Consider the following 55,895-nt stretch of genomic DNA (forward strand, 5'->3'; position numbering starts at 1 on the left):
AATGGCCTTAAAAAAGCAGGTATTGAACTTGATAGAAAAATTCTAGCAGATTTAGCTATGAATGATGCTGCTGCTTTTGCAAAAATTGCAGAGGCCGCAAAAAAAGCGCTTTAATTTTTTAGTGTAAGAATTTCAAGATTTTTGATTTCTTGAAATTCTTAATTTTTTTAGTATTAATTTAGTTTAGCTAGAACATCTTCATAACATTTGAGTTGATTTAAGATTATTTTATTAATCTCATTTGTCATTTCTAGTTTTTGACCTTTTATATTAAGATAATAGTATTTAAAATCACTGTATTTTTGTATGAAAGTTTTTAAATATCTAGGTTTGAAATCATTAAAATTTTCAACTTCATAAAAAAATATTGCCACTAAACTTTTTGCAATTCCCGCTCCATAAATTTCTCCAAAACTAGAAAAACCAACTATGGGAAAATCATTAAAATGGATTTGATTTAAATGTTCTTTGTTGTGAAGTCTTCTTAAGATACAATCGTTAAAAATTGCTCCTAGTGGTTTTGGTTCATTAAGAGAAAATTTTTCATAATCTTTTTTTATAGCTTCAATAAAATTTGTTTTTTTTAAGCAAGCTTAATTCCTGAGCGCTTTCTATATCACAATAACTAAATAATGTTTTATTTGGGTTGATTTCCATAGGGGAAATAAGATAGTCTTCTCCAATTTTTAAAGCAAAAGTATATTCTTGCATTTTATTTTTAAGTTCTTCAAAAGTACAGTTAAAATAATTACATAAAGCTTCAACCGCGTTGATGGATTGAAAGGTTTTTTTATCAATAAATTCATGTATGGTTTTATCATATAAACTTGCATCAAGTATGGTAAAGGTAATGTTGCTTTGAGGATTAAAATTTTGAGACTTCATTAAATCAAAACGGTATTTAGGTTTAAATTGGACATGTATGCTTAAAGCTTGATTTTTTAATATTTCTCCATTATAAAATATAAATGCTCCGCTAAAGTCCATGTTTCCGCTAGACCCACCCCCTACTAAAGCACAAGGATAGGGGTTGTGTTTGTACAAAAGTTCTAAAAGAGAACTTTCGCTTTGACTTAAACCATCATAAATTAAATAATGCAAAGTATTTATGCAGTGTGCTTCAAAAGGTATATTTATAAATAAAACTTCTTTTTCTATCAGTTTTTTTCTTTCTGTATAATCTTTTATATCACTAAAAAGCTTGATTTTATTTGTGCAAAGATTTTCTATCATATCTTCACTAAAAAGTATCAAGCTTATTCCTTGGATATTTTGTTTATAAGGACTGTTTTCAATGTTTGAGTTAGAATCAAGGTTGCATAATAAATCAGTAGCACTGCTTAAGATGATATCACATTGCTCATTTATAGAATTTTGAATCTTATTTCCTATGATCGCTAGATTAAGTTGATTGACACAAAGCCTGTAATTAATTTTGGCTTGATGTTTATTTTTTTTTAATTTTTCTTCAAGTTCATTTTATTGAAGATATAGAGCTTCTAAAACTTTTTTACTTCTTCTTTTTTTGTTGAGCTTTTATTTTTAAAATTAAAAAAACATCAATTTAACTCCATTAAAACTATTTTTTAATTACTAGTTAACTAAATCAAGACACCATAAATTCGGCATTTATTTGTAATTTTTATTATACCTTAAGTCATAAAAAATGCAATAAGTAAATTAAAATTTAGATATAATTGCAAATTATAATAATATTAATTAAGGATAAATTAAATATGATTGGAGATATGAATGAGCTTTTATTAAAAAGCGTTGAAGTATTGCCACCTTTACCTGATACTGTAAGCAAGTTAAGAAAATATGTGAGCGAGGCTAATTCAAATATAGAAACTATGAAAGTTGCTGAAATCATTTCAAGCGATCCGTTGATGACGGCTAAGCTTTTGCAATTAGCAAATTCTCCTTATTATGGTTTTACAAGAGAAATTACAACCATAAATCAAGTGATTACTTTATTAGGCGTTGGTAATATCATCAATATAGTTATGGCTGACTCCATTAGAGATAATTTTAAAATAGACGTTTCACCTTATGGTTTAAATACTCAAAATTTTTTAAAAACGTGCAATGAAGAGGCAACTTTTATCGCAAATTGGCTTAATGATGAAGATAAAAAACTTTCTCATCTTTTAGTTCCTTGTGCAATGCTTTTAAGGCTTGGTATTGTTATTTTTTCAAATTTTCTTATACAAAATCATAAGGATAAGGATTTTTTAGCTTTTTTAAATAAAAATGAAAATCTTGCTTTAGCGGAGAATGAATTTTTAGGCGTAGATCATATTTCTTTCTTGGGATTTTTGTTACATCGTTGGAATTTTGATGATGTTTTGATTGAAAGTATATGTTTTGTTCGCACTCCTCATGCTGCTCGCGAAAAAGTGAAAAAATCCGCTTATGCTTTAGCAATAACAGATCATCTTTTTGCTCCGCATGATGGTTCTTCTCCATTTAACGCAAAAGCTGCAGTTGCTTTACTTAAAGAGGCAAAAACTCAAGGAATTAATTTTGATTTAAACAATCTTTTATCTAAGCTTCCTAACAAAGCTAAGGAAAATTTAAACAAAGAAGATTAAAGAGCCTTTTTAAGGCTCTAAATTGTAGTGATGAAAAGTTTAATCTTACCTCCTAATGAATTTTTAGATCACTATATTTTAAACGCTGAATTTCATCGTTTTGCTGGAATTTCAAAAAATGCTTATAAATTTTGGAAAAATGCAGAAATAGGTAGATATCAAGGAACAAGAATTATATTTTTGCATAGAAATTGCATTTTAGAAAAACATCAGCAAGCTTTAAGGCAATGTAGTGGTTTAAATGGTTTTGTATTGGCAAGTGCTTTTTGTTCTTTTACTGGATTAGCTCCCTCTCATTTAGTGGAAAAAAATAATTCTTCTATTTATAAACTTTTAGAGCTTAAGGAAATTTGTGGGATTAAATTTGTTAATTTAAAAAAATTTTATGATTTTTTAGGGCTAAATTATCATCAGCATATTTATATAGAAAAATGCCATTTTTTTAGCCCAGCTCCTTTTGAAAAGCGTATTAAAATCACTGAGAGTATGTGCGTTGGGTATTATTAAGATAAGAAAAAATAAATGCACATAGCAAAGCTATAATAGCCAAAAAGAAAACATAAAGTCCCAAAGAAAAACGCCAAAAATTACTTAAATTATTTAAGGCAAAACTATGCAAGAAAAAAGCAAGTTGCGGAGTTAAACCTCCAGCTATAGCATAAGCAATATTATATGAAAAAGAAAGTCCTGAAAATTTAATTTTTGCATCAAATACTTCACTCATTATTAAAGGGCAAAAATTCATCACTCCGCTAAAAAAACATACAAGTAAATATAAGCAAGCTACTAGGTTAAAATCAGCATTTTGTCTATATAAAGTATTAAAATAAAGCAAGCTTGCAATTCCAAAAAAAACACTAAAAAATACACAAGATTTAATAACGCCTATTTTATCCGCTAAAATTCCACTTATAATACACCCTAGGCAAATAAGCAAAATTCCACCTATTTGAAGATAGGTTTGTATAGAAGTATTAATTTGAAGTATTTTTGCCATATAACTAGGCATAAGCAAAATCATTACAACAATACAACCTGTCAAAACCCAAGTAATCATCATAGAAAGAACAATTCCCATTTTAGCTTTTTTAAACACTTCTTTTAAAGGAAATTTTTCTAAAGCCTTGTCTTTTTTCATTTGTTCAAAAACAGGAGTTTCTCTTAAAAATTTTCTCAAATAAGCAGAAATAATCCCAAAAATTCCACCTAAAAAGAATGGAATTCTCCAAGCCCATTCATGAAGTTCTTCTTGGGTATAAATTTTATTCATAATTAAAAAAACCAAACTACCTAATAAAATTCCACCTACAACCGAAGCGGTTAAAATTCCCAAATAAGTTCTTTTTTGACCTTGTGGTGCGTGTTCGTATACAAAAACCCAAGCTCCAGGGAGTTCCCCGCCTATAGCTATACCTTGACAAATGCGTATAAAAACTAAAAGCACAATACAAAGAAAACCTATACTTTCATAATTTGGAATAAAAGCTAGAGTAAAAGTTGGAATAACCATTAACAAAATACTAATCATAAACATTCTTTTGCGTCCAAATTTATCTCCAAAATGTGCCAGTATCACACCCCCTAAAGGACGTGCTAAATATCCAGCTGCAAATATTCCATAAGTATTAAACATTTGCCAAAAACTACTTAAATCTTTTGGAAAAAAGTTTGTTGAAATATAATTTGCAAAAAATACAAAAATAATAAAATCATAAAATTCTAAAGTTCCACCTAATGATGAAAGTCCTAAAACTTTTATATCTTTTTGGTTAAGGGTTTTGCTCATTCTTAATCCATCTCATAAAAATCATCATCATTGTTATCATCATCGTATTCATAATCATCATCATCGTAATTATAATTTTTATGGTGATTTTGTGGATATTCTTCATCTTCGTTTTCATAATCATCGTAATTTAAATCTTCTTCATCTTCATAAGCCATTGTTTTCTCCTTAAATAAAAATACAAAGCTTATTTTATCTTAAATTTGTTTGGTTTTGCTATAATTTTTATAATTTTTTAAAAGGTGAATTTATGAAATTAAGTCATTTAGATGAAAAAAATCATCCTAAAATGGTAGATGTAAGCGATAAAAATATTACTTTAAGAATAGCCACAGCCAGTGGTATAATATATATGAGTCAAGAAGCTTTTGATGTAATTAAAAACAATACCGCAAAAAAAGGTCCTGTTCTTCAAACAGCTATTATTGCGGCTATAATGGGGGCTAAAAAAACAAGTGAAATTATTCCTATGTGCCATCCTTTGATGCTTTCTAAGATTGAAACAGATATTGTGGAATTTGTTAAAGAATGTGCATTTAAGCTTATTGTAACAGTTAAGTGTGAAGGTAAAACAGGAGTTGAAATGGAAGCTTTAAGTGGGGTTAGTATAGGACTTTTAACTATATATGATATGATCAAGGCTATAGATAAATCAATGAGAATTACGGATATAGTGCTTGAAAGCAAAGAAGGAGGTAAAAGTGGTAAATTTGTGCGATCTTAAAAAAGAACCTCAGATCAATTATCCTACTTTTTGGGATTATAAGGTGATTTTTGAGGTGCATATTAAGGCAAGTGAAATTTTTGAAGAAATTTTAGGTCAAAGAGAATATAAATTTGAACATTCGAATTCAAGTGCGAATGGAAAATATCAAAGTTATTTGTTAAATGTTTATGTTGATAGCAAAAAAGATCGTTTGGATATATTTGATAAATTAAAAGCTAAAGCAAAATTTGTACTTTAAGAAAGAAGGAAAAATGAAAAATACTTTAATTATTTTTGAAAATTCTTTATCAAATCTCGGTAAAGATGAAGCAAGTGATTTACTTGAAGACTTGAGTTTTAATCTTGCGTATAAGCAAATTTCACATAATCCTCATGAAACAAAAAAAGTTTTAAATTCTCTTTTGGTTGAATTTTTAACTATTTTGAAAAAACTTGATTTTTTTGATGATGAAAATGTTACAAAGGTTATCAAAGCTTTGGTTAAGGCGAGTATTGTAGATGCTCAAAATTCACTTTATGGGTATATTAGCGAAGCTGAATTATTAAACAAACAGATTGAAAATCAAAAGAATTTGATTAAAAATCAAATCAGCGATAATTTTTTTGAATTCGAGAATATTTTACAAGAATGTTCTTTTTGTGATGAATTTAGTGGCGGTTTAAATGATGCTATTTTATTTGATATAGAAATGCTTGGAATTTTAAAAGAAACCGCTGAAAGTGCTTTTTTAACTACATTAGAAAAGGCTGAAGATATAGAACTTACAAGTAGTGAAATAGCTAAAAATCTCGTATATAATGCCATTTGTGAAGCTCATTTTGAAAAAGAAAGAATTTTAAAAATTTCAAGTATTATTTTAAATACCGCTTTTGAAATAGCTAATGAATCTATGGCTTATGCAAAAGATCTTTGTTTAGGCGTGATTAAAGGCACAAGGGATGGTATTGTTTTGGCAATGGAAAAATTTAAAGCTTCATTAACTTATGCAAATTTTGAAGAAGATGTTAGTTTAAAAAGCAAAGAACTAATAGGTATAGAAGATGATTTTATTGCTCTTTTAAAAAAAGAGATTCAATTACAAAATGATCCTTGTAAGAGTATAGTTGAGAATTTGCTAGAACATGAACTTGATAATCTTTTTGCTAAATTTAGACGTCTTGCAGGTGAAAGCAGAGAGCAACTAATATTAGTTTTAAATGATATTAAGAAAAATCCAAAGATTAATGATTTTAACAAACTTACTCAAAGAAAATTAAATCGTTTTAAACAAGAAATTTTTGAATTAGAAAAAATTGCTAGTGAAAAATACAAAGATTTAAATTCCAAAAAAGCTAAAAAGCTCGGTGTAAGACTTTGGGAAAAAGCAAAAAAATTCGTTAAAAAATAATATCCCATTTTTGGGATATTAAATATCTATTTCTATACCTACAGGTGCGTGATCAGAGCCAAAAATATCATCTCTTATGAAAGCGTTTTTAAGTTTATCTTTTAAACCCTTTGAAATGAAAAAATAATCAATCCTCCAGCCTACATTTCTTTCTCTTGCTTTCATTCTATAGCTCCACCACGAGTATTTTTCTTTGATTTCACCATTAATTTCTCTAAAAGTATCTATAAAACCAAGCTTTAGCAAATCATCAATCCAAGCTCTTTCTATAGGTAAAAAACCTGAAGTGTTGGCATTGGCTTTTGGATGAGTAAGATCGATTTCTTTATGAGCGGTATTGACATCACCGCAAATGATAATTTCAAATCCATCCTTTAAAAGCTTATCCAAATACACTAAAAAATCTGCATAAAATTTCATCTTAAAATTTAAACGCTCTTCATCTTTTTGACCATTTGGAAAATAGATATTAAAAAGTGCAATATTTTTAAAGCGGTGTTCTAAAACCCTACCTTCTTCATCATCAAAAAATTCGCATTTTTTTACTTCGCTATTAAAATTACAAAGACTCATTACCCCAGAATACCCCGCTCTTTTAGCAGAATTAAAATACATGTGTTTAAAAGGATATTCATAAATTTTTTTAGGAAATTTATCTTCATGTGCTTTGATTTCTTGAAAACCTATAAAATCAATTTGTTCTTGTGCTATCCAATCAAGTGCATTTTTATCACAAATAGCTCTTAAGCCATTGACATTCCATGAAAGTAGTTTCATTATTTTCCTTAAAATTTTCATTAAAAGTGTAAATCATAACATAAAAAGATTTAAAACTACAATCCATTTAAAAAAATTCAATAAAATTAAAAGCTTAAATTTGGAGGTGGGATTTATATGCTTAGATTAACTTGGCTTCAGTTTACTTTTTTTAATTCTTTGATGATTGTATTGTTGAATTTTAATTTATTTTATTTTGTGTATGAAAAAAATACACAAAACTGGTTTATAACTTTTGTTTTTATTGTGGCCTATTTTGCCCTTGTTCACGTGATTTGTTCTTTGCTTTTTATAAAGTTTTTTACTAAATTTTTTTCTATATTATTTATAATATCATCTTTTTTAAGTGTTTACTTTATTAGTTTTTATGGGGTGCTTATAGATTCTGATATGATACAAAATGTTGTTCAAACAGATATCAAAGAAGTAAAAGATTTGTTAAATTTAAAATTAATCTTATTTGTTGTTTTGGCTTTATTGTTGGTTTTTTATGTTGTTAAAGTAAAAATTGATTATTATGGTAGTTTTAAATCCCATCTAAAAATTAAAATTATCAATATAATATCAGGTTTGATTGTTGTTTGTGCGATTTTAATCCCTTTAAGTAAAACTTTCTTGCCTTTTTTTAGAAACTATAATGAAATAAGAATGTATAATACCCCTTTTTATCAAATTTATGCCGTATATCGCTATTATGTTCGTTTTGTAAAAGCTAAGCCAGAATTTAAAACTATAGCTAATGATGCTTATAGAGAAAACAATCACACTAAAAAACTTTTAGTTTTGGTAGTGGGTGAAACCGCTAGAGCGGCAAATTACTCTTTGGGTGGATATGCTAAAAATGATACCAATTTTTATACCAAAAAAGATAATGTAGTGTTTTTTGATAATTTTTCATCATGTGGAACAGCAACAGCGGTAAGTTTACCTTGTATGTTTTCTATTTCTAAGCGTGAAAATTATTCAAGTTCAGAATTTCAAGAAAATGCGATGGATGTGCTTTATAAAACAGGTGTAGATACTGCATGGTTTGATAATAATTCTGGTGGTTGTAAAGGGGTTTGTGATAGATTAGCTTATAAGCAAAAGCTTTCTAGTGATTTGGATGAAAATTTACTCGCTCCTTTTAAAGAAAAATTAAATCATTTAAGTGATCAAAATATAATAGTTCTTCATTTGCAAGGTTCTCATGGGCCAACTTATTATAAACGCTATCCAAGTGAATTTAAAAAATTCACTCCAACTTGTGATACTAATGAGCTTTCAAAATGTGATAGCGAGGCTTTAATCAACACTTATGACAATACTTTACTTTATACAGATTATCTTTTAAGTGAGATTATAAAACTATTAAAAGAGCAAAAAAGCTATAAAAGTTCTTTGTTTTATCTTTCAGATCATGGTGAAAGTTTGGGTGAAAATAATATTTATCTTCATGGTATGCCTTATGCTATAGCGCCAAGTTATCAAACCCGTATTCCTGCTATTTTTTGGAGCAATGATGAAAAATTAATGAATTTAGCTAAAGAGCATAAAGGTTTAAAACTTTCTCAAGATAATCTTTTTAGTACTCTTTTAGGATATTTTGATGTAAAAACAAGTGTTTATGAGCCAGAATATGATTTATTAAATCCTAAACTTAAGGCAAATCCATGAAGCCTAAATATCATTTTTTAAATAATGCAAGATATGCTTTAGAAGGGATTTTTGCTTTATTTAAAAATGAAATGGCGTTTAGAATTGAACTTTGTATTATTATCCCTGCGATAGTTTTTAGTTTTTTCTTAAAAGTTAGTTTTTTGGAGCATTTATTATTGGTAAGTGTTTTAATGCTTATCTTAATTGTAGAAGCTTTAAATTCGGCTATTGAAGCTTGTGTTGATTTGATTACAAACGAATGGCATGAAAAAGCAAAAATCGCTAAAGATTGTGCGAGTGCGGCAGTGTTTTTTAGTGTGCTTTTAGCTCTTTTTGTTTGGGGCTTTATTTTATATAATATTTACTTATGAAATTTGAAAATTTAATACGAGAAATTTTAGGAAAAAAGCGTTTTGAATTGTTAAAATTTTTATGTGAAAATGCCGATGAAAATGGTTTTATTATGATTAAAATCAGTGAACTTGAAGAAAAACTACATCAAAGTAAACCTACCATCATCGCTACTTTTAAGTTTTTAGAAGAAAAAAAACTTTTTAAGCGTCTTAAAAATGGATTTTATCAGCTAAATATAGGAGATAAAAATGAAACTTAAAAATCCTTTAGATATGCATTTGCATTTAAGAGATAATCAAATGTTAGAACTTATTGCACCTTTGAGTGCAAGAGATTTTTGTGCAGCTGTGATTATGCCAAATTTAATCCCTCCACTTTGCAATTTAGAAGATCTAAAAGCTTATAAAATGCGTATCATTAAGGCTTGTAAAGATGAAAATTTCACTCCTTTAATGACACTTTTTTTTGAAAATTATGATGAGAAATTTCTTTACAGTGCTAAAGATGAAATTTTTGGCATTAAGCTTTATCCAGCAGGAATTACAACAAATTCAAATGGCGGAGTTTCAAGTTTTGATATAGAGTATTTAAAACCTACTTTAGAGGCTATGAGTGATTTAAATATTCCTTTGCTAGTGCATGGAGAAACCAATGATTTTGTAATGGACAGGGAAAGTAATTTTGCTAAAATTTATGAAAAATTAGCCAAACATTTTCCACGACTTAAGATTGTTATGGAGCATATTACCACTAAAACTTTATGTGAACTTTTAAAAGATTATGAAAATTTATACGCGACAATCACTTTACATCATTTAATCATCACTTTAGATGATGTTATCGGAGGTAAAATGAATCCTCATCTTTTTTGTAAGCCTATAGCCAAGCGTTACGAAGATAAAGAAGCCCTTTGCGAACTTGCTTTTAGTGGTTATGAAAAAGTTATGTTTGGAAGTGATAGTGCGCCTCACCCAAGAGATACTAAAGAGTGTTGTGGTTGTGCCGCAGGTGTATTTAGCGCCCCAGTGATTTTACCTGTGTTGGCTGAATTATTTAAGCAAAATAGTTCTGAAGAAAATTTGCAAAAATTTTTAAGCGATAATGCTTGTAAAATTTATGATTTAAAATTTAAAGAAGATAAAATTTTAACTTTAGAAGAAAAAGAATGGCAAGTGCCAAATGTTTATGAAGATAAATACAATCAAGTCGTGCCTTATATGGCTGGAGAAATTTTAAAATTTCAATTAAAACATTGATTTCCCACCTTAAAGGTGGAAAATTTAAGCTTTATTTACAAGAGCATCTCTGATATCTATAACAAGATAGATTACAAAAAAACTTAAAAATAAAGCAATAAAACTGACTATCAGCGATAATAAACCAGCTAAAAATCCAATGCTAAACATCATAAAAAGAGAATAAAGCAAAGCTACAACAAAACTTATCGCTGCAATTGCATCAAGAATCAAGCGTCCAAATTTGATGATTAAATTTTTAACCATTAAAAACTCCTTTGAAATAATGAGTGAAATTGTAATAAATATCAGCTTAATATTTTTATAAGTTATTTATAATTAAAAGTTTTATTTTAGATTCTATAGTTTCAATAATATCATTTTCAACAAAAGAACTTACAGCTTCTTTAGAAGTTGTGATTTTGTTCATGCTTAAATGCCATAGAGCATTTTCTATAGCCTCTTCTTTTGTTCTTTGGACTTTGCGTGTTTCATCAAAAACAATCTTATGAAAAAATATATTTTTTTCTAGTAAATAATTTTCTAAATCTTTTTTATAAAAACCTTTAAATTCAGTATTAAAATATTTAAAAATCGGATCTAAAAAATCACTTTTTCTATAATCAGCCCAACCAAGATAAATTTTTATTTTGGCTAGATTTAAGAAATTTGTATAATCTTTTTCATTTTGCAAAGCAGGGGACATGCTTAAAAATGCAAGATCAAATTTAGTATTAGGATTGTTTTGCATCCAAGTTTCAAAGCTCAAATTTTCGCATTTTATATTGTTAAGATTTAGTTTTTTAGCATCTTCTTGTAAAATTTCAAGCATAGCATTTGCACTATCTAGGGCTAAAATTTCTTTAGCTTCTTTAGCTAAGTGTAAAGTCCAAACCCCAGTTCCACATCCTATGTCTATAATACTTTTATTTTGAAAAGAAATATTTAAATTTTGTAAATATTCAAAAGTTTGTTTTTGTATAGTGTTTAAAGTGTTTTGATATCTTGCGTAAGTTTTGGCCTTTTTATCCCATAAATTCATATATTTTCCTTGATAAAATATACAAAATCATAGCATAAATTTTTAAAATTCAAGCCCAAAGAAAGGGCTTGAATGATTAATTAAAACCTTTTCTTCTTAACATCTTCTAAGATATTATTAGCTATATCACTTACTGTACTAGAAATAATAGCTGATTCATTAGCAATTTCAACATTATCTTTAGTAGTTTGATCAATTTGAGCTACGCTATCATTGATTTGAGTGATACCTGCAGTTTGTTCTTTAATACTTTCTGCCATATCATTGATAGATTGAACAAGTAAATTAGTATTAGCTTCAATTTCTGATAAAGACTTTTGAGTTCTTTCAGCTAACTTTCTAACTTCATCAGCTACCACTGCAAAGCCTCTACCATGTTCTCCAGCACGAGCTGCTTCAATAGCTGCATTTAAAGCTAAAAGATTGATTTGATCTGCAATATCACCTATAATACCTGTAACATTTTTAATCTCTTCAGATTGAGTGATAACATCACTAGTTTTAACTGAAACATTTTGCATAGAAGAAGTGATCTCTTCTAAAGCTGCTGCAGTTTCTTCTAAAGATTGAGCTTGAGAATTTGAAGAAGTGGTTAAGCTTTGAACAGCAGTTTGTAATTTTCCACTTTCATTAGCTAAGGCATTAGCAAAGTCTGAACTTTGTTTTAGCATTTTAACTATTTCATCACCTAAAGCATTAGTAGTTAATTCTACACTACCGCTAGCATTTTCTAATTTATTTCTAAAGTCTAAGCTTTTGTATTCTTCAAAAATTTTATGAATAGCATTCATATCAGAACCTACTCTAGCTTGTAAAACATCAAGAAGTTTATTTAGAACATTTTTAAGTTCAATAAGTTGTGGGTTTCTTGGATTAGCAGTAATTCTTGCTGTTAAATTACCACCTTCTACAACTGATACGGTTTGAACTGATTCTTTAACGGCTTGATTGTCTTGTTCTAAGCCTCTTTTAGTAGCAAGAATGTTTTCATTGATAGCATTTGAGATTTGTCCAAATTCATCATTGCTTTTTACTTCTATAGTAGAAACATTTTTTGTTTTATAGTTGATAAAATCAAAGAATGAAGTTAAACCTGTTTGGATAGCTGCAAGTGGGGAGAGGTATTTTGATACGATGAAATAAAGGAGGATGACGCTAAGAATGCTTGCAAAAACAACAATCACAGTTTGTATAAATGCAATTTTATAAACTGGAGCTTCTATTTGTTCTATTGGCTCTCCAACGCAAGCAGTATAAATTCCAGAAACCTTTGTGCATACAGCAAATCTTTCATTACCATCTTTTGGTCTAGTATACTCAAAAGGTTCAAGATCCTCTTTAGTTTTAGCAAGATTTGCAATAGTACTAATATCATAACCTTGTTGCAAAAGAGTTTTGTCTGTAGAAACAAATACTTTATTTTCTTCATCAAATACAAAAGTTCTACCTGGTAAATTTTCAAATTCAGCTTGCAAATCTGCCGCAAGAATATCTACAGCCAAAACCCCTATAAATTTACCATCTTTATAAAGCGGAATAGAATATGTAAAGCAAGGTAAATTTGTAGTTACATCAATATAAGATGGGGTAATATAAAGTTTATTTGTTTTAACTGCTTCTATATAATACTCTCTTGTTCTAGCATCATAATTATCAGCTTTTCCATAAGTTCCAAAATCTAAATTTTTAGCATCAGAGTCTGGATCGCTTACAACAAGTTCGCCATTTGGTTGAGCAATATAAACTGCTAAGAATCTTCCAGCATCTCTAAAATTCTTTAAATCTTTTCCAACATAATGCATTAAAGCATCTTGACTATCTAACTGTTCTATAGGATGCTTTAAAATACTTTTAGCTAAACTTTCAAGAGCTAAAGAATTTCTTGCCTTAAAAGACTCTATAGAATTTTTAGCCGTTTTAACATAATTTATTTCAGCATTCACAACTTCATGAAAAATTGCTTGCTTTACAAATATAAATGTTACAACACCTAAAATTATCAAACACACTACTGCGATTAAATTTGCAATCAGTGAAACCTTCAATTTTACACTTTTCATAATTTAAGCGCTCCTTTCTAATATTATTTTATAGAGATATCTACATAAAGTTTTAGAATTATAAATTAAAAAATCTAGATTTTTACTTAAATATAAAAGTAATAAAAAATTTTATTTAAATAAAGCTCGTTAGCATATCAAAAAAAATAAAATTAATATAAAATTATTTTTTATAGATGTTTTAAAACTATTTAACAATATCAAATACATTTTAAGGTGTGATAAAATTCAGGATTATTAAAAGTTGGAGGAAAAGGAACGCTAGCTCTAAATTCTTTATAGGTATTACCCGGGAGTGTGTCTATGATTTCTATAGTATAAGAAACACTTGTATTTTGCATTTTAGCGTTACGGATATTTTTATCATTGAAAATTTCACCTCCTACTTGTTGTTGGTTTAATATGCTAAGTATCAAATAGCATTTTTTGATTTCAAATTTAGTAAGATTTTGAACTTTTCCACTTACTATAACGCTTTCATGTCTTAGATCTCTTGTATAGGTTAGTTTGCTAAGATCGGCTTGAGTGGTGAATTGATTGATTGTCAGAAAAATAGAATATATCAAAAGTGCGGTAAAAATAGTAGCTATGGTATAAGAAATCAAAGCCATTTCTTTTTGTTTGACTTTTAGAAAGATTAAAATACAAATCAAGGCAAAGCAAATAAGTAAAATGATAAAAACTATAATATGAAAAATTGTAAAATGCATTAAAAACACTCCGAAACTAAGCGTACGGTATAGTTATTTTCATAGTTAAAATTTTCAAAAGCAATTCTTTGAAATTGGGTTGCGTTTTTCTTTAGATCTTTAATTTCTCTACTTTTTTGTCTAAAAGGGATAAATTTCTTTTTATATTCTTCTATGATATTATCATTAGGTATTTTATCTGCAAAAATTTTAGCTGTAATTTTACATTCTTTAAAATTATTTTTTGAATTATTTGTAATGTTAAAATCAACAATTAAATCATTTGAGCTTTGTATCATTTTTTGATCTGTAATAGCGATTTTTCGAGTTCTTACTTCATTGTCTATTAGTTTATACCCATAGATATAAACTAAAAAACAAATAATAATATCAAATGCAATAATAAAAAGTGCTGCTATAGGTCTATGGCGTAAAAATACGCAAAGAAGTAAAACACAAGTGAAGAGAAAAAAAACTAATAAAATCAGCATATAATCTACTAAATATAAATGAGTAGTGTAAAAAAGCACAATTTCTCTTAGTTTCTCCACTTGCGTATCCTTTTAGTTTATGTTGGCAGAACTTTGCTTTTTAGCATCTTTGGTATCAACCCAAATGTTTGGCACTGCTCCACCTGGAGTTAAGAAAATTTTAGCATCTTGATTGACTTTTAAGGCTTCATTAAATTCTTTTTGAGTTTCAATTTGTTTTAAATTTAGCAAAGGGGTGTTTAAGCTGTTTGCGATTTCTTTATTAGAATAAGCTTGTGCATCTGCTTCTATCTTAACAGCCATAGCTTTACCTTTGGCGCTGATTATGGTTGCATTTGCTTCCCCTTCAGCTAAAGCAGCTTTTTTTAAGGCTTCTTGATTAGCTCTTTCTACTTCATATTTAGTTCTTTCAGCCTCTTGTTTTGCAATTTGCACGCGTTCGATTTGTTCTTTTACTTTTGAAGGTAAAATAATTTCTCTAAGTTGTACAGCGCGAAGTTCTACAGGTTCGTTTGGTTGGGCTTCTATGGTTTTTCTTATACCTTCTTCTATTTGAGCGGCTATTGTATTACGATTAGTAGGAAGTTCTTCGGCTGTATATTTTCCTACAACACTTCGCACTACATCACGAACAACTGGATCGATAATTTTATTTTCCCAATTTAAGCTCCAAGTAGCTATAGTTTGAGGAACTTGCAGAGGATTTAAGCGGTATTGTACTGTAACATCAATAGATACAGGCAATCCACGAGAGTCAAGTACAGAAATGCTATTTTTATTAATAACACCTGAACCTGAAGATAAATTTTCATTACTTCCCTCTATAGAAGCATAGTTGATTTGTCTTACTCTAGTATCGATTATGGTTATTTTTTGTACAAAAGGTAAGAAAAAGTGAAGTCCTGGTTCTAATGGATTTGGGTCATATTTACCTGTTGTTGATTTAATCCCCATTTCCCCAGAATTTATCACCATAAAAGGTTTTGCAACGATTAAAAATAAGATAATAATAATCACCCCATAAACAAATGGAGAGAATTTTCCAAAACCTTTAAAATTAAATTCTGGTGCTTTGAAATTGAAATTTTGACGGTTGTTGTTTCCGTTATTGTTAGAATTTCTATTTTTTTTATTGAAATAATCATTTAAATCAGCTGGCATTTATTTCCTTTTTTAAATATAAGTTAGCATAGATGCGTATTTTTCATTGCGTCCATAAACTACATCAAAATAAGCATCTTGAAGTTTTTTAGTTACAGATCCTCTTAAACCATTTCCTATTATTCTTGCATCAATGTTGTTAATAGGTGTGATTTCAGCGGCTGTTCCGGTAAAAAATGCTTCATCAGCAGTATAAACTTCATCTCTTGAAATTCTTTGGCGAAGCACGGTGATACCAAGATCGTGAGCGATTTTAAGCACTGTATCTTGAGTAATGCTTTTTAAAGAAAAATCATTTGGAGGTGTGATTAAAACCCCATCTTTTACAATAAAGAAACATTCTCCTGTTCCTTCTGCGATAAAACCTTCTTCATCAAGCATTAAAGCTTCTTCATAGCCTGCTTCAATAGCTTCAAATTTTGCAATTTGAGAGTTAAGGTAATTCGCGCTTGCTTTAGCTTTTCCCATGCATGATTTAACACTATTTCTTGCAAAAGACGAAATTTTTACTTTTATGCCTTTTTCTAAACCTTCTTCTCCAAGGTAAGCACCCCATTCCCAAGCCGCAATTCCAACTCTTACAGGAGCTTTTATATGATAAAGTCCCATAACTCCATCGCCTAAGAAAATCAAAGGGCGGATATAGACATTGCTTTTAAAATTGTTTGCTTTTAAGAGTTCAATTTGTGCATTTTCAAGCTCTTTTTGAGAAAAAGGACAATTTAAAAGAGTAATTTTTGCAGACTCTAAAAGTCTTTTGGTGTGATCTTCAAGTCTGAAAATTGCTAAGCCTTTATCTGTTTTATAGGCTCTAGTTCCTTCAAAAACAGCATTGCCATAATGCAAAGAATGGGTTAAAAAGTGCAAAGTTGCATCTTTAAAATCAACTAATTTTCCATCCATCCAAATTTTATCTGCTGAGATCATTTTTTTACCTTTTATAGTTGTTTATTTCTTAAAAAATATTATTTTAAGAATAAATCGGGATTTTATCAAAAATATACTAACAATAAGCTTTTATTAAATTAAGGTTTTTTGTTAAAAAAAATATTAGGTATTTTTTGAAATAATTATGAAAAATTATCGTTAAAAAGGAGAAATTATGCCATTAGTAAATATTAAATTAGCAAAGCCGTCTTTAAGCAAGGAACAAAAAGCGGAGCTTATAGCTGATATTACCAAACTTTTAAGCACGAAATATAATAAAAGTAAAGAAAGAGTTGTGGTGGTTTTAGAAGATGTAGAAAATTATGACATAGGCTTTGGCGGAGAAAGCGTTGAAGCTATCAAAGCAAAGGCAATTAAATGAGTTTAAACATAGGAGATAAAGCACCTCAGTTTGAGCTTTTAAATCAAGATGGGGTAAAAATAGCATTAAAAGATTTTATTGGCAAAAAGGTGATTTTGTATTTTTATCCAAAAGATAATACTCCAGGTTGCACTACAGAGGCTTGTGATTTTAGTTTAAATTATGATAAATTTGGTGGTAAAAATGCAGTGATTATTGGTATCAGTCCTGATAGCGTGGCAAGTCATGAAAAATTTATCTCTAAATTTGATTTAAAACATATTTTACTTAGCGATAGTGAAAAAGAAGTTGCTAAAGCTTATGGAGCTTGGGGGCTTAAAAAAAATTACGGAAAAGAATACGAAGGTCTTATTCGCTCTACTTTTGTTATTGATGAAATAGGTAGGATTGCTCAAATTTATAGTAATGTTCGTGTAAAAGATCATGCTTTAAAAGTGCTTGAAAGTCTTTAATGTTGGTGCATATTTGTTGCAGTGTGGATAGTCATTATTTTATTGAAGAACTTAGAAAGACTTATCCTGATGAAAAAATTATAGGATACTTTTATGATCCAAATATCCATCCCTTAAGCGAATACGAACTAAGATTTTTAGATGTAAAAAGATCTTGTGATAAACTTGGTATTAAGCTTTATAAAGGTGAGTATGAGTATGAAAAATGGCTTAATGCTGTGCGTGGTTATGAAGATGAGCCTGAAAAGGGTGCAAGGTGTGAAATTTGCTTTGATGTAAGAATGGGATCTAGTGTTAAATTTGCTGCTAAAATAGGAGAAAAAAAGCTTACTACTACGCTTTTAACCAGCCCTAAAAAAGATTTAGAACAGTTAAAAAATGCTTTACAAAAAGAATGTGAGCCTTATGGAGTAGAGTTTTTAGCTCCTGATTTTCGTAAAAATGGCGGTACTCAAAGACAGTTTGCTTTAGCAAAAAAGGAAATGCTTTATCATCAAAACTATTGCGGCTGCATTTATGGGCTTAAAAAACAAAAACAAGATAAGAATTTTATTGATGAATTAATGTCTCCTGTAAATAAGCAAATTTTACCTGCAAGTATAGAAGCAAGAATAGCTCTTTATAAAAAAGTAGTTTTATGGGAAAAAAAAGGTATAAAATTTGAAATTTTAAGAGAGAAATTTTTAAATTATCGTCTTTTAAGTGCTTTGATAAAATTAGATAAAAAGCCCGTTAAATCTCATATTTTATTTTATTCGCATTTTAAAAACGCTTATACAAGATTTTCTTTGGATGAGGAAAATTTAAAACAAAATTTAAAAGAAGGCTTTTATAGAAGTACTAAAGATGAAATAGTTTTAGTGGAATTTTGGCGTTTTAATGCATTTTTTAAAAACAAATGGAAAAATTTTGAAGATTTTTTAAAAAGACCTTTAAGTGTTCAAGCAGAAATTAAATGGCGTAATAAATTGTTTGGAACTTATAATCTTAGTCCTATTATCATCCTCGAAAATATTTTACCTTCAAGATATGAAGTGATAGCAAAAAGTGAAATTTATCATGATAATCAAGAGGTGCTTGTAAAAATTTAAGAAATTTATTAAGAAAAACTTTTTTTGTTAATATAATTTTTAATGATTTTTTTATATAATAAAATTTTTAATTGTTTTCAAGGTTAATTTAATAATGATAGATGTAATGCAAATTCAAGAAATCTTACCACACCGTTATCCTTTTTTACTGGTAGATAAAATTACAGAATTAAAAGTTAAAGAAGTGGTGCTAGGATATAAAAACATCAGTATAAGTGATCATGTTTTTATGGGACATTTTCCAGGGCATCCTATTTATCCTGGAGTTTTGATTTTAGAAGGTATGGCTCAAACAGGTGGAGTTTTAGCTTTTGAAAGTATGGAAGATAAAGTGGATCCAAAAAGTAAAGTAGTTTATTTCACAGGCATAGATGGAGCAAAATTTAGAAATCCTGTGCGTCCTGGAGATAGGCTTGATTATGAAATGAGCGTGGTTAAAAATCGTGGTAATATGTGGATTTTTAAAGGGCAAGCTTTTGTAGATGGAAATTTAGTTGCAGAGGCCGAGCTTAAAGCTATGATAGTGGATAAATAATGAAAAAAATTCATCCAAGTGCGGTGATTGAAGAGGGTGCACAACTTGGTGACGATGTTGTAGTAGAAGCTTATGCTTATGTAAGCAAAGATGCTAAAATAGGTAATAATGTTGTCATCAAACAAGGTGCTCGAATTCTTTCAGATACAACTATAGGTGATCATTCTCGTGTATTTTCTTATGCTATAGTAGGCGATATTCCTCAGGACATATCTTATAAAGAAGAGCAAAAAAGCGGTGTTGTTATAGGGAAAAATGCAACTATTAGAGAATTTGCAACGATAAATTCAGGTACAGTTAAAGGAGATGGTTTTACTCGTATAGGCGATAATGCTTTTATTATGGCTTATTGTCATATTGCTCATGATTGTCTTTTAGGTAATAATATTATTTTAGCTAATAATGCAACTTTGGCAGGACATGTAGAGCTTGGAGATTTTACGGTTGTAGGCGGGCTTACACCTATTCATCAATTTGTCAAAGTAGGTGAGGGTTGTATGATAGCAGGAGCAAGTGCACTTTCTCAGGATATAGTACCGTTTTGTTTAGCAGAAGGAAATCGTGCAAGTATTAGAAGTTTAAATTTAGTAGGTACTCGTCGTCGTTTTGATAAAGATGAAGTAGATAGACTTAGTAGAGCTTTTAAAACTTTATTTAGACAAGGAGATTTAAAAGAAAATGCTAAAAATTTGCTTGAAAATCAAGAAAGTGAAAATGTTAAAAAAATGTGCCATTTTATATTAGAAACAAAGCGTGGAATTCCTGTCTATAGGGGTAAAAATAATGCCTAGAAAATGTAGTTTTTGCAATGAAGTGGAGAATCCACAAAGAAGAATTTTAGCAAATGAAAATGATGATGCTTTTATTTGTGAATATTGCGTTGAAGGTGCTTATAGTATTATTTATGGAGAAGAAAAAGAATTTAAAGAACCTAAACAAAGTCATAATACAGAATTTAAAGATATCACTCCAAAAGAATTAAAAGCTTATTTAGATCGTTATGTCATAGGACAAGATAGAGCTAAAAAAGTTTTTAGTGTTGGAGTATACAATCATTATAAAAGACTTTTTAAAGCTGAACTTCAAGATGATGATACAGAGCTTTTTAAGTCAAATATTTTACTTGTTGGGCCAACAGGAAGTGGAAAAACTTTATTGGCGCAAACTTTAGCTAAATTTTTAGATGTACCTATAGCAATTTGTGATGCAACTTCTTTAACTGAAGCAGGATATGTAGGTGAGGATGTAGAAAATATTTTAACACGTCTTTTACAAGCTGCAGATGGAGATGTGCAAAGAGCTCAAAAAGGTATAGTTTTTATTGATGAGATTGATAAAATTGCCAGAATGAGTGAAAATCGTTCTATTACTCGTGATGTAAGTGGAGAGGGTGTGCAACAAGCTTTACTTAAGATTATCGAAGGAAGTTTGGTAAATATTCCACCAAAGGGGGGGAGAAAACATCCAAATCAAGAGTTTATACAAATTGACACTTCAAATATTTTATTTGTTTGTGGTGGAGCTTTTGATGGTTTGGAAACTATCTTAAAAAGAAAACTTGGAGATAAAGTTGTAGGTTTTTTTGATGATGCAAAAGAAGAAAATAAAGCTTTACTTGAGAAAATTGAACCTGATGATTTGGTGCATTTTGGTTTGATTCCTGAGCTTATAGGTCGTTTGCATGTGATTGCATCTTTAAATGAGCTTAATGAAGAAGATATGGTAAGAATTTTAACTGAACCTAAAAATGCCATTATTAAGCAATATCAAAAGCTTTTTGCTATTGATGGGGTAAATTTAAAATTTGAAGAAGATGCTCTAAGAGCTATCGCACAGCTTGCATTGGAGAGAAAAACAGGGGCTAGGGGGCTTAGAAGTATTATAGAAGAAATGATGGTAGATTTAATGTTTGAGTTACCAGAGTATAAAAACTATGATATTGTAATAACCAAAGAAGTTGTTAAAGACAATGCAAAGGCATTATTAATAAAAAGAAAAATAAGTTAAAAGGATAGAAATGATATTAGATCAACTTATAGGATTTTTTTCTAGTGATATGGGGATTGATTTAGGAACAGCTAATACGCTAGTTTTGGTAAAAGATAAGGGTATAGTGATAAACGAGCCTTCTGTTGTAGCAGTTGAAAGAGAAAGGTATGGTTCCAAAGCAAAAATTTTAGCCGTAGGTAAAGAAGCTAAAGATATGGTGGGAAAAACTCCAGGTAACATCGAAGCTATTCGTCCTATGAAAGATGGCGTGATTGCAGATTTTGATATGACTGAAAAAATGATCCGCTATTTTATAGAAAAAACACATCGTAGAAAAAGTTTTTTACGCCCTAGAATTATTATTTCTGTTCCTTATGGTTTAACTCAAGTAGAAAGAAAAGCGGTAAGAGAAAGTGCTTTAAGTGCAGGTGCAAGAGAGGTATTTTTGATCGAAGAGCCTATGGCAGCAGCTATTGGTGCAAGTTTACCTATACAAGAACCTAAAGGAAATTTGGTAGTAGATATAGGGGGTGGAACTACTGAGATCGGAGTGATTTCTTTGGGCGGACTTGTGATTTCAAAGTCTATTCGTACAGCTGGAGATAAGCTTGATATGAGTATAGTTAATTATGTAAAAGAAAAATACAATCTTATCATAGGTGAAAGAACAGGCGAAGAGATCAAAATCACCATAGGTTCAGCAATACAACTTCCAAAAGAACTTTCTATGGTGGTAAAAGGACGCGATCAAGTAAGTGGACTTTTAAGTCGTATTGAACTTACAAGTGAAGATGTAAGAGAAGCAATGCGTGAGTATTTAAAAGAAATTGCTGATGCTTTAAAAATGGTTCTTGAAATGATGCCGCCTGATTTAGCAAGTGATATAGTAGAAAATGGTGTAGTTTTAACAGGTGGTGGAGCATTGATTCGTGGTTTTGATAAATACTTAAGTGAAATTGTACGTTTGCCAGTTTATATCGCAGATGAACCGCTTTTAGCTGTAGCAAAAGGAACGGGTAAAGCTTTAGAGGAAATTTCATTATTGCAACAATTAACCAATGAAGAATAAGATTTTTTATGTTCTTGTCTTAGCCTTTTTGGTTTTTATATCTTTTTATTATGGAGGACTTATCAAGCAAAATGTTCTCCGTGTTAATGATTTTGTTATAGGTAATTTTTATAATATTAAAGATTATTTGGGAAAAAAAATTTCAGAACACTTTAATCAAGCAAATCAAATTCAGCAACTAAAAGCTAGAAATAAAGAATTAGAAGATATTGCTGTAAAGGTAACTAGTTTTGCAAATCAATTAAATCGTATTTTAGAGGATCAAAATTCTACAAAATATTTACCTCAAGTTTCTTTAACTAGAGTTATTTCTTATGTTCAATTGAATGATTATAAAAAATTATGGTTAGATTGGAGCAAAATTCCCGTTGGTAAAAACCGTGGTTTGATATATCAAGGATATACTGCAGGTATAGCTATTAATAAAAATGGTAGAGCAATGGCTCTCTTACAAGGTGATGATCAGTGTGTTTTTTCTGTTTATATAGGAAAATCCAAAGCTCCAGGTTTAATCCAGGGTGAAGATGGCAGGATTGTGGTTAAATTTATTCCAAAATGGGCAAAAATTAATACCGGAGATGAAATTTTAACAAGTGGACTTGATAATATTTTCTTTTCAGATATACCTGTTGGTATTGTGAATAGAGTTAATGATGAAGATATGTATCAAAGTGTAGAAGTAAAGCCTTATGTTAAGATTAGTATTCCTGCTTATTTATATGTAGTAGATAATTTATAAGTCAAGGATTAGACTTTTTAAAAATTTTCTATATTTTTGCTAATTATTATAACTTTGTTTAATGCTAAAAATTTTGTTAAATTATCAAATAAATGTTTATAATTGAATGAGAATTTTATAAAAAATCTTAAATTTCTTTATGTATTATTTCCTAGATTAAAAGCAGAGTGTTTATTTTTTAAAATTATATCGATAATTTCAAAGTTTATAAAACTAATTTTTGTTATAATCAGCCCAAATTTATGCTCTTAGGAAAATTTATGCCAAAACGAACAGATATTAAAAGCATTTTACTTATAGGAAGTGGTCCTATTGTGATAGGACAAGCTTGTGAATTTGATTATTCTGGAACTCAAGCCGCAAAGACTTTAAAAGAATTAGGATATCGTGTAGCATTAATCAACTCAAATCCTGCAACCATCATGACAGATCCCGAATTTGCAGATGCGACTTATATAGAACCCATAACAAAAGAAAGTATTTTAAGTATTATTAAAAAAGAAAAAATTGATGCAATTTTGCCAACTATGGGTGGACAAGTAGCGTTAAATGTTGCTATGGAAGTTTATGAAAGCGGACTTTTAGGAGATGTGAAATTTTTAGGCGCAAATCCTGAGGCGATTAAAAAAGGCGAAGATCGTCAGGTTTTTAAAGAATGTATGAAAAAAATTGGCATGGATTTGCCAAAATCGATGTATGCGTATAATTATGACGAAGCTTTAAAAGCCGTAGATGAAATCGGCTTTCCTTTGATGATCCGTGCTTCTTATACTTTAGGGGGTGCTGGAAGTGGTGTGGTTTACAATATGGACGAATTTAAAGAACTTACCAATACTGCTTTAGCTTTATCACCTATTCATGAAATTTTGATTGAAGAAAGTTTGTTAGGTTGGAAAGAATATGAAATGGAAGTTATACGCGATAGAGCGGATAATTGTATCATAGTTTGTAGCATAGAAAATATCGATCCTATGGGAGTTCATACAGGAGATAGTATTACAATAGCTCCAGCATTAACTTTGACAGATAAAGAATATCAAGTTATGCGTAATGCTTCTTTTGCTATTTTGCGTGAAATTGGTGTAGATACAGGCGGAAGTAATGTGCAATTTGCTATCAACCCAAAAAATGGAAGAATGATAGTTATAGAAATGAATCCAAGAGTTTCAAGATCAAGTGCTTTAGCTTCTAAGGCAACGGGTTATCCTATAGCAAAGGTTGCGACACTTTTGGCAGTAGGTTTTAGCTTAGATGAGATTAAAAATGATATTACAGGAACTCCTGCATCTTTCGAGCCTGTGATTGATTATATTGTAACAAAAATTCCTCGCTTTACCTTTGAAAAATTTCCAGGAGCAAACACAACTTTAGGTACAGCTATGAAAAGTGTGGGTGAGGTGATGGCTATAGGACGCACTTTTAAAGAAAGTATACAAAAAGCACTTTGTTCGCTTGAGTGTTCTTTAAGTGGTTTTGATAGAGTAAAATTTGAAGATAGAAATGATCTTGTTTTTAAAATTCGCAATGCCAATGAAAAGCGTTTACTTTATGTTGCTCAAGCTTTTAGGGAAGGTTTTAGCGTAGAAGAACTTTATGAGCTTTGTAAAATAGATCCTTGGTTTTTAACACAGATTAAAGAAATTGTAGATTTTGAAGAACAAATTGATATGGATATTTTAAACAATAAGGCTCTTTTGAGAAAAGCAAAAACTATGGGCTTTTCAGACAAAATGATAGCTTTGCTTGTAAATTTGAAAGATAATTTAGAATTAAGCCAAAATGATATTTATTATGCAAGAATGAAGCAAAAAATCATCGCAGAATTTAGTGAAGTGGATACTTGTGCGGGTGAATTTGAAGCTTTAACTCCTTATCTTTATTCAAGTATCAATGTAAGCGAACTCACTCAAAGTAAAAACGATACTAAGGATAAAAAAGAAAAAAAAGTGATGATTATAGGTGGGGGGCCAAACCGCATAGGACAAGGTATAGAATTTGACTATGCTTGCGTACATGCTTCTTTTGCGCTTAAAGATATGAGTATTAAAACTATTATGTATAATTGTAATCCTGAAACCGTTTCGACTGACTATGATACAAGTGATATTTTGTATTTCGAGCCTATTGATTTCGAACATTTAAGAGCGGTGATTGAGCGTGAAAAACCTGATGGAGTGATTGTGCATTTTGGTGGACAAACTCCTTTGAAATTTGCTAAGCGTTTAAGTGCTTTTGGAGCTAAGATTATAGGTACTAGCTCAAGAGTAATTGATATGGCAGAAGATAGAAAGAAATTTGCCGAATTTATTACAAAGCTAGGTATCAATCAGCCAAAAAATTCTACTGCAACAAGCGTAGAAGAAGCGGTTCTTAAGGCTAGTGATATAGGGTATCCTGTGCTTGTAAGACCAAGTTATGTTTTAGGTGGGCGTGCGATGCGCGTGGTAAATGATGAGGCTGAACTGAGATTCTATATGCAAGAAGCTGTGGATGTAAGCGATAAAAGCCCTGTTTTGATCGATCAGTTTTTAGACAATGCTACAGAAATTGATGTTGATGCGATTTGTGATGGCAAAGATGTTTATGTTGCAGGAATTATGGAGCACATAGAAGAAGCAGGAATTCATTCAGGTGACAGTGCTTGTTCTTTGCCGCCTTGCAATATCGATGAAAAAATGCAAGAATTTATTGCACAAAAAACCGCAGATATTGCTTTAAATTTGGGAGTTGTAGGGCTTTTAAATATACAATTTGCTTTACATAATAATGAGCTTTATATGATAGAGGTAAATCCTAGAGCTAGTCGTACCGTACCTTTTGTTAGTAAAGCTACGGGTATTCCTTTAGCAAAAGTGGCAACGCGTGTGATGTGGCAAGGAAATTTAAAAGAAGCTTTAAAATTTTATGATACTTTTAAAGTGGTTAATTTTGATACTAAAATTTTACGCCCTAAAACTCCAAAATATATGAGCGTGAAAGAAGCAGTATTTCCATTTGCAAAACTTAGTGGAAGTGATTTAGAATTAGGCCCTGAAATGCGTTCAACGGGTGAAGTTATGGGTATAAGCAAGGATTTTGCAAATTCTTATGCGAAAAGTCAAATTGCATCGTTTAATCATCTTCCAGAGCAAGGCGTGGTATTTATCTCCTTAAAAGATAAGGATAAAAAATATACCAAAAAAATCGCTGCAGAATATGTAAAGCTTGGCTTTAAGCTTATGGCAACAGGGGGAACTTGCAAGGAAATTTTAGAAAGTGGTTTTGAGTGCGAACTTGTACATAAAATTTCAGAAGGACGCCCCAATGTTGAAGATAAATTGAAAAATGGGGAAATTCACTTAGTTATCAATACAAGCGATAGTCACAGTTTTAAAGGCGATACGAAAAAAATTCGTGAAAATATTATTCGTTTTAAAATACCTTATTTTACAAATTTACGATCAGCTTTAGCAGGTGCAAAATCGATTAAAGCTATACAGAGTAAATCTTGCCTAGATGTAAAGAGTTTGCAAGAGTGGCTTAAATCTTGATTTATTTAGCTCAAACAGATACTACGGTAGGATTTTTAAGTAAAAATTTAGAAGAGATTAATGCTTTAAAAGGTAGAGATAAAAATCAGCCTTGCTTAATCACTTCTGCGAAATTTTGCGAGTTAAAAAGTTTAGCAAGAATTCCAAAATCTTTTAAAAATTTAGTACGTCGTTCTAAAAAAACAACTTTTATTTATCCCAATAATCAGGCCATTCGTATTGTGAAAGAGTGTAAACATGCGAATTTTTTAAGTAAAAATGGCTATTTTTATTCATCTTCGGCAAACAAGCATGGAAAAGAATTTGATGAAGAATGGGCTAGAAGTGTTGCCGATATAATACTTGATGAGAAATTTTTCGAAAATATCCCATCAAAAATATTAAAACTTTCAAAGAATAAAATGATAAAAATACGTTAATTAAAGAGCTTTTAAAATATCTTCAAAAGCAATACAAAATTGCTCTAGGCCGTCACTTAATAAGTCATTGCAAGCTTTTTCTCGTTCACTTTGAGAAATGATTTGATTAAGTTCTGTATAAATTTCAAAATTCATTAAAGGTTTTTTAAAATGCATTTTTCCTTTAAATGCCTCTATTGCATCAAGAGGAGCAGTATTAACAGAATTCTCAAAAAGAAGTTCTTTGATATAATAGTCTTTTGGCAGATCATCTCCTTTAACTCCGGTGCTTGCAAACAAGGCGCGAATATTAGGTTCATTTTTTGAGTAGATATTGTTATAAGCTAAATTTGCATTTAAAATTCCAATACGATTTTGCTCCTTAGCCTTAGGATTTAAAAGTCTATCAAAACGACTTACAAAAATACTTATAACAGCTTGTGGTGTTCTAGTGTTTTGTTCTTTTAAGGCTATATTGTTTTTTCTAAATTCGACTAAACCTGCATTTAAAGCTTCAAAACATTTTTGACTTTGTTCAAGAGAAAAAATTAAGGTAGCATTGACGCTAATACCATTTTTCATAAGTTCATACATTACTTCATAAGAAGCTTTTGTAGCTGGAATTTTAATCATTATATTTTCTTTGCCAATAGCACTATAAAGTCTTTTAGCTTCACCTAAACTAAGAGTTGTGTTATCATGAAGTCTTGGATCTATTTCAATACTTATAAATCCATCATTTTTTTGATAAAAAAGAGGAGCTAATTTATCAGCTGCTTTTTGAATATCAGAAATTGCTAATTCTTCATAAATATCTTTTGTTTTTTTTTCTTTTAATTTAAGAATTTTATCTTTATAAATTGGAGAATTTAAAATAGCATTTTTAAAAATAGCAGGATTTGAAGTAGCGCCATTAATTCCATGTGATAATAAATTTAAAAATTCATTATCTAAAAAACTATTTTCTATAAAATCACACCAAAGAGAAAAATTTTTCATTATATTACCTTTATTATTTCTTTTAAGTCTTTTATATCTATGCAAATATCAGCTTGAGAACGTAAAATTTCTTTAGCACAAAATGCAATCTTTAATCCACTTTCGTTAAACATTGCCAAATCATTTGCCCCATCGCCAACACACATCACTTCATCTGTTTTCAAATTTAAAAAGCTTTTTAATCGTTGTAGCATTAAGCCTTTTGAATTTGAAAACATCATTTCCCCACCAACTAGCCCTGTTAAAATGTCATTTTTATGATGCAGATAATTTGCAAAACCGAGGTTAATTCCAAGTTTTTGCATAGCAGGATTTATGCCTTCATGAAAACCACCGCTAAAAATAACAATTTGTATATTTTTAGATTTTAAATATTGGATAAGTTCATGTGCTCCACGCATTAGTGGAAGTGTGCTACTTAATTCTAAAACTTTTTTATAAGACATACCTTTTAAAAAGCTTACTCGTTTTTGAAGACTTTCGAAAAAATCAAGTTCTCCAGTCATAGCATGGCGGGTAATTTCGCTTGTTTGATTACCCTTGCCATGCGCTGTAGCTAAAATATCAATGGTTTCACCATCCATTAAAGTAGCATCAAAGTCAAAAACACAAAGTTTAATCATTAAAATTCGCGCTTAAGCAAAGCTTCTACTTTGAGTATAGTTAAGATATTTTCATCTCTTTTTCCTATACCATAAATCATACCTTTGTCTTTAACTAAAGTTTCAGGTGGTGGATCGATTCTGTTTCTGTGAATTTTAATTGCTTCAGTTAATCTATCTATAACAAAACCAGCATTTCCTCCAACTCCAGTTCCATTTGTCTCACCTCTTAAAACAATATATCTTGTTTGAGGTGTCATTTTAGAACTTCCTAAATGAAAGCGTTGAGCTAGATCAATGAGCGGCATAACATTACCACGCATATTAAAAACCCCTAGAACATAATCAGGTACACTAGGAACTCTAGTATATTCTATAGGTTTGATGATTTCTTGTATATTAAGAATTGGAATCGCATATTCCTCATCTCCAACTACAAAGCCAACAAGTTGGATGATATCATCTTCTCTTTGATCGACATCAGGACCAGCCATCTGAGTTTGCTGTTTTTGCAAAATTTGCTCTAATTTTTCATTACTCATATTCTTATCCTAGTTTCAAATTTTTTCTAACCACATTTTCCAAGTATTCTGGAGAATAAGGTTTAGTGATATATTCAGTCATACCCACTTCAACACCTCTTAAACGGTCAGTTTTACTTGTTCTTGAAGTAACTGCTATCAATGGTAAGTTGCGATATTTAGAATACTTTCTAATTTCACCAGCTAAGGTGTATCCATCCATTCTTGGCATTTCGATATCTATAAGCATTGCATCAATATCATGTTCGCCAGATTTTATAATATTCAATGCTTCAACACCATTTGTTGCTTCGATTAAACTAACTCCTAGCGGTTCTAAAGCTTTTTGCATTAAAGTTCTATCCATTTTAGAATCATCTACAATTAAGACTTTATAATCACTTGGTTGTTCTTTAGGTTTTTTGGCACTTGATTCTAATTGCGCTTTAATATCAACTTTAATTTCTTTGGCCATATCCATCATAGCACCTACATCAATGATTAATGTCACTCTACCATCACCACGGATTGTAGCTCCTGCTATACCTTGGATATTTTGTAAATAATCACCCATAGATTTAATAACTATTTCTTCTTGTCCTACAAGAGTATCTACTATAATACCAAGCTTGCTTTCTGCTACCCCTATAACAACGACATAAGTTTGATCACCGCTTTCAAGGACTTGTTTAACTCCAAATACATCTGAAAGTCTCACAAGAGAAAGCACTTCATCTCTTAAGCGTAATACATTTTTACCTTCGATAGTATAGATATCATCAATTGGCACTCTAACTGTTTCAAGAACGCTTGCAAGTGGAATTGCATAGAATTCCTCTTGAGTTCCTACAAGTAAAGATTGAATGATTGCCAAGGTAAGAGGAATTTTAAGTTTAAATGAACTTCCTTTGCCTAACTCACTATCAATTTCAATTACCCCATTAAGTTTTTCGATGTTGGTTTTAACAACATCCATTCCTACACCACGACCTGAAACATTTGTTACTTTAGCCGCAGTTGAAAAACCAGGCTTGAAAATCAAAGCAAAAGCTTCTTTGTCTGTCATTTGATCTGCTTCTCTTTCGGTAATCAAATTTTTCTCTATAGCTTTTGCTTTTAAGCCATTTGGATCAAGTCCTTTACCGTCATCTGTAATTTCTACAACGATGTGATTGCCTTCATTATAAGCTTTAAGTTGTACTATACCTTTTTCAGGTTTTCCATTCGCTGCACGAGTTGCTGGATCCTCAACACCATGATCACATGAATTTCTAATCATATGCATGATAGGATCGCCAATTTCCTCTACGATAGATTTATCAAGTTCAGTTTCTTCACCTGTAATTTCAAGTTCTATTTGCTTTCCTAATTCACGACTTAAATCACGAACAACTCTTGGGAATTTATTGAAAACTTTTGCTATAGGTTGCATTCTTGTTTTCATCACAGCAAGCTGAACATCAGTTGTAATAATACTTAATTGACTTACAACCTGATTAAGTTCTTCAAGGAATTTTTCTCCTTCATAACGCTCTTCAACATCATCGTAAATTTTAAGCAAACGGTTTTTGCCTAAAACAAGCTCTCCAATTAGATTCATTAAGTGATCTAATCTTTTTACCTCCACGCGTATGGTTTGATCCATACTGCTAGCATTACTACCTGAAGCAGGAACTTTTTTCTCTCCACTTTCCGTAGGTTTATTTGCTGTATTGTTAGTCGGTTTAGGTGCCGCATTTGTTGTTTGTTTCTTTTGTGCGCGACGAGCTTGATCTTCAGCTTTTCTAACTTTTAAAAGTCTTTCTATTTCAGCTTCAACTTCAGAATCACTTAATTGATTAACATCTACTTCAGGTTCTGGAGTAGCTATTTCTTGTTTTGGTGCTTCTAGTTCTGCTTGTGGAATAGATTTTTCATTTGAATCTGTTGCCACAACAGGAGACTCTCCCTCTGAAATAGCTGTTAATCTTGCGCAAATTGGTTCTATATCCATACCAATAGCAGTATCGTTGCCATTATCACGAATGGAATTAAGTAAAGTTTTCATTCTATCAATAGACTCTAAAACCACATCCATGATATCTGGAGTTATTTTTAACTCGCCATGTCTTGCTTTGTTTAAAACATCCTCCATGTGGTGAGTTAACTTTGTTAAAACATCAAAATTTAAGAAGCTTGATGATCCTTTAACCGTATGTGCAACACGGAAAATTCTATTTAATAATTCTAAATCTTCTGGATTTGATTCAAGCTCTACTAAATCATGGTCGATTTGCTCAACAAGCTCAAAAGCTTCAACCAAAAAGTCTTCAAGTATTTCTTGCATATCTTCCATATTTTACCCCTGTTCTTGAGATTGATGTTTTTTAATAACCTTTGCAATTTCATTGAAGAAATCGCTAGCGTTAAATTTGACAAGATAGCCTTCTCCACCAGCTTCTTGAACACCTTTCTCATTCATAAATTCATTTGATAAAGATGAGTTAAAGACTATAGGAATATCTTTAAATCTTGGATCTTCTTTAATGCGTGCAGCAAAGTGGAAACCATCCATTTGTGGCATTTCGACATCGCTTACTATAATTTTTAAAGTATCGTTTAAACTTTCACCATAAATTTGGCTTAATTCTTCTAATTTGTTTATACCCTCTACGCCGTCCTTAGCTTCAACAACTTGAAAGCCCATCTGTTGCATCATTTCTTTGACGCGTTTTCTAGCAGTCATGCTGTCATCAAGTATAAGTGCTGTTCCAGTAAATTTTTCTATTTTTCCAAAATCTATATCTGTTTTTGGAGCGTAAATTCCTAAATCTTCAACAACACTTTCAAGATCTAAAATTAGCAACACTTCATCATTTTCAATGCGTGTTACACCTGTAATTTTACCTTTATCTAAAGCACCTGATCCTGTAGAAAAAGTTGCTGGTTCTATATCTTTCCAGTTTATTCTACGAATTCTTTTTGCTTCGTGAACTATAAAACCAATAAGAATATTGCTAAATTCAGTAATAATAACTCTAGGTTTTAGCATAGTGCTTTCTGGCTCAGTGATTTGCATCCATTTGGCAAGATTGACTACAGGTATAACCACTCCACGAAGATCAAAGATTCCTTCGATGTAATCAGGTACACCTGGAAGTTCTGTAAGGCTTGGGATTTTTATAATCTCCCTTACCTTAGAAACATTTACACCATAAATTCCTTCATAGACTTTATCGTGCCCTTGCTTAAAGATACGGAAATCGACAAGCTCCATTTCATTTGAACCCGTTTTCACGATATTTTCATCAAACATTTTGACCCCTCAATTTCTGTTCTCGAAATTTGATTTCTTGCTGATATTCTACTACAAAAAAACTTCTCTCATATGCAAAACTAGCTAAGTTAAGATATTTAATGTTTTCTTTGTTGATTTGATGATTTTGATGATAGTGTCCTTCACATACCCAAAATCCTAAATTTTCATATTTTTCATATCTTTTTTTCGCTAAATTTTCAAAATCTTTTATTTGATAAAAAAGGTTTTTTTTGTTTTGATTTTGAAGAATTTTATTTGAAATAAAATTACGAGTAATAATATTTAAAAAATTCAAAAATACAAGCAAATAATGATTTCTTAATGTTTTCAGAGTAAATTGTAAAAGAGGTGGTAAAAAAATATCTCCGTGAGCTAATTTTATAAAAGCACTATTTAAAACAAGATTATTACCTTTACTTGTATGCAAATTAAGCTTTATGGGCTGCTCTTGTAAGTTAAAAATTTTTACCCTTTTAAAAAAACAAGAAAGATTAAAATCATGATTGCCTTCTAAGTAGATAATTTCAATTTTTAAGGCCAATTCTTCTAAAAGTTCTATGTAAGGTTTAGCAAATTCATGTGTAGCAGAGATTTCGCCTATAAGCAAATCGAAAATATCACCTATAAGTATGAGTTGAGGGGTGGAAATTTTACCTTTTTTTAAGGCTTGTAAAAATTCCCAAAATCCCTTTCTTTGTTCATTTTCATGAGCATCTGCGATTAAAATCGCTCCATTTTGTAGTAAAATTTTTTATCCTTAAAATTTCAAAGGCTCATAATTTATAGAAAGGATTTCAAATTCACTTTCACCTTTTGGCAAACGCACTTTAAAATCATCTCCTTCTTTTTTTCCAAGCATAGCTTTTGCTATTGGAGATGCGATGGAAATATAACCCTTATCTAAATTTCCTTCGCAAATTCCTACTAGAGTATATTTGCTTTCTTTTTCTGTATCCAAATCCATGATCACAACACTTGAACCAAATTTCACACTATCGTGCTCATAGCTTGAAGGATCGATCACTTGAGCTCTTGCTAGCAAGTCACTAAGCTCTGCAATACGACTTTCTATCAAAGCTTGCTTTTCTCTTGCAGCATGGTATTCAGCATTTTCTTTCAAATCCCCATGACTTCTTGCTGTATCGATTTCTATTACAACGGCAGGGCGTTGATTGTCTTTTAAATCTTTTAATTCTGCGGCTAACTTATCATAGCCAAATTGACTCATTGGTTCTTTTTGCATGATTTATCCTTTTATATTTCGTTTAGGATTTTTGCTAAATTTTTAGCACTTCCAAATTGTAAATATTCTTTTAAAAAATCAACTTTAGCAAAAAATGCCTTATAATCATATTTATTGTAAGCTTCATATAAATTTAAAACATTGACTTTATCTTGTAAAAATTCAGGATTTAAAGCTTCTTTTCCAGCGAAATCACAAAAAATATTTGCAAGTCCTATATGTTTTAATTTTACAAAAAGTTTTGCGATAAAAATATCGATAGCCTTTGCCTTATAAGCAAGAACAAAAGGAGTTCCCACTAAAGCTGCTTCTAAAGTAGCTGTTCCACTACAAATAAAGGCAAAATCAGCTTTTTTAAGCACTTTTGGAGTGTTACTTTCTATCTTAAATTCGCTAATATCACCATAAACTTCTAATTTTTCAAGATTAAATGAGGGAACGCAAAGAATTTTTTTACCCTTAAATTTTTGAGAAAGTTCTTTAAAAATAGGCATTAAACGCCTAATTTCACTACGCCTTGAACCTGGTAAAAAGGCTATAGTTTTTTCATCATCTTTTTTTGAAAATGTATGATTAATGTCTTCTTGATTTTTAAATTCTTTTATCTCATCTAAAAGCGGATGGCCTATATAGGTGCTTTTGTTAAAAAATTGATTATCAAAGGGCAAAATAGAAGCTAAAATATCAAAATGACTTTCTATGATAGGTATGCGACCTTTTTTCCACGCCCAAACTTGAGGCAAGATATAATAAATGCGTGGAATTTTACTGCCTGCTTTTTTTAAAGCTTTAGCAAAAGGTATGTTAAAAGCGGGTGAATCTATACATAAAATCCCATTTATTTTTTGAGTAAAGCTTAAATTTGCAAGTTCTTTTATAGCTTTTTTTGCTTTGAAAATCAAAGGTAAAACTTCTATAAAACCCATAGCACTAAATTCATGTGAGCTATAAAGTGGTTTAGAATTTAAATCAAATTCTTTGCATAAACTCTCATCATAAATCCCATGAAGTTCAAATTCACCAAAATCTTTTTTATAAGCTTTTAAAACTTCTTTTAAATGCAAATTTGCTGAAGGCTCTAAAGCACAAACTAAAAAGGTTTTCAAAAAATTTCCTTATCAATATTTTAAACATTTTATCTTATTTTGGCTTAATTAAAAGAAGTTATGCAAGAATACACGCTAAAAAGCGTGTATGAAGGTTTATTCTCTCCAGCCGTATTTTTTAAAAATTTCTTTAGCTTCCTTAGAACTTAAATAAGCAATAAAATCTTGTGTTTCTTTGCTCGCACCTTCTTTAGCTATCACATTAAAAGTTCTATAAACAACCAAATCTTTTTCTATAGCTACGGCAGTTCCTATGTCAGGATTGCTTTTTGACCAGTCAATCCAAGTGATCCAAGCATCGGCTTGATCTTGTGCGAAAAGCTTTCTTGCACTTCCACTATTTGGAACAAAGGCCACGATATTGTTTCTAAAATTTTGTATGGTTTTTATATCTTGAGTTCTACCTATCATATCTTCCCAAACTCCAGTTCCAGAAGTATTGCTCTTTCCAGCACCTTCAGGCACAACGATTCTTACTTTTTTATTAGCCAAATCTTTTAAACCTTTGATTTTTAAAGGATTGCCTTTTTGAGTAAGTATGATGGCTTCTCTAAAATATAAAGGCTTGATTTTACTCACATTAAAATCTTTTCCAAAATCACTCGCTATAGCTAAAGCCGATTGATCTGAAGCGCCAAATAAAATATCTGCATCTTTTTTAGCCTTTTCAAACCAAGTCGCTTGAGGGCCAAAATTTACATTTACTTTAACGCCTGTTTTTTCGCTATATTTGTTTGCTATATCTTTTAAGGCCGTGTGTGGGCCACCTGGTCCGTAAAGGTTTACATCTGCATTTGCCATACTAAAAGCTAAGGCACATGCACCAAATAAAGTAATAATTTTTTTCATAGTATTTCCTTTTATGATAAATTTTTATTGATTGAAGGTAAGATTTTAGAAATTGTATGTTAATAAATAGTTATAATGTAACAAAAATATTATTAAAATCTAACTTTTGCTTGGTATTTTTGCAAGCAAAAGTTAAAATTGTTATTGATGCTTCTTTTTAGCGCTAAAATGACATAAAGTAGAACAAAGTATACAAAGAATACAAGCACTAAGGAGCATGATAAGACCAGCATTCCAACTACCATAGTAATCCACAGCCCAACCTATGCTTTTGTTCCAAGTGAAGCGCCGACTACATAACTCATAAAGCCATGAAGTCCTACACAAGATCCTACTGCAAAAGCAGGAACGACTTCCATAGTTTGCATACTTGCTAAAAATTGTGGTATATAGACTAAACACCCCGCCATAGCTGCAAAGAAAATAACCATATAAAGATTATTTGAAGTAAAATATCCAATAATCATAAAGAAAATAATAACCATGGCGCCTATAGCAGGAGGCATTCTATAGCCTTTAAAAATTTTATCTGAAATATATCCTGCAAGTAAAGTAGAAGGTATAGCAGCCCATTCAAAAAGCCAAAAGGCAATACCTATTTGTTCTTTATTAAAGCCTTTTGTTTCTAGCAAGTAAATAGGAAGCCAAGAAATAAGCCCAAAACGCACCATATAAACAAAAGTATCCATCCAAGCCACATACCAAGCATTTTTGTTTTTAAGTACATAATGATAAAAAATTTCAAAACTGCTTAAATTTGGAGTTTCTATAGCTTTGATTTCTTCTGTTTTAATCCCTCGCATTTCATTGATTTCAGTAATATCAACCAAACCTTCATTTTTAGGATTTCCTTTAACTGCATAAAGCGCATAAAGACTAATGATAACTGCACAAGCAGCAGGAGTATAAAAATGATTCATGTGCCAATATGTTTCGTTAAAATTTGCCATACTCACACCCAATAATGCTGCCAAAGCAAAACCTGAAAGCGAAACTATAGGAGCAACTATCCCGCCTCCTATATTATGTGAGATATTCCAAACGGCCGTGTAAATTCCCCGCTCTTTTTTAGGATACCAGTTTGCAAGAGTGATAAAAGAAGGACCTACCCCCATACCTTGAAAAACCCCAAGCGCGATAACAAAACCTACATAAGCGTAAAAAGAATTTGAAAAACCAAGTAAAACATTTACAAGAGCACATAAAATAAGACCTAAAGCCATGATTTTTTAGGATCAGCTTTGTCGCTTATAACGCTCATTGCACCCTTGCTAATCCCGTAAGCTATAAGCATTGAGCCTGTGATTGTTCCGATGTCTGATTTACTGAGATTAAGTTGATTTTGTATAAATGGAGTTGAAAGAGTGATATTATTTCGCACAAGATAATATCCCATATATCCTATAAAAACCCCACTTAAACTCCAAGTTCTCATTTTGTAATATCTAGGTAAAATTTCCTAAAGAGGAAATTTAATAGCTTTTGCCTTAGGTTTGAAAAAATCAAACATATTTAAACCATCCTTACTAACTTTATATTTTTATAGTTTAAATAATGTTAATCGATATAAAATAAAAAAATAATTAAAAATAATACGAAATTTATATAATTTAAAAATTAAAATTTTATACTATGAAGCTTTAAAAAAATATGTTAAAATCCAGATTTTTATCTTTTGCAAGGAAGACAATGAAAGAAATTCTTATCACTAATGACGATGGTTATGAAAGCGAAGGACTTAAAAAACTCATTAAGATGTTAACAAAAGAATTTAAAGCCAAGATCACCATAGTAGCTCCTGCTAGTGAAAAATCAGCTTGTTCGCACTCTATAACCCTAACCAAACCTTTGCGTTTTGTTAAAGTGGGAAAAAGATTTTACAAACTTGATGATGGCACTCCAGCAGATTGTGTTTATCTTGCTTTGCATGCTTTATACAAAAAGCGTTTGCCTGATCTTGTAATAAGTGGGATTAATAAAGGTGCTAATGTAGGCGAGGATATTACCTACTCAGGAACTTGCGCAGGAGCTATGGAGGCGGTTTTACAAGGAATTCCTGCTATCGCTCTTTCTCAATTTTATAAAAAAAGCGAAAAAGAACTAGACTATAAAAATGCTTTACAAATTACCAAAAAAATCATTCAAAATATTTTTGATAAAGGTTTTCCTTTGGAAAAAAAAGAATTTTTAAATATCAATTTTCCTGCAAAATCAAAAATCAAAGGCATTAAAATTTGTAAAGCAGGCAAAAGGGTTTATAATTTTGAAGCCCATTCAAATGTCAATCCGAGAGGAGTAGAGTACTATTGGCTTGCAGCGGCGAATTTAGACTTTGAAGATGAGAAAAATAGCGATATTGCCTTACTTAAAAAAGGCTACGCTACAATAACACCTATAATGCTGGATCTTACAGCTTATGAAAGAATGAAAAAAGTTAAAAAATGGTTAAAGGCAAATGATGAATGATAGATTTACACGTATAAAATGGCTAGTTGGAGAAGAAAAATTTCAAAAAATTTCACAAACAAAAGTTTTGGTTTGCGGACTTGGTGGAGTGGGTGGAATTTGCGTTGATGCGCTTTATCGTAGTGGTTTTAAAAACCTTACTTTAATCGATGCGGATAAATTTGAAATCACTAATCAAAATCGCCAAATTCATAGCGAAAATATAGGCGAAGAAAAGGCTAAAGTATTTGAAAGAATTTATAAGGTTAAAGGTATAGTCAGTAAAATCGATGAAAATTTTTTAAAAAATTTTGATTTAAGCGAGTTTGATCTTATCATAGATGCCATTGATGATATTCCTGCAAAAGTAGCTTTGGCTCATCTTATAGATTTTAAAAAACAAATTTTTATCTCCTCAACAGGTGGAGCTAGAAAGCTTGATCCAACACGCATTAAAACTACAAGTATTTTTAAAACTCACGGCGATGCTTTAGCGAAAAAATTTCGTTATGAGCTTAGAAAATCAGGCTTTAAGGGAAATTTTGATGTGGTATTTTCAGATGAGGAAGCGCATTGTAAAGATCTTGGATCTTTTATGGGTGTGACTGCATCTTTTGGTTTAGCCCTAGCCAGCTTGGCATTAAGAAAAGTTCTTGCTAAGAAAAGCTGATATTAAAGATTTAAATGCTTGTTTGTCGCTTTTTGAGCAAAGCGTAAAAACACTTTGTGCTAAGGATTATACAAAAGATCAAATTTGTGCTTGGATTAAAATTGATAGACAACAATGGGAAGAAAAATTTAAATATGATGAGATCTTTGTCTATGAAAAAAGAGGAAAAATCGCAAGTTTTATAAGTGTTAAACAAGAGCAGAAATTGCTTGATTTGCTTTTTACTCATCCTGATTTTGTTAGACAAGGTTTAGCACAAAATTTACTTGATTTTATTTTAAAAACTTATTTGCATAATGAAATTTACACTTTCGCATCCTTAAGTGCTAAAGATTTTTTCTTAAAAAATGGTTTTGAACTTATAAGGGAAAACAAGGTTATCAAAGAGGGACAAAATTTAAAAAAATTTTTAATGAAAAAAGATGTGGTTTATAAAAACTAGAAGTTAAGATAAGCAAAAATAATGGATTAAAAGATAGAAAAAATTACAAAAATAGCTAGATGTTAGAAAATAGCTCCGTGTTTTTCATAATTTGTTATTTTTGTAGCAGTGTTATTTTCATCCACAAAAACAACTTTTGGTTTAAATGTTTTTGCTTCTTCTTCATTAAAATCAGCATAAGACATGATGATCACCTTATCTCCCACTTCTGCAAGACGAGCCGCAGCACCATTTAAGCATACAACTCCTTCTTCTTGCGTGGCTATGGTATAGGTTTCAAATCTAGCGCCATTATTGACATTGACTACTTGGACTTTTTCGTATTCTAAAATTCCACTCGCTTGCAATAATTTTTCATCTATACTTATACTTCCTATATAATCAAGCCTAGCTTCTGTTACGCTTGCGCGATGTATTTTTGATTTGAGTAAAGTGATATTCATTTTAATCCTTGTACTAAAAAATTATCAATGAGTCTTGTTTTTCCAACAAAAGCAGCCACCGCTCCTAAAACATTATCAGTGATATTTTCGATATTTTCCATGGTGTTAAAATCGACTAATTCTATATAATCGATTTTGATTAGTTTTTCTTTTTCTAAAATATCTTTCATAGCTTGGATGATCTTAGAAGTATTTTTTTCTCCCTCTCGGACTAATTTTTCAGCCAAAAAAATGCTTTGAGATATAGCTAGTGACGCTTTTCTTTCTTCTTTGCTAAGATATACATTTCTAGAGCTTTTAGCTAAGCCATCTTCTTCTCTAATGATAGGACAAATTTGAATTTTTAAATCAAAATTTAAATCATCAACCATATGCCTAACGACTACGCATTGCTGCGCGTCTTTTTGCCCCATATAGACTATATCAGGGTTTAGGATATTAAAAAATTTAGTTAAAACCGTGCAAACGCCTCTAAAATGCCCCGGTCTTTTAGCCCCGCAAAGTTTATCAGTGATCGTATTCATATCTACATAGGTGCTAAAATTCTTAAGATACATTTGAGTTGCATCGGGGATAAAAACCATATCAACGCCATTATCTTGACACATTTTAATGTCGCGTTCTAAATCTCTTGGATAACTAGAAAAATCTTCATTAGGCCCAAATTGCATAGGATTTACAAAGATACTTACTATAACCTTATCTTGTGTTTTGGCATGTTTGACTAAACTTAAATGTCCATCGTGTAAAAAACCCATGGTTGGAACATAGCCTATACTAAGTTGATGTGATTTCCAATCTTTTGCAATTTGTTTTGCTTCTTTGACAGAAGTAATGACTTGCATATTTGTATCCTTAGTATAATTTATCTAATAATTCATCATCTAAATAATCAAAGCTGTGCTCTTGGGAAGGAAAAATACCGCTTTTAACTTCATCTCTATATTTTTCAACTCCTACTTGAGGATCAATTTTATCAAAATGCTTTACAAATTTTGCTTTAAAATCTTTATTTAAACCCAAAAGATCGTGATAAACTAAAACTTGTCCATCGCAGTATTTGCCTGAACCTATGCCGATTGTTGGAATTTCTAAAATAGAGCTTATTTTTTGTGCTAGTTTTACAGGCACACATTCTAAAACCAACATACAAGCACCCGCATCTTGCACAGCTTTTGCATCATCTATAATTTTTTGGGCTGATTGTAAATCTTTACCTTGAACCCTATAGCCACCTAGCATATTTACAGCTTGTGGGGTTAGTCCTAGGTGAGCAACGACGGGTATTCCTGATTGGGAAATCAATTTAATCTTACTTGCGATTTCTATACCCCCTTCCACTTTTACCCCATTTGCGTGGCTTTCTTTGATAAATCTTGAGGCATTTAAGATAGCGTCACGATCTGAACTTTGATAAGACATAAAAGGCATATCAGCAAGTACGAAAGACTTTTTAGCTCCGCGAGAAACAGCTTTGGTAAAAATCAACATTTCATCCATAGTAACACTTAAAGTATCTTGCATACCAAGTACCGTCATGGCTAATGAATCTCCAACCAATATAATATCTATATCGCTATTGTCTAAAATTCTTGCACTATGATAATCATACGCACTTACCATGGTTATTTTTTCATTTTTGGCCTTTTTTTCCAAAAAACTAATCATACTTTTTCTCATTTTGCATACCTCAATTTTTAGCTATAAAATAATAAGCAAAAAACTAGCATATAATTTTTCATAAATAGTAAATGAATGATAAAGTAAGTTATATTTAATCGATGGATTGCTTTAATGGTTACAATATTTAGAAAATTTCAGTTCATGTTAAAGGATATTTAAAGAAAATAAAGCTTTAAAAAGTATTTTGTTTAAAATTATTTAAATAGAAAGATATTTTATGAAAAAAATAACTTTATTTTTACTTTTCTTAAATTTAGTGTTTGGGCAAGATAAGATATTAAATAATTGGTTTAAAGAGTATAATACAAGCGGCACTTTTGTTTTTTATGATGGAAAAACTTGGGCGAGTAACGACTTTTCAAGGGCTATGGAGACTTTCTCTCCCGCTTCCACTTTTAAAATTTTTAATGCTCTAATTGCACTTGATAGTGGTGTGATAAAAACTAAAAAAGAAATTTTTTATCACTATAGAGGTGAAAAAGTATTTTTATCTTCTTGGGCGCAAGATATGAATTTAAGTTCAGCTATAAAATATTCTAATGTTCTTGCTTTTAAAGAAGTGGCAAGAAGAATTGGTATCAAAACTATGCAAGAATATTTAAACAAGCTTCATTATGGTAATGCTAAAATTTCCAAGATCGATACTTTTTGGCTTGACAACTCACTAAAAATAAGCGCTAAAGAACAAGCAATTTTGCTTTTTAGACTTTCACAAAATAGCTTACCTTTTTCTCAAGAAGCAATGAATAGTGTTAAGGAAATGATTTATTTAAAAAATATGGAAAATTTAGAGCTTTTTGGAAAAACAGGTTTTAATGATGAGCAAAAAATTGCTTGGATTGTAGGTTTTGTGTATTTAAAAGATGAAAATAAATATAAGGCTTTCGCGCTAAATTTAGATATTGATAAATTTGAAGATTTATATAAAAGAGAAAAAATTTTAGAAAAATATTTAGATGAACTTGTAAAAAAAGTTAAAAATGATGGCTAGTGAGTATTTCGTAAAATGCAAAAATACTTAATTGTATGATTTGCGTACACTTAAAGTACTCATTAAAAAATTAAATTTTTGCTCTTATTTATCAAGTTTTCCTACGATGATAGGGTTAAAGGCTTTTATGGATAGCAAAAGCGTATCGCCGATTTTTACATCTTGATAAGCTTTTAGAAATTCCTCTTCACTAAGAGTGATTTTAATAATATCTTGATTTAAAAGCAAGGTTAAAACCACTAAAATATCACTTTTTTTAATTTCTAGCAAAGTTGCACTTAAGCGTAATTTTGCGCTGATATTTGAATGAGTAAAAAATTCATTTTTAGGAAAATCTTTAATAATTTTTCCGTTTTTAAGCTCTAAAATTCTATGACTTAACTTATAAATTTCAGCTAGATCATGACTTACCAATAAAGTACTTATTTTAAAATACTCTAAAATCTTGGTTAATTCATCTTGTAAATTGGCACGCATTTTAAAATCCAAAGCACTCAAAGGTTCATCTAAAAGCAAGATTTTTGGTTCTCTTGCTAAAGCTCTTGCTAAAGCTACTCTTTGTGCCTGCCCCCCACTTAAATGTTTAGGATAAATTTTAGCTAAATTTTCAAGCTTCATTAAGGCTAAAAGCTCGCTAACCTTTGCTTTAGAACTAGCGGCATAGGCGATGTTTTCTTTTATATTCATATTTGGAAAAAGCGCATAATCTTGAAAAACAAAACCAATTTTTCTTTTTTGTAAAGCTAAACTAAAATTTTTTGAAGAATCAAACCAAAGTTCATTATCTACTTCTATACGCCCCAATTTAGGCTTTATAAGTCCCGCTATGATTTTTAAAAGAGTGGTTTTTCCTGCTCCACTTTCGCCAAAAAGTGCAGTAATTTTTCCTGATTCTATATCTTTTTTAAAATTTAAATCCAGTCTTCCTTTAGCGGTATTCATAGGATGATTGATATCAATTCTTATCATTGAAAACTCATTTTTTTATTGATAAAATAAAGACTAAAAAGTACTAAAAAAGAAAAAATAAACAATATAAAAGCATATTGATGGGCTAAGCTATAGTTTAAGATTTCAAGTTCATCATAAATAGCTATACTAGCCACTAAAGTTTCACCTTGTTTATGTCCTCCTATCATCATCACGACTCCAAATTCACCCACAGTATGGGCAAAACTCATCGCACAAGCACTAAAAATTCCTGCTTTAGAATTAGGTAAAATCACTCTAAAAAGAGTATAAATTTTACTTTTACCTAAACTATAAGAAGCATCGAGCAAATTTGGATTGATCGATGAAAAGGCACTTTGCAAAGGATTTACCATAAAAGGCAAAGAAAAAATCAAAGAAGCAAAAACAAGACCTTCAAAACTAAAAACCAAAGAAAGATTAAAATATTCTTTTAAAACTTGCCCTAAAAAACTATTAGCCGAAAAAGTTACAAGCAAATAAAATCCCAAAACACTAGGAGGTAAAATCAAAGGCAAGGAAATAAAGCTTTGAAGGATTGTTTTAAAAGGAAAACGCACAAAACTTAACAAATAAGCTAAAAAAACACCGATAAAAAAAAGGATAAAAGTCGTGATAAAAGCAAGTTTAAAAGTAAGATAAAGGGTTTGTAAAAAAGCTGGATCAAGCACTATGACTCCTTAATACAATATCATTTGCTTTTACAAAACAAAGCCATTCTTGATTTTCACAAATTTCAAGTTCTAAAGCTTTTTCTTTGGTGATAATACTAGAAAGTTCATTACCTTTAAAATCAAAAAATACCTGATATAAAAGTTTGCCTTTTTTAATTTTTGTAATTTTAGCTAAAAAAGAATTTTCAACACTTAAAAGAGTTTTGCTTGCGCTAAAACAAAGCTCATGCTCTTTAAAAAGAAGTTCTACACTCACACCAATTTTTAAATTTTCTAAAGATTTTAATTCAAGCATTAAAACACTAAAAATCACTTCTTTAGAAAGTATTTTAACAATAACTATATCCTCTTGATTTAAAAGCTCACAAATTTGTCCTTTTATAAGGTTCATGGTGTGCTAAATCCGTATTTTTTAAAAATTTCTTTTGCTTTTGAAGAGTCAATAAATTCGTTAAATTCAAAGGCTAATTTTTTATCCTTAGCGTATTTTGTGATGACATAACTTTGCTCTAAAGGGCTAAAATACTTTGCATCAATTATAACAGCCTTACCCTTAGGATGATTGATAGAAGAAACTAAAGAATAAGCCACTATAGCTATATCTGAATTTTTGCTATCTACATGTAAAACAGGCACTGAGATATTTTCGCCTAAAACGATTTTATCCTTAAGAAGCTCATTTAAACCCAAATTTTCAAGCACTTCTTTAGCTGCTACTCCATAAGGAGCTACTTTAGGATTGGCTATGCTTAGATGCGTGATTTTGTTTGCCTTTTCTTTTAAATTTTCAACGCCTCCTTGGAGTAAATTTTCATCCAAGCTATACAAAGCCAAAACTCCCAAAACATAAACTTTTGGTTTTATTAAAGCATTTTTATCATCATAAATAGCCTTAGCATATTTAGTATCCGCTGAAAAAAAGAGATCAAATTCTCTTCCTTGTTTTAAAAGCTCATAATATTTTCCAGAAGCACCAAAAACCAATTCTATTTTATCTTCTGGATGTGTTTTCAAAAACTCATCTTTAACTTCACTCATCGCCTTTGAAGCTGAAGAAGCTACAAAAATACTTAAATTTTGCGCATTTAAACACGAAACAAAAAGCAAAATCCCAAAAAATACTACAAACTTTTTCATTTAGTTTTCCTTGTGTAAAAATTTAATTTTTGGATTATAACACAAAAAATTCATTTTATATCATTTTTGCATAAAATAAATACAGGATGATAAGTGAGTTTGTTTTGAAATTTTTCTTCAAATTCTTTTAAAAAACCTTTATTTAAAGGATAAAATCCTAAAGAATTTACTCCGCTTAATTTTAAATGTCTAAAAACATCTAAAGCATTATCAAAGCTTAATTTTATGAGTTCTTGAGTAATTTTTACTTCATTAAAATAGACTTTAAAAATTTGCTCTAATTCATTTAAGCTAAAATAATTTAAACCAAAACCCGTGCTTTGCTTGATTTCTTTTAAATTTTGCTCTGCAAAAGTAGAAAGAAGTAAAATCCCATTTTGATTTAGCATATCTCTAAGACTTGGTATAATGCGTTTTAAATCAAGCCATTGCAAAGTTGCATTTGAAACAATAAGATCAAATTTCTCTTTACTTAAATCCTGTTTTGCAATTTCGTTCATATCAAAAATTAAAATACTAGAATTTTCTTTAAAATCTAAAATATCGTTTTTTAAATACTCATCAAAAGTAATAAAATTTTGAAGTTTTTTGCTCAATTCACCCCTGCCACAACCAAATTCAAATACTTTTTCAAAATGTGAAATTCTTAAATTTTTTAAAATTTCACAAAGTTTTAAACCCATAAAATCTTGCACTTTTGCATGTTTTTCATAATCTTTTGCTTTTAAAAAATTCAAAGCTCATCCCAAGTTTTAAAATGAAAAAAAGCAAAATGCGGTTCATTTAAAAAAATAAGTTTTGAAAAAGCATTTTTTAAAGCATTTGGTGGAAAAATTTCATCTTTTTTACTTGAATAAACCTTATCCCAAAGCAAATTTTCTTCTTGTTTTACTAAAGCAAAGTCAAAAAGTTTTTCAAGCTCTATTTTTAAAGCTTTTTCATCTTTAAAAATAAAATCTTTAGTTAAATTTTTGCGTTCTTTAAATAAAGCTTCTTTGAAATTTTCTAATTTGAAATTTTGCAAGGTTTTTCTAAAAATTGCAGGATGAATTCCTTTTGATTTATCTATGCCTAAATTTGTGCCATTTATGGCTATTTTTTGTTTAAAATTAAGCTCTTTTAAAAGTCTATTTGCCACACAAACCCCCATAGAAAAAGCGATTAAAAAAAGTTCATCAAAAGCTTTGAAATCAAAATTTAAATCAAAATTTTCATAATCATAAAATAAAATCACATTTTTATCGCTTTTTAAATGCGAAAAATGACTAGAATGTGAAGCAAATCCCCCAAATACCACTATAAGTTTTTTTGAATCAGGATTTTTACATAAAAATTCATATTTCATAAAAGCTCTATTATTCTTTCAAGTTCTTCTGTGTTAAGTCCTGCGTGCAAAGAAAAACGAATTCTGGCTGTATTTTTTGGCACGGTAGGTTCTTTGATCGCAGGAGCAAAAAAACCAGCTTTTTGAAGTTTTTGTGAAATTTCTAAGGCTTTTTTATTTTCACCTAAAAGCAAGCAAATAATATAAGCATCGCCTAAAACGATGTGATTTTTTTCTTGCAATTTACTTTTAAAAAAAGTGCTTAAAAGCTCTAATTTTTCTCTTTCTTTCTTAAAATAAGGCATTTTTTTAAAAATAAATTGCGTCCAAGCTACATTAATAGGTGGCAAGGCTGTAGAATAAATAAAAGCTCTAGCCTTGTTGATGAAAAATTTCTTATATTTTTCATCACATATTATACAAGCACCCATGGAAGCAAGGGCTTTTCCAAAGGTAAAAACCAAAAAATCCACTTCATTTTCTAAGGCTAGTTTTTTAACAAGCCCCAAACCCTCTTCATCAAAACAACCCACGCTGTGTGCTTCATCTATATAAAGCTTAATTTTATCATAACGCCTTTTAAGCTCACACAGAGTTTTAAAATCGCTAAAATCTCCATCCATACTAAACAAAGCTTCGCTTAAAACGATGATATTTTCATAATTTTCATAATGTTTTTGGATTAAACTCTCTAAATGATTCATATCTTTATGATGAAAACGAAAAAAATCAGCCCTGCCAAGTCTTAAGCCATCAATCATACTTGCATGAATAAATTTATCGGTTAGAAAAAGCGTCTTAGAAACGCTAGAAAGTGCTGCTATACAAGAGATATTTAGATGATAGCCACTATTAAAATGTAAAATTTCCTTATCTTTAAATTTAGTCTTTAAAAAACTTTCTAATTTTTCATAAATTTCAAAATTTCCACTCAAACTTCTTGAACTCGAACTTGAAAAAAACAAATCTTGTTCTTTTAGGGTGTTTAAAAACTCAGCTTTTAACTCTTTGGAAGACGCCAAATAAAGATAATCATTTCCTACTAAATTTAAAAGTTTGTGATCTTGCTTATAAACAAATTTATTTTCATGTTTTAAAGGTGTTAGAGTTCTTAGATTGTGATTTTGCTCTAGATCTTGCAAAATTTTTTCAAGCTTCATTTTTTTCCTGTAAATTTAAAAATTTAAAGTATTATTTTGCCAAAATATTTTTAAAAAAGAAGTTATAATGCAAAATCAAATCTTAAAAAATCTCGATTTAAAACACATTTGGCACCCTTGCACACAAATGAAAGATCACGAAACCCTACCTTTAATTCCTATAAAAAAAGCAAAAGGTGTATGGCTTTATGATTTTGATGATAAAGCTTATATGGATTGTGTGAGTTCTTGGTGGGTCAATCTTTTTGGTCATTGTAATGAAAAAATCGCAAATGCCATTAAAAAACAAGTTGATGAGCTAGAGCATGTGATCTTAGCAGGCTTTACACATGAGCCCATTATCAAGCTTTCTGCAAGACTTTGCGAAAAAGTAGGCAGGAATTTTAACAAATGTTTTTATGCAGATAATGGATCAAGTGCTATTGAAGTAGCACTTAAAATGAGTTTTCATTATCATTTAAATAAGGGAGTGAAAAAAAGTAAATTTTTATCTTTAAGCAATTCTTATCATGGTGAAACCTTAGGAGCCTTAAGTGTGGGCGATGTAGCGCTTTATAAAGATACTTACAAAGCCTTGCTTTTAGAGTGTTTAAGCACGCCTGTGCCACAAGGCAAAGACTACACTAAAGAGCTTGAAATTTTAAAAGATATTTTAGAAAAAAATGCAAGTGAAATTTGTGCTTTTATACTTGAACCCTTGGTACAATGTGCAGGAAATATGCATATGTATGAAGCAAGGTTTATTGATGAGGCCATAAAGCTTTGCCATAAATTTGGAGTGCAAGTGATTTTTGATGAAATTGCAGTGGGCTTTGGACGCACAGGAACTTTGTTTGCCTTACATCAATGCAAACAAAGCCCCGATTTTATCTGCCTTTCAAAAGGGATAACGGGTGGATTTATGCCACTTTCTGTAGTGCTTACAAGAGATGAAATTTATAATGCTTTTTATGATACTTATGAAAGCCAAAAGGCTTTTTTACATTCTCATAGCTATACGGGAAATACCTTAGCTTGCGCGGCAGCAAATGCGGTTTTAGATATCTTTGAGGATGAAAATATTTTAGTAAAAAATCAAATTTTAAGCGAGTTTATCAAAAAAGAATTTTCAAGACTTGAAAAATTTGACTTTTTGGGTAATTTTAGAACTTGCGGGATGATCAGTGCTTTTGATATTTTAAGCACCAAGTATAAACGCGTAGGACTTTTTGTATTTCAAAAAGCCTTAGAAAAAGGTTTGCTTTTAAGACCTTTAGCAAATACGATTTATTTTATGCCTCCTTACATCATCACAAAAGAACAAATCGTTTATGTACTAGAGAGTTTAGAGCAGATTTTTAAGGAATTTTAAGTTGTAAAATTTCTTGCATTTGCTCTTTAAAATCTTTATTTAAAATGCTATTTTCATCAAAAAAATCAAGATTGATTATAGGAATTTTTGCATAATTTTTTATAAAATCATCTTGTAAGATATCTTTTTTACCCATCATTACAAGGGCTAAAAGATTGATATTTCTTTGCTTTAAAGCTTCAATGCTAAGCAAGATATGATTAATGCTTCCAAGATAGTATTTTGCTACCAAAATCGTAGGGTGTTTGAAAATATTCACAAAATCAATCATAGTGTAATTTTCATCCATAGGAGAAAAAAGCCCACCCGCAAGCTCAATAAGTAGGTTTTTGCTTTTTGGTAAAATGATATCTAAGGCTTTATAATCAAGCTTTTCTTTGATTTTTCCAAGATGAGGAGAAGCTGGAGTTTGCAAAAAAATACCTTCTTTAAAAATCTTTGTTTTTGGGCTAAATTTTGCAATAAACTCACTATCTGTTGGAGTTCCTGCTTGAATGAGTTTAAAATAATCATAGTTAAAATTCGCACAAAAAGCTGCACTAAAATGTGTTTTTCCTACATCAGTATGTATTCCACTCACATAAATTTGCACAAAAAATCCTTAAGAAAGAAATTTTAAACCTACTGTACAAGCAATAATCACAGTGATTAAAAAAAGTTTTAAAAAACTTTTACTTTCTTTATAAAAAAGTACTCCTATCATTACCCCACCAGCAGTTCCAGCTCCTGTCCATATAGCATAAGCAACACTCATAGCGATATTTTGCATACTTAAACTTAAAAAAGTAAAAGAAAATCCAAAACACACTATCAAAGCCAAAAGGTAAAGCTTATTTTTAGTGCTTACAAGTTCTTTCATGATCACCACGCCAAAAATTTCACAAGCAGTAGCTAAAAACAAATAAAACCATTCCATATTTAAGCTTCCTTGCTTATCCATTTAAGGGCTATAATGCTTAAAAGTAAAATCACTATAAGCACAAGTTTAATTATAGAAACAGCCTCGTTAAAAATAAACATTTCATTTAAAACCACCCCAATAGTGCCAATGCCTACAAAAACACTATAAGTAATACTTACTTCAAGTCTTTCACAAGCTTTTAAAAAGCAAGTAAAAGAAATACAAACCCCAATGGCTGTTAAAATATAGTGCCAAATTTCTGTAGAATACTTAAGTCCACTGACCCAAAAACATTCTATAATCCCGCCTAAGATTATTAAAAACCAAGCTATATTGATATTGAATTTTTCATTCACATGAAGCCTTAAATTAACATAATATTTGTAAAACAAATTATATCTTAAAGAAATTAAAAGAAGCTATAAATTTACTTTTCCATAAGCCAAAATTAGATATAATCAAAGCTCATTTTTTAAGAAAGGATAAAAGATGTTAGAAGGTATCGTTAGAGAGAGTATCGGTAGAAAAGCTGCTAAAGCTTTAAAAAGAGATGGTTATCTAATTGCAAACATCTATGGAAAAGGATTAGAAAACATCAATGCCGCTTTTAAAGTAAATGAGTTTATTAAGGAAGTTCGTAAAAAAACTACTTTAATTTTTGATGTAAAAGTAGGTTCTCAAACTTTAAGCGTTGTAGTTGTGGATTATCAAAAAGATCCTGTAACTGCAGAACTTAAACATGTGGATTTAAAAGTTGCGCAAAAAGGTGTGATTTCTAAATACATGGTTCCAGTTAAAATCACAGGAACAGCTATAGGTCTTAAAAATAAAGGTGTTTTAATTCAATCAAAAAGAAGATTAAAAGTAAAATGTGCAGCTGAAAATTTACCAAATTTCTTCGAACTTGATGTAAGTAAACTTGATGTGGGTGATGCTTTACTTGTTCGTGATATTGTAGTTCCTGCGGGAGTAACTATGATTGATGCTGATAGAGTAGCGGTTGTAGGTGTAGAAAAAGCTAGATGATTTTAGTCGTAGGGCTTGGCAATATAGGCGTAGAGTATGAAAATACCCGTCATAATGTCGGTTTTATGCTAATTGACTTACTTTTAAAAGAAAGCAATTTTACAAATCTTACAAACTCTAAATTTAAAGGAGAGCTTTTTAAAATAGGTTCTTCTTTACTTCTTCTTAAACCTAGTACTTATATGAATAATTCAGGACTTAGCGTAAAAGCAGTGAATGATTTTTATAAATGCGAAAGAATGATAGTTATCCATGATGATATAGATATAAATTTAGGAGCCTTGCGCTTTAAAAAAGGCGGTTCAAGTGGTGGACATAATGGGCTTAAAAGCATAGATACTTTATGTGGAAATGACTATGAAAGAGTGCGTATAGGAGTGGGAAAGGGTGAAAATGTGATTTCCCATGTTTTAGGTAAATTTAAATCCGAAGAAGAAATAACTTTAAGCAAAGTTTTAGAGCATGCAAAAAAAGCTTTGCTTGAGCTTATTGAAAATGATGATTTGTCTGCTATATCATCCAAATACAGCCTAAAGGCTTAAGATGTGGATATTTTTTCGTTTTATTTCAGGGATTTATTTAAAAAATTTTTTTATTATATTTTTTTCTTTACTTGGTTTTTATTGCGGTATTGATTTGCTCTTAAATTTTAAAGATCTACCAAAAGCCGCAAATCTTGATTTGCTTTATGTTATGTTTTTATCTTTTTCGGCAGTGCCTTATGTATTACCCATTTCTTTGATTTTTGCTTTGGTAGTTTCTTTGATTTCTATGATCAGAGCAAATGAATTTGTAAGTCTTTATGCGTTAGGACTGAGTAGAAATTATGTTATTTTATTTCCTTTTTTATGGGCTTTATTTTTTTGTTGTATTTATATAGGATTGAATTTTACTTCTTTTGCTTATGCAAATGATTATAAGAGAAATATTTTGAAAAATGGCACTATTATGAATCAAAGTGGAGAAGTGTTTTTGAAATTTAACAATAATTTTGTTTATATTTCAAAGATAAACAATGGACAAAATAGTGCTCAAAATATAAAAATTTTTAATATTAATGATTTAAATTTAAGCTCTTTTGTAAGTGCTAAAAATGCCCATTTTGAAGGTGAAAGCTGGATTTTGCGAGATGGTAATATTACATTATTACCTAAAAATTATGAACTTGCTAATGATGGTTTAAAGATACAAGATTTCTCCGAGCTTAAATCACTTGAGGGTTTTAAACCAAAGATTATAGAAGGGGTTGCTAGTAATAGTGATTATTCAATATCTGACGCACTTGAAAGTTTTGAGCTTTTTAAGGCGCAAAATGTCAATACAGATACTCTTAAAATCAATCTTTATAAATTTGTTTTTACTCCTTTTTTTGCACCATTTTTAATGCTTATTATGTATTATTTTTTTCCTGTAATAGCAAGATTTTTTAATCTTGCTTTTGTAACTTTTATAGCTTTTGTAGTGACTTTGATGATTTGGGGAGTCTTGTTTTTGCTTACTAGATTAAGCGAAAATAGTGTGATTGCAAGTGAAATTGGCATTGTAGTGCCTATTATAATTTTGGGTTGTTTAAGTGCTTATATGTATTATAAGCATCGATAAATTAAGCTTTGTGTAGTAAAATTATAAAAATTAAAGGTTAAATATGGATTATAAACAATTAAAGCAAGAATTTAATACTCCTTTTTATATTTACAATTTTGATTTCATAAAAGAGCGTTTTTTAAATCTCAAAGAGGCTTTTAAGGCAAGAAAATCTCAAATTTTTTACGCTGTAAAAGCCAATTCAAATTTAAGTTTGTTGCAAATGCTTGCAAATTTAGATAGTGGATTTGATTGTGTAAGTATAGGCGAGGTAAAGCGTGCCTTAAAAGCAGGAGCAAAAGCTTATAAGATTATTTTTAGTGGAGTAGGAAAAACCAAAGAAGAGTTAAGACAAGCTTTAGAATATGATATTTTATATATTAACCTTGAAAGCGAAGCTGAAATGATGCTTTTAGAAAGTGTGGCTAAAGAACTTAATCTAAAGGCAAGAATCAGTATTCGTGTTAATCCAAATGTTGATGCAAAAACTCATCCTTATATTTCTACAGGATTAAATGAAAATAAATTTGGTGTTGAAATTGATATAGCAAGAAAAATGTATCTTTATGCAAAAAATTCATCTTTTTTAGAGCCTGTTGGAGTGCATTTTCATATAGGTTCGCAACTTTTAGATATTTCTCCCATTCATGAAGCAGCAGCCATTGTTGCAAAACTTGTAAGAGAGTTAAAAGCCTTGCAAATCGATCTTAAATTTTTTGATATAGGCGGTGGTTTGGGTGTGGCTTATGAAAAAAATGAGTGCGAACCTGATCTTTATGATTATGCACAAGGTATATTAGCACAACTTCATGGGCTTGATTTAACTATAGGAATGGAGCCTGGAAGGTATCTAGTTGCTAAAAGTGGAGAATTTGTTTGTTCAGTGCTTTATGAAAAACAAAATAAAACCAAGCGTTTTGTTGTAGTAGATGGAGCGATGAATGATCTTATACGCCCAAGTTTATACGAGGCTTATCATGAAATAATCTTACCTTATAATCAAGGCGAAGAGAGTTTATGTGATGTTGTAGGTGGAATTTGTGAGAGTGGGGACTTTTTTGCTAAAGCAAGGTCTTTGCCTAGCACTCAAAGTGATGATATAATGGTTATTAAAAATACTGGAGCTTATGGTTTTAGCATGAGTAGTAATTACAATACTCGTAATAAAGTTTGCGAATTAGCCCTTGAAGAAGGACAGGTAAGATTGATCCGTCAAAGAGAAAATTTTGAAGATCAAATCGCTTTAGAAGAGAAATTTTTAAAGGCTTAAAATGTTTTTTTTAGATGTTCAAGGGACTTTAATTTCTGATCATGATAAATCTTTAATCCATGGTGCTAAAGAACTGATCGATTTTTTAAATGCAAAAAATCTTCCTTATCTTATCATCACTAACAATACAAAAAAACTTGATTTTTTAGAAAAATTACAGCAAAAAGGATTGGTTATAAAAGAAAATGCTTATATTGATCCTTTCAGCGTTTTAAAACACCTTTTAAGACCTTGTAAAGTTGCGGCTTTTGGTGCAGATGAGTTTGTAAAAAGTCTTGAAAATCTTGGTTTTGAGCTCGATTTTGTAAATCCTAGTGCTGTGCTTGTGGCTAGTTATGATGATTTTAAATTTAAAGATTTTGCCACTATGATAGAATTGGCTAGAAGAGAAGTTAGATTTATAGCTATGCACGAAACTAGTATTTATAAAAAAGATGGTAGGCCTTATCCTGGTGTAGGTAGCATTATGGCTATGCTTAAAAATGCTATTGATTTTGAATACGAGGTTGTGGGTAAGCCTAGCATTGCTTTTTATAAAGAAGCTTTAAATTTAATAAGAAGACAAAATTCAAAAATCGATTTTGAAGATATTAAAATCATTAGTGATGATTTTAGGGGTGACTTGCTTAAGGCAAAAGAACTTGGCATGAAAACCTTGCTAGTTTTAAGCGGCAAGATAAGCGACACAAAAGGGCTTGATACGGATTTGCTTGATGGAGTTTATCCTAGTGTTTTTGAGTTTTTAAAGGATCTAAAATGCCAAATTTAGAAGAATTTAGAAATAAAATCGATGCGGTTGATGATAAAATTTTAGATCTTTTAAATGAAAGAATGACTTATGTTAAAAGTATAGGTGAGCTTAAGCAAAGTAGTGGGGGAAGTATTTATCGTCCTGAGCGTGAAAGAGCCATTATCAATCGTTTAAAAAATGCAAATTTAGGACTTTTAGATCAAAATGCCATAGAGGCAATTTATCAAGAAATTTTTGCAGTTTCAAGAAATTTAGAAATGCCTCAAACTATAGCTTATTTAGGGCCTGAAGGAACTTATACACATCAAGCAGCAAGAAGTCGTTTTGGTGCGATGAGTCGTTATATAGCCTTGGCTAATATCGAAGATGTTTTTAAAGAGTTAAGCAACAAAGAAGCAAAATATGGTGTTGTACCTATAGAAAATAATACCGAAGGTGCAGTGGGCATTACTTTAGATTGTCTAGGTAAGTATAATGAGCTTAAAATTTTTGGCGAAATTTATATGGATATTCATCATTCTTTTGTAGGAATTAATGAAAATTTAAAAGAAATCAAACGCATTTATTCGCATCCGCAAGGTTATAATCAATGTCGTAAATTTTTAGAAAGTCATGAACTTAGTGCTATAGAATTTGTTCCTTCAAAATCTACAGCTAATGCAGCTTACCTAGCTTCGCAAGATAAATATGCGGCAGCAATTTGTTCTAGAATAGCGGCTAAGCTTTATAATGTGCCTGTACTTTTTGATAAAATAGAAGATAATGCAGCCAATAAAACAAGATTTTTAATTTTAAGCGATATTAAAAATCCTAAAATGCCAAATTGTAAAACTTCTATTTTAGCACACACAGCACATAAACCTGGGGGACTTAGCTTTTTATTAGAGCAGTTTAAAAAAGAAAATATCAATCTTACTAAGCTTGAATCTCGCCCTGTAAAATCAAAAGAATTTTTACACAGTTTTTATATAGATTTTGAAGGGCATATTGATGATGAAAATGTAAAAAAAGCCTTAAAAGATATACAAGAGATTGTTTGGCTTGGATCTTATTTATCAGGAGAAAAAGATGAAATTTAATGAATTTTTAAATAATTTAAGCAATTATGAACCCGGCAAAGATATAGAAGTTATTGCTAAAGAATATGGCGTTAAAGAAGTGATAAAATTAGCAAGCAATGAAAATCCTTTTGGCACGCCACCAAAAGCTATAGAATGTTTAAGACAAAATGCAAACAAAGTCCATCTTTACCCTGATGATAGTATGATAGAACTTAAAAGCACATTGGCTCAAAAATACAAAGTTCAAAATGAAAATATCATTATCGGTGCAGGCAGTGATCAAGTGATTGAATTTGCTATACATTCTAAGTTAAATTCTAAAAATGCTTTTTTGCAAGCTG

At 30.3% G+C, this 55,895-nt stretch carries 67 protein-coding genes and 1 pseudogene (2 of these 68 only partly in view); 32 read left to right on the forward strand and 36 right to left on the reverse strand.

All coding sequences use genetic code 11. The annotated features are described in order from the left end of the window. Positions 1–114, forward strand: partial view of a 50S ribosomal protein L20 gene (gene rplT / locus FBE87_RS01180; protein ID WP_002851731.1) — the final stretch only. Its footprint begins 240 nt before the window's first position; only the last 114 of its 354 coding nucleotides appear in the window; its start codon lies beyond the left edge, outside the window; its stop codon occupies positions 112–114. A 59-nt stretch (positions 115–173) separates the two neighbouring features. Here rplT and FBE87_RS01185 read toward each other — a convergent pair whose 3' ends face one another. Then, a complete protein-coding gene (locus FBE87_RS01185) occupies positions 174–374 on the reverse strand; it encodes a hypothetical protein (protein WP_227944531.1) in 201 nt (66 codons plus the stop codon). Positions 375–564: 190 nt separating this feature from the next. Continuing rightward, positions 565–1,254 (reverse strand): FIST N-terminal domain-containing protein, encoded by a 690-nt coding sequence (locus tag FBE87_RS01190; RefSeq protein ID WP_237911631.1) that lies wholly within the window; start codon positions 1,252–1,254, stop codon positions 565–567. 482 nt (positions 1,255–1,736) lie between these two features. Here FBE87_RS01190 and cheP point away from each other — a divergent pair, with 482 nt between their 5' ends. Both cheP and cheQ read left to right on the forward strand, forming a co-directional pair. Beyond that, complete coding sequence (cheP, locus tag FBE87_RS01195; protein WP_002851703.1) at positions 1,737–2,594, forward strand: cheVAW transcriptional regulator CheP; 858 nt, start codon at positions 1,737–1,739, stop codon at positions 2,592–2,594. Between the two features lie 27 nt (positions 2,595–2,621). Next, positions 2,622–3,101 carry a cheVAW transcriptional regulator CheQ gene (gene cheQ / locus FBE87_RS01200; protein ID WP_002851877.1) on the forward strand — a complete coding sequence of 160 codons (480 nt, stop codon included), beginning with the start codon at positions 2,622–2,624 and terminating at the stop codon, positions 3,099–3,101. Here cheQ and FBE87_RS01205 read toward each other — a convergent pair. Next, entirely contained in the window at positions 3,070–4,380 is a 1,311-nt protein-coding gene (locus FBE87_RS01205; protein ID WP_002851616.1) for an MFS transporter, read from the reverse strand. The two genes, cheQ and FBE87_RS01205, sit on opposite strands and share 32 nt — an antisense overlap. A gap of 2 nt (positions 4,381–4,382) precedes the next feature. Further along, positions 4,383–4,538 carry a highly acidic protein gene (locus FBE87_RS01210; RefSeq protein ID WP_002851965.1) on the reverse strand — a complete coding sequence of 52 codons (156 nt, stop codon included), beginning with the start codon at positions 4,536–4,538 and terminating at the stop codon, positions 4,383–4,385. A 92-nt stretch (positions 4,539–4,630) separates the two neighbouring features. On the opposite strand from FBE87_RS01210, the gene moaC reads away from it, so the two are divergent. Genes moaC through FBE87_RS01225 form a run of 3 tightly spaced genes read left to right on the forward strand, consistent with a single transcriptional unit; the run spans position 4,631 to position 6,495 of the window. After that, the gene (moaC, locus tag FBE87_RS01215) at positions 4,631–5,104 is read left to right on the forward strand and encodes a cyclic pyranopterin monophosphate synthase MoaC (protein WP_002860611.1); all 474 of its coding nucleotides are present in this window, start codon (positions 4,631–4,633) and stop codon (positions 5,102–5,104) included. Beyond that, complete coding sequence (locus FBE87_RS01220; protein WP_100621523.1) at positions 5,082–5,345, forward strand: DUF493 family protein; 264 nt, start codon at positions 5,082–5,084, stop codon at positions 5,343–5,345. Before moaC ends, FBE87_RS01220 begins: the two co-directional genes overlap by 23 nt. After that, the gene (locus FBE87_RS01225) at positions 5,335–6,495 is read left to right on the forward strand and encodes a hypothetical protein (RefSeq protein ID WP_002859413.1); all 1,161 of its coding nucleotides are present in this window, start codon (positions 5,335–5,337) and stop codon (positions 6,493–6,495) included. The genes FBE87_RS01220 and FBE87_RS01225 overlap by 11 nt, the downstream gene beginning before the upstream one ends. An 18-nt stretch (positions 6,496–6,513) precedes the next feature. Here the strand turns inward: FBE87_RS01225 and FBE87_RS01230 are convergent, their stop codons facing one another. Further along, positions 6,514–7,272 carry an exodeoxyribonuclease III gene (locus FBE87_RS01230; RefSeq protein WP_002867799.1) on the reverse strand — a complete coding sequence of 253 codons (759 nt, stop codon included), beginning with the start codon at positions 7,270–7,272 and terminating at the stop codon, positions 6,514–6,516. Between the two features lie 117 nt (positions 7,273–7,389). On the opposite strand from FBE87_RS01230, the gene eptC reads away from it, so the two are divergent. The 4 genes from eptC to pyrC are packed head-to-tail and all read left to right on the forward strand — an operon-like array spanning position 7,390 to position 10,520. Beyond that, positions 7,390–8,928, forward strand: a complete 1,539-nt coding sequence (eptC, locus tag FBE87_RS01235; RefSeq protein WP_168977211.1) for a lipid A/FlgG phosphoethanolamine transferase EptC — start codon at positions 7,390–7,392, stop codon at positions 8,926–8,928. Then, entirely contained in the window at positions 8,925–9,281 is a 357-nt protein-coding gene (locus FBE87_RS01240; RefSeq protein ID WP_168977212.1) for a diacylglycerol kinase, read from the forward strand. The genes eptC and FBE87_RS01240 overlap by 4 nt, the downstream gene beginning before the upstream one ends. Continuing rightward, positions 9,278–9,523 (forward strand): replication/maintenance protein RepL, encoded by a 246-nt coding sequence (locus FBE87_RS01245; RefSeq protein ID WP_002872982.1) that lies wholly within the window; start codon positions 9,278–9,280, stop codon positions 9,521–9,523. The genes FBE87_RS01240 and FBE87_RS01245 overlap by 4 nt, the downstream gene beginning before the upstream one ends. Continuing rightward, a complete protein-coding gene (gene pyrC / locus FBE87_RS01250; RefSeq protein ID WP_002860607.1) occupies positions 9,513–10,520 on the forward strand; it encodes a dihydroorotase in 1,008 nt (335 codons plus the stop codon). Before FBE87_RS01245 ends, pyrC begins: the two co-directional genes overlap by 11 nt. Positions 10,521–10,551: 31 nt before the next feature. Here pyrC and FBE87_RS01255 read toward each other — a convergent pair. The 7 genes and pseudogenes from FBE87_RS01255 to ilvE all read right to left on the reverse strand — a co-directional run bounded on the left by FBE87_RS01255 (position 10,552) and on the right by ilvE (position 16,869). Next, positions 10,552–10,766, reverse strand: a pseudogene (locus FBE87_RS01255) (hypothetical protein). Positions 10,767–10,821: 55 nt separating this feature from the next. Continuing rightward, positions 10,822–11,541 (reverse strand): class I SAM-dependent methyltransferase, encoded by a 720-nt coding sequence (locus tag FBE87_RS01260; RefSeq protein WP_002924847.1) that lies wholly within the window; start codon positions 11,539–11,541, stop codon positions 10,822–10,824. 80 nt (positions 11,542–11,621) lie between these two features. Next, entirely contained in the window at positions 11,622–13,601 is a 1,980-nt protein-coding gene (locus FBE87_RS01265) for a methyl-accepting chemotaxis protein (RefSeq protein WP_014517177.1), read from the reverse strand. 200 nt (positions 13,602–13,801) lie between these two features. Next, the gene (locus tag FBE87_RS01270) at positions 13,802–14,311 is read right to left on the reverse strand and encodes a DUF2393 family protein (RefSeq protein ID WP_002826340.1); all 510 of its coding nucleotides are present in this window, start codon (positions 14,309–14,311) and stop codon (positions 13,802–13,804) included. Continuing rightward, on the reverse strand, positions 14,311–14,841 hold the full coding sequence (locus FBE87_RS01275) for a DUF2393 domain-containing protein (protein WP_002874128.1): 531 nt from the start codon (positions 14,839–14,841) through the stop codon (positions 14,311–14,313). Before FBE87_RS01275 ends, FBE87_RS01270 begins: the two co-directional genes overlap by 1 nt. Before the next feature lie 12 nt (positions 14,842–14,853). Beyond that, the gene (locus FBE87_RS01280; RefSeq protein WP_002867733.1) at positions 14,854–15,942 is read right to left on the reverse strand and encodes a prohibitin family protein; all 1,089 of its coding nucleotides are present in this window, start codon (positions 15,940–15,942) and stop codon (positions 14,854–14,856) included. A gap of 12 nt (positions 15,943–15,954) precedes the next feature. Beyond that, positions 15,955–16,869, reverse strand: coding sequence for a branched-chain-amino-acid transaminase (gene ilvE, locus FBE87_RS01285; RefSeq protein WP_002851928.1), 915 nt, complete (start codon positions 16,867–16,869; stop codon positions 15,955–15,957). A gap of 175 nt (positions 16,870–17,044) precedes the next feature. Between ilvE and FBE87_RS01290 the strand changes: the two genes are divergently transcribed. The 10 genes from FBE87_RS01290 (at position 17,045) to FBE87_RS01335 (ending at position 27,075) form a co-directional block, all read left to right on the forward strand. Continuing rightward, entirely contained in the window at positions 17,045–17,251 is a 207-nt protein-coding gene (locus FBE87_RS01290; protein WP_002826901.1) for a 4-oxalocrotonate tautomerase family protein, read from the forward strand. After that, the gene (gene bcp / locus FBE87_RS01295; protein WP_002873457.1) at positions 17,248–17,703 is read left to right on the forward strand and encodes a thioredoxin-dependent thiol peroxidase; all 456 of its coding nucleotides are present in this window, start codon (positions 17,248–17,250) and stop codon (positions 17,701–17,703) included. The genes FBE87_RS01290 and bcp overlap by 4 nt, the downstream gene beginning before the upstream one ends. Continuing rightward, positions 17,703–18,794: an epoxyqueuosine reductase QueH gene (locus FBE87_RS01300; protein ID WP_002876228.1), complete on the forward strand. Its 1,092-nt coding sequence runs from the start codon at positions 17,703–17,705 to the stop codon at positions 18,792–18,794. Before bcp ends, FBE87_RS01300 begins: the two co-directional genes overlap by 1 nt. A gap of 94 nt (positions 18,795–18,888) precedes the next feature. Then, positions 18,889–19,329, forward strand: a complete 441-nt coding sequence (gene fabZ, locus FBE87_RS01305; protein WP_002857452.1) for a 3-hydroxyacyl-ACP dehydratase FabZ — start codon at positions 18,889–18,891, stop codon at positions 19,327–19,329. Beyond that, entirely contained in the window at positions 19,329–20,120 is a 792-nt protein-coding gene (gene lpxA / locus FBE87_RS01310) for an acyl-ACP--UDP-N-acetylglucosamine O-acyltransferase (RefSeq protein WP_002867735.1), read from the forward strand. Before fabZ ends, lpxA begins: the two co-directional genes overlap by 1 nt. Beyond that, complete coding sequence (clpX, locus tag FBE87_RS01315; protein ID WP_002860329.1) at positions 20,113–21,336, forward strand: ATP-dependent Clp protease ATP-binding subunit ClpX; 1,224 nt, start codon at positions 20,113–20,115, stop codon at positions 21,334–21,336. The genes lpxA and clpX overlap by 8 nt, the downstream gene beginning before the upstream one ends. Before the next feature lie 10 nt (positions 21,337–21,346). Then, positions 21,347–22,387: a rod shape-determining protein gene (locus FBE87_RS01320; RefSeq protein ID WP_002857495.1), complete on the forward strand. Its 1,041-nt coding sequence runs from the start codon at positions 21,347–21,349 to the stop codon at positions 22,385–22,387. Beyond that, a complete protein-coding gene (mreC, locus tag FBE87_RS01325; protein ID WP_002859838.1) occupies positions 22,377–23,126 on the forward strand; it encodes a rod shape-determining protein MreC in 750 nt (249 codons plus the stop codon). Before FBE87_RS01320 ends, mreC begins: the two co-directional genes overlap by 11 nt. A gap of 260 nt (positions 23,127–23,386) precedes the next feature. After that, positions 23,387–26,656, forward strand: coding sequence for a carbamoyl-phosphate synthase large subunit (gene carB, locus FBE87_RS01330; protein ID WP_052796133.1), 3,270 nt, complete (start codon positions 23,387–23,389; stop codon positions 26,654–26,656). After that, positions 26,653–27,075, forward strand: a complete 423-nt coding sequence (locus FBE87_RS01335) for a hypothetical protein (RefSeq protein WP_002851686.1) — start codon at positions 26,653–26,655, stop codon at positions 27,073–27,075. Before carB ends, FBE87_RS01335 begins: the two co-directional genes overlap by 4 nt. Here FBE87_RS01335 and FBE87_RS01340 read toward each other — a convergent pair whose 3' ends face one another. The 11 genes from FBE87_RS01340 to FBE87_RS09165 form a co-directional block, all read right to left on the reverse strand. After that, complete coding sequence (locus FBE87_RS01340) at positions 27,076–28,053, reverse strand: transaldolase (RefSeq protein WP_002851728.1); 978 nt, start codon at positions 28,051–28,053, stop codon at positions 27,076–27,078. Next, positions 28,053–28,676, reverse strand: a complete 624-nt coding sequence (gene serB, locus FBE87_RS01345) for a phosphoserine phosphatase SerB (protein ID WP_002851598.1) — start codon at positions 28,674–28,676, stop codon at positions 28,053–28,055. The genes FBE87_RS01340 and serB overlap by 1 nt, the downstream gene beginning before the upstream one ends. Further along, the gene (locus FBE87_RS01350) at positions 28,676–29,197 is read right to left on the reverse strand and encodes a chemotaxis protein CheW (protein ID WP_002826355.1); all 522 of its coding nucleotides are present in this window, start codon (positions 29,195–29,197) and stop codon (positions 28,676–28,678) included. The genes serB and FBE87_RS01350 overlap by 1 nt, the downstream gene beginning before the upstream one ends. Before the next feature lie 4 nt (positions 29,198–29,201). Beyond that, positions 29,202–31,511, reverse strand: coding sequence for a chemotaxis protein CheW (locus FBE87_RS01355; RefSeq protein ID WP_002851649.1), 2,310 nt, complete (start codon positions 31,509–31,511; stop codon positions 29,202–29,204). Between the two features lie 3 nt (positions 31,512–31,514). Continuing rightward, entirely contained in the window at positions 31,515–32,471 is a 957-nt protein-coding gene (locus FBE87_RS01360; protein WP_002851778.1) for a chemotaxis protein, read from the reverse strand. Then, a complete protein-coding gene (locus FBE87_RS01365; protein ID WP_323468479.1) occupies positions 32,464–33,222 on the reverse strand; it encodes a UDP-2,3-diacylglucosamine diphosphatase in 759 nt (252 codons plus the stop codon). Before FBE87_RS01365 ends, FBE87_RS01360 begins: the two co-directional genes overlap by 8 nt. 9 nt (positions 33,223–33,231) lie before the next feature. Then, on the reverse strand, positions 33,232–33,717 hold the full coding sequence (greA, locus tag FBE87_RS01370) for a transcription elongation factor GreA (RefSeq protein ID WP_002858660.1): 486 nt from the start codon (positions 33,715–33,717) through the stop codon (positions 33,232–33,234). Positions 33,718–33,728: 11 nt separating this feature from the next. After that, a complete protein-coding gene (gene lpxB, locus FBE87_RS01375) occupies positions 33,729–34,823 on the reverse strand; it encodes a lipid-A-disaccharide synthase (protein ID WP_002858730.1) in 1,095 nt (364 codons plus the stop codon). Positions 34,824–34,919: 96 nt separating this feature from the next. After that, entirely contained in the window at positions 34,920–35,672 is a 753-nt protein-coding gene (peb3, locus tag FBE87_RS01380; protein WP_002857286.1) for an AcfC family glycoprotein adhesin PEB3, read from the reverse strand. 263 nt (positions 35,673–35,935) lie between these two features. Then, positions 35,936–36,895, reverse strand: a complete 960-nt coding sequence (locus FBE87_RS01385; protein WP_002857303.1) for an MFS transporter — start codon at positions 36,893–36,895, stop codon at positions 35,936–35,938. After that, entirely contained in the window at positions 36,886–37,107 is a 222-nt protein-coding gene (locus FBE87_RS09165) for a glycerol-3-phosphate transporter (RefSeq protein WP_002857419.1), read from the reverse strand. The genes FBE87_RS01385 and FBE87_RS09165 overlap by 10 nt, the downstream gene beginning before the upstream one ends. A 254-nt stretch (positions 37,108–37,361) precedes the next feature. On the opposite strand from FBE87_RS09165, the gene surE reads away from it, so the two are divergent. The 3 genes from surE to FBE87_RS01400 are packed head-to-tail and all read left to right on the forward strand — an operon-like array spanning position 37,362 to position 39,229. After that, positions 37,362–38,138: a 5'/3'-nucleotidase SurE gene (surE, locus tag FBE87_RS01390; RefSeq protein ID WP_002854555.1), complete on the forward strand. Its 777-nt coding sequence runs from the start codon at positions 37,362–37,364 to the stop codon at positions 38,136–38,138. Next, positions 38,128–38,787 carry a tRNA cyclic N6-threonylcarbamoyladenosine(37) synthase TcdA gene (locus FBE87_RS01395; RefSeq protein ID WP_002860322.1) on the forward strand — a complete coding sequence of 220 codons (660 nt, stop codon included), beginning with the start codon at positions 38,128–38,130 and terminating at the stop codon, positions 38,785–38,787. The genes surE and FBE87_RS01395 overlap by 11 nt, the downstream gene beginning before the upstream one ends. Continuing rightward, positions 38,771–39,229, forward strand: a complete 459-nt coding sequence (locus FBE87_RS01400) for a GNAT family N-acetyltransferase (RefSeq protein ID WP_002857453.1) — start codon at positions 38,771–38,773, stop codon at positions 39,227–39,229. The genes FBE87_RS01395 and FBE87_RS01400 overlap by 17 nt, the downstream gene beginning before the upstream one ends. A 62-nt stretch (positions 39,230–39,291) precedes the next feature. Here the strand turns inward: FBE87_RS01400 and panD are convergent, their stop codons facing one another. The 3 genes from panD to panB are packed head-to-tail and all read right to left on the reverse strand — an operon-like array spanning position 39,292 to position 41,352. Beyond that, on the reverse strand, positions 39,292–39,672 hold the full coding sequence (gene panD, locus FBE87_RS01405) for an aspartate 1-decarboxylase (RefSeq protein ID WP_002857482.1): 381 nt from the start codon (positions 39,670–39,672) through the stop codon (positions 39,292–39,294). Continuing rightward, positions 39,669–40,517, reverse strand: a complete 849-nt coding sequence (panC, locus tag FBE87_RS01410) for a pantoate--beta-alanine ligase (protein WP_100621791.1) — start codon at positions 40,515–40,517, stop codon at positions 39,669–39,671. Before panC ends, panD begins: the two co-directional genes overlap by 4 nt. Before the next feature lie 10 nt (positions 40,518–40,527). Continuing rightward, positions 40,528–41,352, reverse strand: coding sequence for a 3-methyl-2-oxobutanoate hydroxymethyltransferase (gene panB, locus FBE87_RS01415; RefSeq protein ID WP_002783229.1), 825 nt, complete (start codon positions 41,350–41,352; stop codon positions 40,528–40,530). Between the two features lie 220 nt (positions 41,353–41,572). On the opposite strand from panB, the gene FBE87_RS01420 reads away from it, so the two are divergent. Continuing rightward, positions 41,573–42,346, forward strand: coding sequence for an OXA-61 family class D beta-lactamase OXA-193 (locus FBE87_RS01420; RefSeq protein WP_002783228.1), 774 nt, complete (start codon positions 41,573–41,575; stop codon positions 42,344–42,346). 84 nt (positions 42,347–42,430) lie between these two features. Here the strand turns inward: FBE87_RS01420 and FBE87_RS01425 are convergent, their stop codons facing one another. The 7 genes from FBE87_RS01425 to FBE87_RS01455 are packed head-to-tail and all read right to left on the reverse strand — an operon-like array spanning position 42,431 to position 47,610. Further along, entirely contained in the window at positions 42,431–43,315 is an 885-nt protein-coding gene (locus FBE87_RS01425) for a sulfate/molybdate ABC transporter ATP-binding protein (protein ID WP_002816233.1), read from the reverse strand. Continuing rightward, positions 43,312–43,986, reverse strand: a complete 675-nt coding sequence (modB, locus tag FBE87_RS01430) for a molybdate ABC transporter permease subunit (RefSeq protein ID WP_002857391.1) — start codon at positions 43,984–43,986, stop codon at positions 43,312–43,314. Before modB ends, FBE87_RS01425 begins: the two co-directional genes overlap by 4 nt. Further along, positions 43,979–44,380 (reverse strand): molybdenum-pterin-binding protein, encoded by a 402-nt coding sequence (locus FBE87_RS01435; RefSeq protein ID WP_002857328.1) that lies wholly within the window; start codon positions 44,378–44,380, stop codon positions 43,979–43,981. The genes modB and FBE87_RS01435 overlap by 8 nt, the downstream gene beginning before the upstream one ends. Further along, complete coding sequence (modA, locus tag FBE87_RS01440; protein WP_052798914.1) at positions 44,377–45,126, reverse strand: molybdate ABC transporter substrate-binding protein; 750 nt, start codon at positions 45,124–45,126, stop codon at positions 44,377–44,379. The genes FBE87_RS01435 and modA overlap by 4 nt, the downstream gene beginning before the upstream one ends. 50 nt (positions 45,127–45,176) lie before the next feature. Then, a complete protein-coding gene (gene bioC / locus FBE87_RS01445) occupies positions 45,177–45,863 on the reverse strand; it encodes a malonyl-ACP O-methyltransferase BioC (protein ID WP_002816240.1) in 687 nt (228 codons plus the stop codon). Further along, complete coding sequence (locus FBE87_RS01450) at positions 45,860–46,471, reverse strand: DUF452 family protein (protein ID WP_002816243.1); 612 nt, start codon at positions 46,469–46,471, stop codon at positions 45,860–45,862. The genes bioC and FBE87_RS01450 overlap by 4 nt, the downstream gene beginning before the upstream one ends. After that, positions 46,468–47,610 (reverse strand): pyridoxal phosphate-dependent aminotransferase family protein, encoded by a 1,143-nt coding sequence (locus FBE87_RS01455; protein ID WP_002816245.1) that lies wholly within the window; start codon positions 47,608–47,610, stop codon positions 46,468–46,470. The genes FBE87_RS01450 and FBE87_RS01455 overlap by 4 nt, the downstream gene beginning before the upstream one ends. Positions 47,611–47,677: 67 nt before the next feature. Between FBE87_RS01455 and FBE87_RS01460 the strand changes: the two genes are divergently transcribed. Next, positions 47,678–48,961 carry an adenosylmethionine--8-amino-7-oxononanoate transaminase gene (locus FBE87_RS01460; protein ID WP_002816247.1) on the forward strand — a complete coding sequence of 428 codons (1,284 nt, stop codon included), beginning with the start codon at positions 47,678–47,680 and terminating at the stop codon, positions 48,959–48,961. On the opposite strand, the gene bioD is transcribed toward FBE87_RS01460, so the two are convergent. From bioD to FBE87_RS01475, 3 genes are read right to left on the reverse strand one after another with little or no spacing between them, the layout of a single operon-like run. Then, positions 48,948–49,553 (reverse strand): ATP-dependent dethiobiotin synthetase BioD, encoded by a 606-nt coding sequence (gene bioD, locus FBE87_RS01465; protein WP_002816248.1) that lies wholly within the window; start codon positions 49,551–49,553, stop codon positions 48,948–48,950. The genes FBE87_RS01460 and bioD overlap by 14 nt on opposite strands. A 9-nt stretch (positions 49,554–49,562) precedes the next feature. Then, positions 49,563–49,877 carry a multidrug efflux SMR transporter gene (locus FBE87_RS01470; protein ID WP_002857436.1) on the reverse strand — a complete coding sequence of 105 codons (315 nt, stop codon included), beginning with the start codon at positions 49,875–49,877 and terminating at the stop codon, positions 49,563–49,565. Positions 49,878–49,879: 2 nt separating this feature from the next. Beyond that, the gene (locus FBE87_RS01475) at positions 49,880–50,218 is read right to left on the reverse strand and encodes a multidrug efflux SMR transporter (RefSeq protein WP_002857302.1); all 339 of its coding nucleotides are present in this window, start codon (positions 50,216–50,218) and stop codon (positions 49,880–49,882) included. A 133-nt stretch (positions 50,219–50,351) separates the two neighbouring features. Here FBE87_RS01475 and FBE87_RS01480 point away from each other — a divergent pair, with 133 nt between their 5' ends. The 7 genes in view from FBE87_RS01480 to hisC are tightly spaced (at most 43 nt apart) and all read left to right on the forward strand, a layout consistent with a single transcriptional unit that may run on beyond the window. Further along, complete coding sequence (locus FBE87_RS01480; RefSeq protein WP_002791314.1) at positions 50,352–50,888, forward strand: 50S ribosomal protein L25/general stress protein Ctc; 537 nt, start codon at positions 50,352–50,354, stop codon at positions 50,886–50,888. Then, entirely contained in the window at positions 50,885–51,430 is a 546-nt protein-coding gene (gene pth, locus FBE87_RS01485) for an aminoacyl-tRNA hydrolase (protein ID WP_002858659.1), read from the forward strand. Before FBE87_RS01480 ends, pth begins: the two co-directional genes overlap by 4 nt. Position 51,431: 1 nt before the next feature. Then, positions 51,432–52,490 carry an LptF/LptG family permease gene (locus FBE87_RS01490; RefSeq protein ID WP_002875401.1) on the forward strand — a complete coding sequence of 353 codons (1,059 nt, stop codon included), beginning with the start codon at positions 51,432–51,434 and terminating at the stop codon, positions 52,488–52,490. A 43-nt stretch (positions 52,491–52,533) separates the two neighbouring features. Then, positions 52,534–53,742: a diaminopimelate decarboxylase gene (lysA, locus tag FBE87_RS01495; RefSeq protein WP_002858733.1), complete on the forward strand. Its 1,209-nt coding sequence runs from the start codon at positions 52,534–52,536 to the stop codon at positions 53,740–53,742. Position 53,743: 1 nt separating this feature from the next. Continuing rightward, positions 53,744–54,511, forward strand: a complete 768-nt coding sequence (locus FBE87_RS01500; RefSeq protein WP_002858702.1) for an HAD-IIA family hydrolase — start codon at positions 53,744–53,746, stop codon at positions 54,509–54,511. Further along, complete coding sequence (gene pheA, locus FBE87_RS01505) at positions 54,499–55,572, forward strand: prephenate dehydratase (protein WP_002858741.1); 1,074 nt, start codon at positions 54,499–54,501, stop codon at positions 55,570–55,572. The genes FBE87_RS01500 and pheA overlap by 13 nt, the downstream gene beginning before the upstream one ends. Continuing rightward, positions 55,562–55,895, forward strand: the start of a protein-coding gene (hisC, locus tag FBE87_RS01510) for a histidinol-phosphate transaminase (RefSeq protein ID WP_100621158.1). The gene runs 761 nt beyond the window's last position; the window shows 334 of its 1,095 coding nt (coding positions 1–334); the start codon lies at positions 55,562–55,564; its stop codon lies off the right edge, out of view. The genes pheA and hisC overlap by 11 nt, the downstream gene beginning before the upstream one ends.

It is taken from the genome of Campylobacter sp. CFSAN093246 (assembly GCF_012889415.1).
Classification (GTDB): domain Bacteria; phylum Campylobacterota; class Campylobacteria; order Campylobacterales; family Campylobacteraceae; genus Campylobacter_D; species Campylobacter_D jejuni.

Bases quoted from the DNA above. Each gene is read 5' to 3' on its own strand.
- cheP (WP_002851703.1), top strand. From the start codon at position 1,737: ATGATTGGAGATATGAATGAGCTTTTATTAAAAAGCGTTGAAGTATTG.
- FBE87_RS01205 (WP_002851616.1), bottom strand. From the start codon at position 4,380: ATGAGCAAAACCCTTAACCAAAAAGATATAAAAGTTTTAGGACTTTCA.
- FBE87_RS01210 (WP_002851965.1), bottom strand. From the start codon at position 4,538: ATGGCTTATGAAGATGAAGAAGATTTAAATTACGATGATTATGAAAAC.
- moaC (WP_002860611.1), top strand. From the start codon at position 4,631: ATGAAATTAAGTCATTTAGATGAAAAAAATCATCCTAAAATGGTAGAT.
- FBE87_RS01230 (WP_002867799.1), bottom strand. From the start codon at position 7,272: ATGAAACTACTTTCATGGAATGTCAATGGCTTAAGAGCTATTTGTGAT.
- eptC (WP_168977211.1), top strand. From the start codon at position 7,390: ATGCTTAGATTAACTTGGCTTCAGTTTACTTTTTTTAATTCTTTGATG.
- FBE87_RS01240 (WP_168977212.1), top strand. From the start codon at position 8,925: ATGAAGCCTAAATATCATTTTTTAAATAATGCAAGATATGCTTTAGAA.
- FBE87_RS01245 (WP_002872982.1), top strand. From the start codon at position 9,278: ATGAAATTTGAAAATTTAATACGAGAAATTTTAGGAAAAAAGCGTTTT.
- pyrC (WP_002860607.1), top strand. From the start codon at position 9,513: ATGAAACTTAAAAATCCTTTAGATATGCATTTGCATTTAAGAGATAAT.
- FBE87_RS01260 (WP_002924847.1), bottom strand. From the start codon at position 11,541: ATGAATTTATGGGATAAAAAGGCCAAAACTTACGCAAGATATCAAAAC.
- FBE87_RS01265 (WP_014517177.1), bottom strand. From the start codon at position 13,601: ATGAAAAGTGTAAAATTGAAGGTTTCACTGATTGCAAATTTAATCGCA.
- FBE87_RS01270 (WP_002826340.1), bottom strand. From the start codon at position 14,311: ATGCATTTTACAATTTTTCATATTATAGTTTTTATCATTTTACTTATT.
- FBE87_RS01280 (WP_002867733.1), bottom strand. From the start codon at position 15,942: ATGCCAGCTGATTTAAATGATTATTTCAATAAAAAAAATAGAAATTCT.
- ilvE (WP_002851928.1), bottom strand. From the start codon at position 16,869: ATGATCTCAGCAGATAAAATTTGGATGGATGGAAAATTAGTTGATTTT.
- FBE87_RS01290 (WP_002826901.1), top strand. From the start codon at position 17,045: ATGCCATTAGTAAATATTAAATTAGCAAAGCCGTCTTTAAGCAAGGAA.
- bcp (WP_002873457.1), top strand. From the start codon at position 17,248: ATGAGTTTAAACATAGGAGATAAAGCACCTCAGTTTGAGCTTTTAAAT.
- FBE87_RS01300 (WP_002876228.1), top strand. From the start codon at position 17,703: ATGTTGGTGCATATTTGTTGCAGTGTGGATAGTCATTATTTTATTGAA.
- fabZ (WP_002857452.1), top strand. From the start codon at position 18,889: ATGATAGATGTAATGCAAATTCAAGAAATCTTACCACACCGTTATCCT.
- lpxA (WP_002867735.1), top strand. From the start codon at position 19,329: ATGAAAAAAATTCATCCAAGTGCGGTGATTGAAGAGGGTGCACAACTT.
- clpX (WP_002860329.1), top strand. From the start codon at position 20,113: ATGCCTAGAAAATGTAGTTTTTGCAATGAAGTGGAGAATCCACAAAGA.
- FBE87_RS01320 (WP_002857495.1), top strand. From the start codon at position 21,347: ATGATATTAGATCAACTTATAGGATTTTTTTCTAGTGATATGGGGATT.
- mreC (WP_002859838.1), top strand. From the start codon at position 22,377: ATGAAGAATAAGATTTTTTATGTTCTTGTCTTAGCCTTTTTGGTTTTT.
- carB (WP_052796133.1), top strand. From the start codon at position 23,387: ATGCCAAAACGAACAGATATTAAAAGCATTTTACTTATAGGAAGTGGT.
- FBE87_RS01340 (WP_002851728.1), bottom strand. From the start codon at position 28,053: ATGAAAAATTTTTCTCTTTGGTGTGATTTTATAGAAAATAGTTTTTTA.
- serB (WP_002851598.1), bottom strand. From the start codon at position 28,676: ATGATTAAACTTTGTGTTTTTGACTTTGATGCTACTTTAATGGATGGT.
- FBE87_RS01350 (WP_002826355.1), bottom strand. From the start codon at position 29,197: ATGAGTAATGAAAAATTAGAGCAAATTTTGCAAAAACAGCAAACTCAG.
- FBE87_RS01355 (WP_002851649.1), bottom strand. From the start codon at position 31,511: ATGGAAGATATGCAAGAAATACTTGAAGACTTTTTGGTTGAAGCTTTT.
- FBE87_RS01360 (WP_002851778.1), bottom strand. From the start codon at position 32,471: ATGTTTGATGAAAATATCGTGAAAACGGGTTCAAATGAAATGGAGCTT.
- greA (WP_002858660.1), bottom strand. From the start codon at position 33,717: ATGCAAAAAGAACCAATGAGTCAATTTGGCTATGATAAGTTAGCCGCA.
- peb3 (WP_002857286.1), bottom strand. From the start codon at position 35,672: ATGAAAAAAATTATTACTTTATTTGGTGCATGTGCCTTAGCTTTTAGT.
- FBE87_RS01385 (WP_002857303.1), bottom strand. From the start codon at position 36,895: ATGGCTTTAGGTCTTATTTTATGTGCTCTTGTAAATGTTTTACTTGGT.
- FBE87_RS09165 (WP_002857419.1), bottom strand. From the start codon at position 37,107: ATGAGAACTTGGAGTTTAAGTGGGGTTTTTATAGGATATATGGGATAT.
- surE (WP_002854555.1), top strand. From the start codon at position 37,362: ATGAAAGAAATTCTTATCACTAATGACGATGGTTATGAAAGCGAAGGA.
- FBE87_RS01395 (WP_002860322.1), top strand. From the start codon at position 38,128: ATGATGAATGATAGATTTACACGTATAAAATGGCTAGTTGGAGAAGAA.
- panD (WP_002857482.1), bottom strand. From the start codon at position 39,672: ATGAATATCACTTTACTCAAATCAAAAATACATCGCGCAAGCGTAACA.
- panC (WP_100621791.1), bottom strand. From the start codon at position 40,517: ATGCAAGTCATTACTTCTGTCAAAGAAGCAAAACAAATTGCAAAAGAT.
- panB (WP_002783229.1), bottom strand. From the start codon at position 41,352: ATGAGAAAAAGTATGATTAGTTTTTTGGAAAAAAAGGCCAAAAATGAA.
- FBE87_RS01420 (WP_002783228.1), top strand. From the start codon at position 41,573: ATGAAAAAAATAACTTTATTTTTACTTTTCTTAAATTTAGTGTTTGGG.
- FBE87_RS01425 (WP_002816233.1), bottom strand. From the start codon at position 43,315: ATGATAAGAATTGATATCAATCATCCTATGAATACCGCTAAAGGAAGA.
- FBE87_RS01435 (WP_002857328.1), bottom strand. From the start codon at position 44,380: ATGAACCTTATAAAAGGACAAATTTGTGAGCTTTTAAATCAAGAGGAT.
- modA (WP_052798914.1), bottom strand. From the start codon at position 45,126: ATGAAAAAGTTTGTAGTATTTTTTGGGATTTTGCTTTTTGTTTCGTGT.
- FBE87_RS01450 (WP_002816243.1), bottom strand. From the start codon at position 46,471: ATGAAATATGAATTTTTATGTAAAAATCCTGATTCAAAAAAACTTATA.
- FBE87_RS01455 (WP_002816245.1), bottom strand. From the start codon at position 47,610: ATGAAGCTTGAAAAAATTTTGCAAGATCTAGAGCAAAATCACAATCTA.
- FBE87_RS01460 (WP_002816247.1), top strand. From the start codon at position 47,678: ATGCAAAATCAAATCTTAAAAAATCTCGATTTAAAACACATTTGGCAC.
- FBE87_RS01470 (WP_002857436.1), bottom strand. From the start codon at position 49,877: ATGGAATGGTTTTATTTGTTTTTAGCTACTGCTTGTGAAATTTTTGGC.
- FBE87_RS01480 (WP_002791314.1), top strand. From the start codon at position 50,352: ATGTTAGAAGGTATCGTTAGAGAGAGTATCGGTAGAAAAGCTGCTAAA.
- pth (WP_002858659.1), top strand. From the start codon at position 50,885: ATGATTTTAGTCGTAGGGCTTGGCAATATAGGCGTAGAGTATGAAAAT.
- FBE87_RS01490 (WP_002875401.1), top strand. From the start codon at position 51,432: ATGTGGATATTTTTTCGTTTTATTTCAGGGATTTATTTAAAAAATTTT.
- lysA (WP_002858733.1), top strand. From the start codon at position 52,534: ATGGATTATAAACAATTAAAGCAAGAATTTAATACTCCTTTTTATATT.
- FBE87_RS01500 (WP_002858702.1), top strand. From the start codon at position 53,744: ATGTTTTTTTTAGATGTTCAAGGGACTTTAATTTCTGATCATGATAAA.
- pheA (WP_002858741.1), top strand. From the start codon at position 54,499: ATGCCAAATTTAGAAGAATTTAGAAATAAAATCGATGCGGTTGATGAT.